Genomic DNA, 57,671 nt, shown 5'->3' with positions numbered 1-57,671 from the left:
GGATAAACCAGCGCTTCGGTAGAAAAAACGCAATCAATGCCTAACTTGCCTTTGCTGCTCTTAACGACGCCAAGCTGTTTTAAACGCTCACGTAATTTTGCAGCCAGCGGATCCTGAATCGTTTTCGCCAGATCGGCGACCTGGATCTGGGTAGGATCGATCTGCCCACCCGCACCACCGGTAGTGATCAGTGGGATCTTGTTACGGCGGCACCACGCGATCAGCGCCGCTTTTGGACGCACGCTATCGATCGCATCAATCACATAGTCGTAACCTGCAGCCATCAGCTCAGCGGTATTTTCAGGCGTGATGAAGTCATCAATACAAATCACTTCGCAATCTGGATTGATAGCGCGCATGCGATCGGCCATGACTTCAGTTTTTGCTTTGCCCACATTGCCATTCAGCGCATGAATCTGCCGGTTGGTGTTGGTGATGCAGACATCATCCATATCAATCAGCGTAATTTTGCCGATGCCGGTTCGCACCAGCGCTTCCGCTGCCCATGAGCCAACGCCACCGATACCAATTACGCAGAAATGCGCATCAGCAAATTGTTGCAGCGCATCCTGACCATAAAGACGCGCAGTCCCGCCAAAGCGTTGGCGCCAGGCGTCGTTAACCCTACTCATAATTTAACCTGTAAAGTCGTGCGGGCCGATTGGCCCGCAGATAAGACATTAATTAGAACCCAATAACAGAGAACCATTATTACCATTTTGCGGGTTACTGAACACAGGCTGCCCAGTGCCTGGCGCGGCTTTCAATACCCATACGCGACCATAGTGATTATAGAAGCCAGCAAGGTGAGCAGCATCTGGGCCAATGCCTTGGTAAATATCAAAATGCTGGCCTTTGATTGCGCCACCCACATCCAGCGCCACCATCAAACGCATCTCATATTTACCATTGAACTTACCCTTCTCGTTCAACTGCGGCACTTCTGCCAGCAATACTGTTCCGGCAGGAATAATTGAACGATCGGAGGCCACCGAAGCTTTCGCTATCAGCGGTACTGCGCTCGCACCGCGCACTGGCGTATATTCTTCTGCCTTGAAGAAGACAAACGAAGGGTTGGTTTCCAGCAGCGTGCGGACTTCCTGTGGAGAGTGTTCCTGCGCCCATTGGCGGATCGCCTGCATCGACATATCTTCACGCTTCACTTCGCCGCGATCGATCAGTTCTTTACCAATGCTGTGATAGCCCCAGCCATTTTTGCCGGCATAGCCGAAGAAACGCATTGGGCGTCCGTCACCAAAATCAACGTAGCCGCTGCCCTGCACATCCATCATGAAATTGTCGATTAGCGAATTGCTGTAAGCGATGATGTAACGATCGTCGATGCCACCACTATATATAGAGGCGCGGCTAGGTAATTTCTCGCCACGCTTGCGAGGAGGTAAGCGATAAATCGGGTACTGGAACTCACCCTGGCGGGTATAACGTGCTTCAACAACTGGCGTGTAGTAACCGGTGAATTGTACATTGCCGTAGTTATCGGTGCCTTCCATCTGGAATGCATTCAAACCGAACTGGCGCAGCTGGCGCGTATCGGCACCCGCCATTAGCCAGCTTTCAATGGCGCTGTAAGTGCCATTCTGGCGGCCAAACAGTCCAGAAGATGCATATTGAACCTGACGCACCTGCTCACCGAAATCTTTGCCGTTAACCGGGCGCCCTTTAGCGTTAGGCTGATTCACCAGCGCTAAAGGCTGTTCAAGCTTGCCATCTTTATATTGCTGTCCACGATCGGTGGGTTTGGAACTACAGCCAGCCAGTAGCGCTAAAAATGCGCCAGTAAGTGCATACTTCGCCCAACATCCTTTCATCATCATCTCTTTTTATAAACTGTTCGCACGGCGACGATAGCAAAGCGCCCGTAAGAATGAAATCCATCCTCTCTGTCACTGCCTGCATCAGTTCACTATTTCAACAAATGGTCTATTCTTTCAGCAATCGACTGTAAATTTAAACTTTCCTTCCGAAAAGGGGTTGCAACAATCAGCACTCAGCGTATAGTGCGCTTCCACGGACGCGGGGTGGAGCAGCCTGGTAGCTCGTCGGGCTCATAACCCGAAGGTCGTCGGTTCAAATCCGGCCCCCGCAACCAACTCTTCTTCGGAAGAGAAAAAGTAAAAAGTCGCAAAGCGCAGTACGGACGCGGGGTGGAGCAGCCTGGTAGCTCGTCGGGCTCATAACCCGAAGGTCGTCGGTTCAAATCCGGCCCCCGCAACCAACTCTTCTTTGGAAGAGACAATGTGAAAAGTCGCAAAGCGCAATACGGACGCGGGGTGGAGCAGCCTGGTAGCTCGTCGGGCTCATAACCCGAAGGTCGTCGGTTCAAATCCGGCCCCCGCAACCAACATTTAAACACCTGAAAGGGTGTTTTTTTGTATCTGGTCTTTGTTAACGCCTCGATTATCCCCGCTTAGCCTTATCTTTTGCACCACATCCTTTCTTATTAAGCGGTTAACAAAAAAGCTAAAAATTTAAGACGCAATTTCTATCATAGAAATAAAAGCTTTCTTGAATAACAAAACGGATAGCTTCAGCTACCCGTTTTTATTTCTAGCGATGTGCAAGCGCCGCACCCTTCTCAAAGTACGCCTTGATACCGTGAAAAATGGCATCGGCCACTTGTTGTTGGTAGCGCGTCGTTCGCAGTTTTCGCTCCTCTTCAACGTTACTGATGAAAGCGGTTTCGACCAAAATCGACGGAATATCCGGCGCTTTTAATACGGCAAAGCCAGCCTGATCAACAGTCCGTTTATGCAGATGATTGATGTGCCCCATCCGACTCAGCACTTCTTTGCCGAACTTCAAACTGTCATGGATAGTTTGCCGCTGCACCATGTCGAACATCGTATGGTCAAGATAACGGTCGCCGCTCATGCTAACGCCACCAATCAAATCCGCTTCATTCTGCGTTTGTGCTAAAAACCGTGCGGCTGCAGAGGTTGCTCCGCTGGTTGAAAGCGCAAACACAGATGAACCGCGCGCGGCACGGCTGGTAAACGCATCGGCATGGATTGAGACAAACAGATCGGCCCGCTGCTTACGCGCCTTAGCGACCCGCACGCGCAGTGGAATAAAGACATCTTCATTGCGCGTCATGTAGGCTTTCATGTTCGGCTGTTTGTCGATCAGCGCTTTCAGGCGGCGCCCAATTTTCAGCACGATATCTTTTTCGCGCGTTTTATATTTACCGTGCGCACCCGGATCTTCACCGCCATGTCCGGGATCGATCATGATGATAATCGGTCGATCGCGCCCAGCCTTGCCCGGCAGCGGTGCTTGCACCTGCTCATTTTTCTCAAGATCGCCTTGGTTATAATCTTTTAATAACGCCAGCAGCGGATCATCTTCGATGCGATCCTGGCTTGGGTAGAGATCCACAACCAGCCGGTTTTTGATCGTGGCGACAGGCGGAAGGCTAAAGATTTTTGGCGACACATTACGCTTTAACTCCAGCACGATACGTACCGTATGGGTATCAAACTGCCCTACTCGCGCATTTTTGATAAAGGGATCGTCGACGCGAACCAGTTTATTGACGCCCTTAAGAACCGTGTTGAGATGCAGGCCCTCAATATCGATAACGAGGCGCTCAGGATGACTCAGCGCAAACTGTTTGTATTTGAGCGGGACATTCGATTCCAGCGTCATGCGAGAATAGGTTGAGGAAGGCCAGATGCGTACCGCGACGATATGGCTGCTAGCAGCCATGCCAACACGGCTGACACTCAACAGCAGCAATGCGCCGGTACTCTGCAAGAATCGTCTACGTGAGAAAAGGGAATTAACTTCGGACATGCCGCTCCAACTACAGTGTAATGTCTAAAAAACGCCAGTTAATAATTAGGTGGCGAAAACTTTATCCAATCCAGAATGCGATGTCACCCCGGAAACCCCAAATAATGCAGGCTGTTAGCGGCTTTGGCATGCGGAAAATCGTAAATTAACGTCAGGATTAGCGCTTGCAAAAACAGCCATAAAAGAATAAAAATACAAAAAATTCGAATAATCATTCACTGAGGGTTGGCCGTGAAGGAACGTAGTACTGAACTGGTTCAGGGTTTTCGCCATACCGTTCCCTATATCAATGCGCATCGGGATAAAACGTTTGTCATCATGCTGGGCGGTGAAGCCATTGAGCATGAGAACTTCTCCACCATCATTAATGACATTGGCCTGTTGCACAGCCTTGGCATACGTTTGGTGGTGGTTTACGGCGCACGTCCTCAGATCGATGCCAACCTGGCCGCGCACCAGCTAGAACCGGTTTATCATAAGTTTACCCGGGTTACCGACGCGCAATCGCTGGAATTAGTGAAACAAGCTGCCGGTCGTCTTCAGCTAGATATCACTGCTCGCCTCTCAATGAGCCTTAACAACACGCCGCTGCAAGGCGCACATATCAATGTTGTTAGCGGCAACTTCATTATCGCTCAGCCACTAGGCGTGGATGATGGCGTAGATTATTGTCACTCCGGCCGTATTCGTCGTATTGATGAAGAAGCAATTCATCGCCAGCTCGACAACGATGCGATTGTGCTGCTGGGTCCGGTTGCGGTTTCAGTCACTGGCGAAAGCTTTAACCTGACTTCAGAAGAAGTCGCGACGCAGTTAGCCATTAAACTCAAAGCGGAAAAGATGATTGGTTTTTGCTCTGAGCAAGGCGTGATCAACAGCGAAGGCAATATTGTCTCCGAACTGTTCCCTAACGATGCGCAGGCGCGTATTGAAGAGTTCGAGCGCGAAGGTGATTACCTTTCTGGTACGGTTCGCTTCCTGCGTGGCGCAGTGAAAGCGTGCCGCAGCGGCGTGCGCCGTAGCCATTTGATCAGCTATCAGGAAAATGGTGCGCTGCTACAGGAGCTGTTCTCGCGCGACGGTATTGGTACGCAGATTGTGATGGAGTCGGCTGAACAGATCCGGCGCGCCAATATCAACGATATCGGTGGCATTCTGGAATTGATTCGTCCACTGGAACAACAAGGCATTTTGGTACGCCGCTCGCGTGAACAGCTGGAGATGGAAATAGACAAATTCACCATCATTCAACGCGACAGCCTGACCATTGCCTGCGCCGCACTCTATCCTTTCATGGATGAGAAAATCGGCGAAATGGCCTGCGTTGCAGTACATCCTGATTATCGCAGCTCATCACGCGGCGAAATGCTGCTGGAACGCGTCGCCTTGCAGGCTCGCCAGATGGGATTGCAGAAACTGTTCGTGCTCACCACGCGCAGCATTCACTGGTTCCAGGAACGTGGCTTTACGCCAGTAGACATCGAATCGCTGCCGGAAAGTAAAAAAGAGATGTACAACTATCAGCGCCGTTCCAAAGTGTTGATGGCCGATTTGACGTAACACTTTTCGGGCGGCAATCATGCCGCCTCTTTCTCTCCTGACCGGCTGTAACTAGCCTAATTCAGCCAGACGTTCAACTAATCCACTGCGTCGCTGAGTTTGCAGCGCAACCGCCCGCTGAAAAACGCCAAGATCGCTGTAAAGCGTTAGCTTATTACGCGCGCGCGTGATCGCGGTGTAAACCAGCTCGCGGGTTAATACCGGCAAGAATTGAGCTGGCATGACAAATGCCGTGTGATCAAATTCCGATCCCTGAGATTTATGCACTGTCATCACCCAAGCTGTTTCATGCGAAGGCAAACGACTCGGCTGAACAGCTTTGATCGAGCCATCCGGCAGCGGGAAAAAGACTTTTAGCTGGCCCTCTGCATCTCGCAGCGTAATCCCAATATCTCCATTAAACAGCCCAAGCGCGCTGTCATTACGGGTAATCATCACCGGACGGCCCAAATACCAGCGGCTGCCCATGCCGGGACGACGAATGCGTTGCAGCTGCATTAATCGCTGCTCAACACGCTGATTCAACCCCTGCACGCCAAAAGGCCCTTCGCGTAATGCACACAGCAGTTGATAACGACCAAATGCAGTGATGATCTCCGCAGGCGGCGCGTTTTGCTTAATCAGTTTCAGGAAGGGGCGATAACCTTGCGCCACGTCGTCCAACATCAGCTGATAGGCTTCGCCGCTGTCGAGCGATTGATAGTGAATATCGTTAAATGCGGCAGCAAACACCTTTTCAACCTGGCGCGTGTCGCCCAGATTTATGGCACTTGCCAGCTGACCAATGCCTGACGTCGCATCAAAGCGATAGCTCTTTTTCAGCAGGCAAATGCTGTCGCGTACTACAGGCGCTTGATGATGATCTAACCCTTCCAGCGAGCAGCCGGTTAGCAACGCCAACTGTTCCGCACGCGCTAAGCTGTAACCGCTTTCGCTACAGCGACAAATATCGCCCAGCACAGCGCCCGCTTCGACTGAAGCCAACTGATCGCGATCGCCCAGGAAAATAACGCGAGCATGCGCAGGCAGCGCTGAAATCAATTTCGCCATCATCGAAAGGTCAACCATCGACGCTTCATCCACCACCAGCACGTCGAGATGCAGGCGATTACTGGCGTGATAACGCAAACGCTGCGTGTCGGGCTGCGCGCCTAACAGGCGATGTAACGTGGTGGCTTCGGCGGGGAAACGTGCCCGCTCCTCTTCGCTAACGGACAAACCCTGCAACGCTTTACCCAGCGACTCCGTCAAGCGCGCCGCGGCTTTCCCGGTAGGTGCCGCGAGCTGGATGCGTAACGCGCCATCATTCAGGCGAATCATCGCCGCCAATAATTTTGCTACCGTGGTGGTTTTACCGGTGCCGGGCCCACCTGAAATCACCGCGGTTTTTCGCGTAAGCGCGACGGCCGCAGCAATTTTTTGCCAGTTATCCGGTTCGTTACCGAATAAGTGATTAAGCACTTCGCTGGCTTTATGTGCATCAAACTTAGCGCTGTGATCCTGAAGTGAGAAGAACGTCGCGATCTCTCCTTCGCTCTGCCACAAACGATGCAGATAAAGTCGCTGATTATTCAGTACCAAGGGTGTGACGAGGCTCCCGTCGCTCAACGCTGACCAACCGGCTAAACGTTCTGTCCAGTTTTCAGGTGCGCCCGCTGCTTGCCATAATGCCTGCGCCAACGCGGGCTGGCGTCCGGCAAACAGTCGCGCCTCACTCAAGTTTTCCAGCGGCAAGCACACATGCCCTTCTCCTGCCTCTGCACTCACGCAAGCTGCCGCCAGTAATAAAGCGGGTTGCGATTCATCGGCCAGCAGCCGGGCAAACTGGATATCTAAAGGACGCAACAGACGCTTTTCCATCGCCTGCATTAAAAGTGACATCATTTCACTCATGACATCTCCTCGGTCTTGCCAAATAACATGTCGATCTCTTCAACAAATGCTTCGCTGGGACGGGTGAAAAAATACCATTGTCTGGTGAAGTGCCATCCATGCCGCGCAGAAACAGATAAAATACCCCACCAAAATCGCGCTGATAATCGTAATCGCGCAGCCGATGCTGAAGGTAGCGATGCAGCGCCAGCGTATAAAGCTGATACTGCAAATCGTAGCGGTGATCGATCATGGCCTGTTCCATTGCCTGCGGCGTATAATCGACATGACTGTTACCCAGCCAGTTAGATTTGTAATCCAACAGGTAATATTTACCCTGCCAGCGGAAAACCAGATCGATAAACCCCTTCAACATACCTTGTACCTGTCGAAAATCGAGCGCCGGCGCACGTTGCGATAAATCATCGTGACGACGCAGTAGCGCATCCAGATCCGTGGCGGTGAGCAGGTTGCTGATAGGCAGGTAAAACTCCATCTCAATCAGCCGTTGATTCATACTGATTTTACTCAGCATCACGCCATCAGCATTAAGTGGCGTATGCAGAACGCGCGTTATCCACGCTTTAACCACCGGCAGCCAGTCCAGCGAATAGCCGCTTTGCAGCAGCTGATCTTCCAGCCAGATGTCATCGGGTGTTTCGGCAAAGTCGATGGATTCGAATAAGCCATGCAAAAAGGTACCCGGTGCTGCGCCGCGTGGGAAGTGATGTGGCGTCAGCGTCATCTCTTCATCACTGCCTTCTTCACCCGCCGCATCAATATCAAAACTTGGCATGACATCCAGTAACGGTGAACTGCTGTGCTGCTGTAATCCTGAATAGCTGGTCACGCGCCAGCCATCGGCTAGCCCTCGCGTCACATTGCGGCTGCTTAGCGCTTCATCGGCAGCCAGCCCCTCTTGCCAGGCTTCGCCAGCTTGTAACTCGCCTGCGACCACCTCAATACCTGCGCCATTTAATGCCTGCAGCTGCTGACTTAACTGCGTAGAATCCGCTGCTTCGCCGCGCTGCACCAGATAGCCCAATGCGCTTTTATGCAGATCGCTGTCACCTTCTTTTTTACGCGTGCCTTTAATCAGCGGCGCAATGCCAATGCTGCAATGGTGAACCGATCGCGTTAGCGCCACATAAAGCAGGCGTAGATCTTCTGCCAACCGCTCTTCCTCTGCCAGCGCCATACTCTGCTCATCGCCCTGCACGTCCAGTAACGCGGCAAAGCTTTCGCGATCGTGATAAAGCGCGCTGGCTGCTTCACGGAATCCGGCGGCAAAGGGCAGCCAGACCAACGGATATTGCAACCCTTTGGACTTATGGATGGTGACAATCTGTACCAGATGTCGATCACTTTCCAGACGCAGCTGCTGATTCGCCGCCTGGCTGTTAGGCCGCGCAATCTGCTGTGCGAGAAAACGCACCAGCGCATGCGGGCTGTCGAGTTGAATCGCCGCTTCCTGCAACAGTTCGCCAAGGTGCATTAAATCCGTTAGCCTGCGCTCACCATTGTCAGAAGCCAGCATGTTTTCTGCCAGCTGACGCTTGATCATCACATCACGAAGCATTGGCAAAATGCCGCGCTGATGCCACAGCTGTTGCCATGCGGCAAACTGCTCAACCAGTGCATCCCAGTCACGCTCGTTCTGACTGAACGCGTCGAGCGTAGCGGCATCAATCGCAAAGATAGAGGTCGCCAGTGCGCTGCGTAACAGTCGTTCCTGTTCAGGCGCTTGTACAGCTTGCAGTAACCACAGCAGTTCACGCGCTTCAGGCGTGGTGTACACGCTGTCGCGACTGGAAAGGTAGACCGAAGGAATCGATAACGCATTCAGCGCATCGCGAATCAGATTTGCTTCGTTACGGCTGCGCACCAGCACGGTGATGTCAGAGGCTTGCACCTTGCGCAGCGTCTCTCCTTTACCTAGCAGCGCGCGACCTTGCTGCCCAGCAAGCAGCCAACGGCTGATATCAGAGGCGCACTGCTGCGCCATAAACTGTTGGTAATCGCTGACGCCAACACCTTCACCCGGCTGAAGCCAAAAGCGCAGCGCCGGTTGTAGCTGCTCGTCGAATAGCAGTTTCAATGCCTGATTCGACGGGGCGGGATTAACCGGTAAAAAAGGAATTGCTGAAAACAGAAACGGGGCTTCCAGTTGCGAAAACAACCGGTTAACGGCATCGACCATTTCCGGCGATGAGCGCCAGTTGGTATCAAGCGTATAGTGAGCACTAACCTCGTTTCGTGCGCGCAGATAAGTAAAAATATCTGCGCCACGGAAAGCGTAAATGGCCTGCTTGGGATCGCCTATCAGCAGTAACGCCTGCTCAGGTTGATTAATATAAAGTGCGCGGAAAATGCGATATTGCTGCGGATCGGTGTCCTGAAATTCATCGATCAGCGCCACGGGAAAACGGGCGCGAATAGTTTCAGCCAATAAAACACCGCCGGGTTGCTGCAGTGCCTCATCCAGCTTGCTCAACAGGTCGTCAAAACCCAGCAACGCACGCAAACGCTTCTCGCGCTGCACAGCATCACGCACTTCAATCAATGCCCGAGAAATGATGACATCACGCAGCGACAGGGGCTCCGCGAGAAACGCATCTATCGCCTCGAAAAGCGGATGCTGCGGCGCTTCACCTTTCTTGGTTTTTTCAAAAGCACCTGTTGCCCGAAACGCTCAAGCTCTTTGGGCAATTGATAATCCAGCGTTTCACTGCCCGCCCACTGCGTTACTTTGCTGATCCAATTAGGCAGATGTTTGCTGCTGTAGCTGCGTTTATCAACACCTGAGTTCGTGATGATGCTTTCGACTTCACTGCTCAGCGCCTGCCATCGCTGCTTGATTTCCGCTATGCGCGCCTGATTTCTGGCATGACGGGTTGCCAGCGTCTCTTCGGCTGTTGGCGGCCGCTTAAGCCTGGGCGATTCACCCTGCAACCACGGACGCAGCGTGAGCAACAAGTTGTCTGGACCGCTCCATTCAGCCGCGATAACGCGCGCAACATCAAGCGACAACGGATAACAGTGGCGACGCCAGAAATCGGCAGTCGACTGTTTCAGCAGTGCCTGTTCATCTTCAATCAACTCCTGCTCAAACAGCATGCCTGACTCAAAGGCATTTAAATTAAGCATGCGCTGGCAAAAGCCGTGAATAGTAAAAATGGCCGCTTCGTCCATTTGCCGTTCGGCCGCCAATAGCTGTGAGGCGGCCTGGGGCAAATCGGGGATCTGCCCCAGCAGCGTTTGCAGCATGGGATTACTGCTTTTGCCGCGCACACATGCCAGTCGCAGCTGATGGATGTTATCGCGGATACGCCCACGCAGCTCAGCCGTGGCGGCCTCGGTAAACGTCACCACCAATATTTCTTCTACTGAGAGCGGGCGGCTGTATGCATTTTCTTCACCCAAGCCCAGCAACAAGCGCAGATAGAGTAATCCAATGGTAAACGTTTTTCCGGTTCCCGCTGACGCCTCAATCAGCCGCTCGCCTCGTAACGGCAGCGTCAGTGGATTCAATGATTCGGGGCGTGACTGCGTCATTGGGTCTCACTCTTCACCGGCAGCGATTGCTGCAATTTCGCGACTTCATTCCAGGTTTTCCACGCTGGCAGCTGAGCAAACTCCATTTTACCGACGCCGTTACCCGCAATTTGCGAAGTCATCGCCATGCCATTTTTACGGACTACCGCTTGATGGAAAAAGTCCGCAAGGCTGGAAGCCGTGATCAGCTGAATCTGCTCTATGACTTTTTGACGTGTATCAAATGCGTAGTTCTGGCGATCGAAGTCACGGCTATAACGTGTGGCTTCCTCGTCCAGCGTTTGTGGTCGCTGCTTCAGTTCGTTAATCATTGACTGTTGATACTGAGAAAAATCGGCCTTATTCATCTCGCGCAGCCGCCGCTCTGCCTGCGGGTAGAAAGCCTGATAACGCTGCAGCAAATAGGCGGGCTGTTTGCTGTTACTTTGCAGTAAGAATCCGATTCCCCACTGGCGTCCTACCGGCATTTGAAAGGCAAAAACGGCGTAACCGAGTTGTTCTTCGGTACGCAGTTGGTTATAGAACCACGGCTGAACAATTTGGCTCAACATTGAGCTATTAGCCATACTCTGATATTCGCCGTAACCCAGCGGTATATAGAGCGCGGCCAAGGCTGAATCGGTGCTGCTGCCTGTTTGTTGCAGGTTAGCTTTGATCGGTTTTTCAAATGCCACATATTTGCTGTGCCAGTAATGCGTACCATCATTTTGCATCTGCTGTTTTAGATCGCGGCCTAGCTGCGTCACGCTGTCTGCACTCAAATTACCCACTACCAACATTTCGGGTCTGGCATTTCGGATCAACTTGTCGCGATAGGTCACTACATCTTTTAACGTAATCGCGCTGACCAATTTACGACGCGTTTCGCGTTGAGTATAAGGCAACTGCGACAGCATCTGCATCGGCTGAATCGCCTGCTCAAACGCTTTGCCTTTCTCTGCCGCTTCCAGGCGCTCCAGATACCAGGATTTTGCCTGCTCAAGTTCCTGCGCCGTTGGCTGGAAGGTTGAATAGCCTTCCACCAGCTTCTTCAGCAATGTGGGTAAGCGCTGAGTAAAGCCGCTGGCGCTAAACACCAAACCATCATCTTCGCCAGTAGAGAAGCTAATGCCGCCGACGGAAGCCTGCGAGCTCAACTCATCCAACGCCAGGCTGGAAAGATAGTCGTTCAAACCGAATAGCACTTGTTGCCGGGCATCGCTGATAGATTGCTTATTGCGCAGCGCCAGGGTGATGGTGGCTTTGGGTTCACTGGCGTAAAACTGGCTCGGCATCCAGTAAATCCGCATGCCGTAATCATTTTCCAGCTTCACCGGATGGCTGTAAGCCTTGTCAGTAGACGTAATTAAGGCGAAATCATCGGGAATATAAGGATTAAGAGTCGGCAGTGAGAGCTGAATTTTGCTGGCGCGCTGCTGCCAGTTGTCAAATGTTTGCTTATCAATGTGATCCACCTGATAAGGCGCATTCACAAAGTAGGCTTGCTTGTTATGCGGCTCCTGCGGGCTGATGTACCAGATGCGTGCTTTTTCTGGCGTCATCTCATCAAGGCGTGATTTGATCGCAGCTTGATCAAATTGATCGGCTAAATAAGGTGCATCTAATGTGTGCTCTACCGGCACACGCAGCATGGTATCGGCCAGCCACTCAATGTAATCCATGTCACGTGTAATTGAGGGGTAACGGAAATCCAGCGCCAGCACATGTGACACTTCGTCGAAGTAGCGTTTATCAACGCCCTGCTCACGCAGCATATTAAGGTAGCTAAAAATAGCCGCCACCACTTCGTCACGCTGTGCCAAACCTTTGTCGGTTAACGACACAGTAATCGCAAACACGCCGCTATTACGGTCAGTCATTGGATCTGCACCTGCGTTAACGCCGTCAGCTAACCCTTGTTTTTGCAGCCAGTCTGTTAAGGTATTTTTGCTGCGATTGCTCAGTAAATAACTGATCAGCGTGTCCGTTTTGCTTCGGAAACGTTCGCTGTTATTCGGGATGCGAAATTCAATTTTAAGCTGTTTACGCGGCTGCGCAGGCACGTAGTGAATGACGATGCCTTGCTGCGCATCAGTGACCACCGGCATATTAATCGCTGGAACGGTGGCATTGTGATTGGTTACACGCCCAAACGTTTTGGCTGCAATCGCTGCCATTTCCGTCAGCGGTTTATTGCTGTAAATCACTGCCTTCATCAGGTTGGCAGAATAGTGGGTATGATAGAAATCCGTCAGCGTTTGATGCAGTTTGCTGTCCGGCTTATCTTTCAGTGTCTCAAGGTTACCGCCGGAAAAGCGCGAACTCGGGTGCGCCGGATTCAGGGTTTCTGCCCCGACCTGTGCCATGCGCAATCCATCACGCGAACGCGCCATGGTCAGTTCCGCATTGACCGCGTGCCGCTCGCGATCGGCATTCACGGGATCGAGCAACGGCTCAGCCACCGCATCCGCCAGGCGATCCACCGCTGGCTCAAGCGAATCGTTTTCAACTTCCAGGTAAAAAGCGGTGCGATAGGACGCAGTACTGGCGTTGTGGCTGCCACCGTGTTTCTTAAGAAACTCAGCAAGGTTATCAGGCTGGGGATAGCGTTTTGACCCCATCAAGACCATATGCTCAAGGTAGTGGGCTAAACCCAATTGCTGATTGGGATCATCCAAAGAACCAATGGGTAAGGTCAATGCCGCCAGCGATTTTGGGGCTTCGTTATCTGAAACCAGTAAAACGGTCATGCCATTGTCGAGCGTTATCGCTTGATACTGACGCGGATCGTGCTCACTTTTATGAATGGTGTCATTGATTGGCTGCCAGCCCGATTCTGTCTGTGCTAATGCTTGCAAAGCCGCAAAGCTCAACAGAAGCGCTGCTATCCAGCGTGCGTGTGTACGCATGTAAACCCCTTACTTTACCCAAGAAGCTAGCGCGCCAGGCACGCATAGCTGAAGTACAGCAAACTTACTGTTTTGCCATTAAGCGCATGCGCTCTCTGACCTGCTAATCATCATCCTGATGTGCCTGCAACACGGGCAGATACCACTGTGTTGCGGCCTCAGTTATTTGTTGTAACTGTGTCTCATCTAATACCCGACACAGGCGTTGCAAATAAGGATCACCACCTTCTCCCTCGACTTGATAACCGCCCACCCACGCTTGCAGTAACCGGTTACGGGCTTTGAGTTGCGTGGCTTCGTCCGTCATCAACTGCTGGCTTTTTTGTCGTAGCTTGCCTCTAACCAGGCGCCTCCGCTTTTGTTAAGCAGCATCAACGGCTGACTCATGCCGTGGCGGAAACCTTCAACGTAATGCGCCAGCGCTTCTAACGCGGCGTCTGCGGCAATGGCGGGGAAACGCCAGCGACTGTGATTACGTCCATACATCCGGCTAGTGCCTGTTCCGCCCAATGCGCAGTAGACCAAGTGCTCCAACCACAATAACAAACCATCGTTCATATTGAGCACGCCAGGGCGCCAGCGCAACAGACCATCGCTTTGCACCTGCGTTAGCCAACCGGTTAAGGGAACATTTCCAGGTTGCAGCGTTATCTCCCAGTTTTCTCCGTCGCTACGCTGGGAGGAAACTTCTGCCGCCACTTCCTGCATCTCCTCACGCTGCGCTTGCCAGAACAGTTCGCCAAACGCGCCGTAAGGCAGATTACCCGCAGCGCGATGATGCGCATAAAGTCGCTCAGTATCGTCACCTTCAACCAGCGCATTCAGTAATTCAGCGTTGATTTGATAGCGCTCCAGGTTGTCGAGCGCAAACGGCTCGGTATCCGGCAACTCGCTATCTTCCAACCAGAAATTTACGCCCAGTCGCTGATGAAACCATGCCCGAACCGGATGACGCCAGAAACGTAAAAAGGCATCCAGCGTCAGTGACTCCAGCGTTGGTACATCCAAAGGTTGAACAAAGTCTGGCTGGGGCTGACCCTCACCCAAAGCGGCGGGCAGCCACTCACGGGCAAAGCTCTGGCTGCGAGAATCGGGCTGAAAGTTTTCTGCCGCGAAAGGCATCCGGGTATGAAGATGTTCCAGATGTGCACGCACGCGTTCGGCGCTCTCATCTAACTCACACTCTTCATCGCCGTCGAGATAAAAACTTTGCCCGATATATTCCAACAGTTCTGTGACCAGCACGGAGGGATAGCGTTCCGTATTATCCTGGATTGCCCGACCAATGTAGCTGATGTAAAGCTGGTGCTGAGCCGAAATCATCGCCTCAAGAAACAGGTAACGGTCGTCGTCACGTCGGCTGCGGTCGCCTTTACGCGACTGCTGCTGCATCAGGTCAAAACCCAGCGGTGCTAATGTTCGTGGATAAACGCCATCATTCATTCCCAACAAACAAACCACTTTGAAGGGAATAGATCGCATTGGCATCAGCGTACAAAAATTAATTGGACCCGCCAAAAAGCGCTGGCTAATCCGTTGTTGATCAAGGCGTCCACGCAGATCATCGCGCAGCAGCGTCACGGGAATCGCCTCATCAAAACGTGCACTCATCCCATACTCGATCAATTGCTTCCACTGCTCTTCAACCAACAGCAATGCCGCTTCGGCTTCTGCATCGGCACTGAAAAAGGCATTAATCATTTCACGGCACAGCGGCAACCATTCATCTAACGGGCGGGATTGCGCCAGTATTTCGCGCCAGTGATTCAGTCGTGCCAGCAATTCGGCCAGATGCCCTGCCAGTTCACCCACCAGCCCGCTGGATTCGTCATAGGGCAGTATGCCTTCCCAGTCGCCATTATGGCTCTCCATGGCATAGCCCAATAACATGCGTTGCAAACCAAAGCGCCAGGTATGTTGACCGGTAATGGGCAGCGAAAGCGCTTCAACACTGGCATCATCCAGACCCCAGCGTACACCCGACTCGCTAACCCAACGGCGCAACAGCCGTAATCCGCTTTCATCAATGGAAAAATGATTAGCCAGCGCGGGGACATCCAGCAGCGCCAGAATATCTTCTGAAACAAAGCGGCTGTCGGGAAGTGCCAGTAAATGAAGGAAAGCGACAATCGACGGGTGCGCCTGACTGGCGCGGCGGTCAGAAATAGCAAACGGCAGATAACGTTCCGCCGGTGCATTCGCAAACACCGCCTGGATGAAAGGTGCATAGCTGTCGATGTCCGCCACCATCACAATGATGTCACGCGCTTTGAGATGCGGATCGGCCTCCATCAGCGACAGCAAATGATCCTGTAACACTTCAACTTCTCGCTGAGCGCTGTGACACACCTGTATCGAAATAGAACGGTCATCAGCCTCAAGGCAGCGTTTATTACCACTAAAGGCCAGTTCCTCAGCGTTCAAACCAATAATGGCATTGTCTTGCAGGTTAAGAAGATCGTGCTGTATGCAGTGCAGTACATTGTCTTGTTCAACATCGACAAAGGCATCAATGTCGTCGTTTGATTCCATCTGGCTAAGCAGAAAAAGATTATCGCGGCCAAGCTTGCCCCATGATGCCAAAAGCGGATTGGTTAGCTGCTGTTCGCCCGATGCGTTGAACAGCGCCGGTGCTTGTGCCGCATCGCGGAATAATCCACGCGCCTCATCGGCATCATATCGACGGCGCTGACGACTTTGCAGCTTTGCCAGAAAGGCATAATCCTGAATGTCGCCCCAATAATCGCGACATGGATTGGTGAACAGCAGATGAATATCGACATGGCGGCTTAGCGCCTGTAACGCTTGAAGATAAACCGGCGGCAACGCCGAGATGCCGCAAATAAATACGCGCTTTGGCAAATTTTCCGGCGTGCTGTGGGCCGTTTCCAGCGTCTGAATAAAACGTGCATAGAGATTAGCACGATGCCATTTCGGCTGGCCCAATGCGTCCGTATAGACGACCAAATCGCGCCACAATGCTGCCTGCCACTGCTGCGCCTCGCCTAATCCCTCAATCACTTCGCCACGTTCCCAGCGGTTAAGCCAGTCGGCGCGATACACCAGATACTGGTCAAACAGGTCCGCTACGCGTGAACTGAGCTGGAATAATTTACGCTTATCGGCGTCATCGGTGAGGTAGTGCCGCAGCGAGAGAAACTCATCCTGCTGCAATAACACCGGCAAACGGTGCATAAGCTTCCAGCTCATGCTGGCTTTGCTGAAAGCGCTTTCAACCGGAATGTCCGGCAGCACGCAAACAAACATTTCCCAGATGAAGCTGGCTGGCAGTGGGAATTCGATGTTAGCCGCAATACCAAAGGTTTGCGCCAGTTCCATTTGCAGCCACTGCGCCATACCCGGGCTTTGCACCAGCACCATCTCTGAAGCAAAAGGATCATCAAGAGGATCATGTTTAATCACCGCAGCCGCCAAAATCTTAAGAACATCAAGCTGATTAGAGTGATAAACGTGAAACATGAAAACTCCTGGTGATGGAACGAGGCATTACTGCTGTTGTGCTGTACGAATAGCGCATCAAATGCGGCGGGATAACTCTACCGCGTATCGGGATTGATGCCCATAAAAAGGGGCAATTTGCTTGCTGATACCCTAAATAATGCGAGCTGCAGAAAGAGGGTAAGCTCGCTTATCGTCGGAAGCTGGCTCAGATAGGTGGGCGGCGTCACGGCAAGCGCAGCCAACGCGCGGGTAGCTTGAAGTATCACCGCTATATTAACTGGATTAACAACGTAGCCGTGACAAGGTTGCAGAACGCTGATGCGGTCCGCTGACTTCAGCGCGCTCCAGCGTACAACCGTTTGGTCCACCGCTGCGCTGTAAGCTGCTTTGCCATCCTGTAGTTTCTCGCCCAATCAAACGTTGTCCGGCAACGCGCCAGGCTTCACGCTGCTGCCACTGCTGGCTAAAACCGAGGTTTAATGCCCGATGATACTGCAACAGTGCGCTGCTGCTTAATGCCATTAACAGCAGAGCAAATAATGCTTCTGGCAGGCTGAAGCCACCCGCATTACGGACAGAGTTCAGGTTTCGATAGCGGGCAATAATCAATCCAGCCATGCGGTAGCGCCTTGATGTGATTTTCCTGCGCCGATACCCAATGCCAGAGCGCCAGCTCGCTGCCGCTGCCTTCACCTTTGAGCAGGACATCTCCATTTTCACCTCGCATAATACAGCTACGCCAACCGTTGTTGGTTTCCTGTTGGCAATGCAACGCTTTCGTGGCGGGCCAGTTCAGCGTCATACCCCATTGCAGTGCAGACTGAGCACGCCAGAAATCCTGAATGAAATGCTGCTCATCTGCCACCAGCCCCATCCCCTGCCCTAACATTTCGCGGCTGGCATGCAGCGTGATACTTCCCATGAGTAGAATCATCAGCACCATGCCCAGAGCACTATTGCCGCGTTGATTCACAAGTTTTCGCCCTCAATCCAGCTTTCGCGTGTTTCAAGCCAGGGACCGGCGCGGCCCTGCAGCAATACTTTGATCAGCCTACCTTCCTGCGCCACGCTGAATGTTTCCACAGTAAGAAAAGCGGGATCGGAAAGTCGTTCCCAGCCGTTGCCATTGCAGGCATCAACACCACGTTGCATTTCAAGCTGATTCTGCCGCAGACGATAGCCGTAATAATCGCTTTCACTGTGGTTAATCGCCTCCCATTTACCGTTGCTGTTCTCATCCCAACGTACTAACAAGCAATTGCTGGAGATCTTGATTCCATTGCCGCTGCACTCGCCGTTGCAATAACCGGCACGCCGCACTGCTTTTTCCAGCGTTGAGATCATTTGCATTAGCTCCTGCCGAAGCTGGACTCGCTGCTGCAACTTTAGGTTTTCTCCCAGCAGCAGCGGCAGAAACCGCCCGGCACTGATCATCATTACCGCGCTAATTGCCATGGCGATGAGCATCTCAAGCAGGCTGAATCCGGCCATCTTCATTCACACCCCTCTTCACCAGCCTGACACACGCGAATACGGGCTCTGGCTGAAATGATGAGCCGCAACCGACCCGCTTCATTGCCGATTTCGATGCTGCCGGCTTTCGCCACATTACGTCGGCCATAAAAACCAGGCTCACCGCGAACCCCCATCAGTTTTACGCCGTTGTCAGGCACGATGAAGTGCAGTCGCTTGCCCATAACGCAGCCTTCGGGTTGCCTGGCTCCGCTGCCAATGCACCAAGGGATCGCCGTTTGCGACCACAAAATCAGGTTGCGGTTCTGCCAGTTGGCCTGCGCTCTCAAGCGCAGCAAAAAGCCCTGCAACTGTTGTGCAGTGTCACGTAATTGCTGGCGCTGCTGCCAGCGTTGCCAGCCCTGCAATGCGCCAATGCTGAGAATGCCCGCGATCACCATAACAAACAGCAGTTCGGGCAGCGTAAAACCGTAGGGGATTTTTGTTTTCATGGCGGCAGCTTGCTCGCTGTTAACCCGTCAAACAAGGGTGTCTGTCGAGTTCTGGATGAGGTTTCTCAACCTCAGCGAGGGGATTACAACGCGGGACATCGCGCTGCGAGCGAGCTCGAAAAAATGCGCAGTAAAACCATAAAAAAGCCCCGGCGTGGTCAACAACGCCGAGGCTTGAATCTTGAAGATTAACGTTTAGATAGCGACCGGCGCTTTAATTGCAGGATGCGGATCGTAGCCTTCAATCTCGAAATCATCGAACTGATAATCAAACAGCGAAGCAGGTTTACGCTTAATTACCAGCTTTGGCAGCGGACGCGGTTCGCGGGTTAACTGCAGACGCGCCTGCTCCAGATGATTGCTATACAGGTGCGTATCGCCACCGGTCCAAACGAAATCACCCACTTCCAGATCGCACTGCTGCGCCACCATGTGCACCAACAACGCATAGCTGGCGATGTTAAACGGCAGGCCGAGGAAGATATCGCAAGAGCGTTGATACAGCTGGCAGGAGAGCTTGCCGTCTGCCACATAAAACTGGAAAAACGCATGGCAGGGTGCCAGCGCCATTTGATCCAGCTCACCAACATTCCACGCTGAAACGATAATACGACGCGAATCGGGATCGCTTTTCAGTTGTTCAACAACCTTGGTGATTTGATCAATCTCTTCACCTTTAGCCGTTCCCCAACTGCGCCATTGTTTACCGTAAACAGGGCCTAAATCGCCATTCTCGTCAGCCCACTCATCCCAAATGGAGACCTTGTTTTCTTTAAGGTAGCCAATGTTGGTATCACCCTGCAGAAACCACAACAGTTCATGAATGATAGAGCGCAGATGACACTTTTTGGTGGTCACCAGCGGAAAACCTTCTTGCAGATTGAAACGCATCTGGTGACCAAAAATTGATAACGTGCCGGTGCCGGTACGGTCAGCTTTCGGCGTGCCTTCATTCAGCACATGTTGCATTAGGTCCAGATACTGTTTCATTTTTCCTCACGAAATTGTTGCTGTGGACGACGGCGATACGCCCAAATCATCATAATAATCCCGGCGACAATCATCGGTATGGAGAGAATTTGCCCCATGCTGATGCCGCCGTCGAACAGGCCAAGCTGTGAATCGGGCTGGCGGAAAAACTCCACAATAATGCGGAATGCACCATAGCCGATCAGGAACAAGCCAGACACGCTGCCCATCGGGCGCGGCTTGCGAATAAACAGGTTGAGGATGATGAACAACACCACGCCTTCAAGAATCAGTTCGTAAAGCTGCGAGGGATGACGCGGCAGCACGCCGTAAGTATTCAGCAGCGCCTGATATTGCGGGTTGGTTGCGGCCAGCGCGACATCTTCGCTGCGTGAACCCGGGAACAGCATCGCGAGTGGGAAACTGGGATCGACACGTCCCCACAACTCACCGTTGATAAAGTTACCCAGACGGCCTGCGCCCAATCCAAAAGGAATCAGCGGAGCAATAAAATCTGAAACCTGGAAGAAAGTGCGCTTAGTACGACGCGCAAACCACAGCATCACGACGATAACGCCAATCAAACCGCCATGGAACGACATGCCGCCGTCCCAGACCTTAAACAGATAAAGGGGATTTTCCAGAAACAGTGGCAGGTTATAAAACAAGACGTAACCGATACGGCCACCGAGGAACACACCCAGGAAACCCGCATAGAGCAGGTTTTCCACTTCCTCTTTTTCCAACCGCTGCCTGGCTTATTGGCGCGACGCACCGCCAGCCACATGGCGAAAATAAAACCGACCAGATACATCAAACCGTACCAGTGAAGCGAAACTGGTCCGATCGAGAAGATCACCGGATCAAATTGAGGAAATGCGATATAGCCGTTATTCATCATTCACCGTTCATTTTTCAGCCCTTAAATAGCGGGCGACAGGCACATAAAGTAAAGGCTGCGCATAATAGCACAGCCGGTTTTGCGAATTGGCGCACAAATGTAAACGGGATTATCGGTCAGCGACCGCCACGGATCAGACCACCTAATCCACGCCGCTCCATAAATGCTGAGACCAAATGACGTACCTCAGTTGCGGTATGCGCTTTCAATCCTTGCTCACTCAGCTTCTGCACTTCTTCATAATCAAGATGGCGCAGCAGATACTTCACTCGCGGTACATTTTTACCGTTCATGCTGAGATGGTGATAACCCAACCCGACCAGCAGCGCAACGCACATCGGATCGCCAGCCATTTCACCACACAGGCAGAGCTCCAGCTTCGCTAAATGGGCTTCCTGCGCAATAGTCTGCAGCGCTCGCAGCATCGCGGGATGCAAGGAATCATAAAGGTTCGCGACGCGGGTATTATTGCGATCAACCGCTAGCAGGTATTGCGTGAGATCATTGGTACCAACAGAGACGAAATCGACACGCGACGCCAGATGCGGAATCATAAACAGCATCGACGGCACTTCAATCATGATACCAATGCGCGGTTTCGGAATGGTGTAACCCAACATCTCTTCGACTTCACGACCGGCGCGCTCAATCAGGCGCTTTGCGTCGTCGATTTCGTCGATATGGCTAATCATCGGCAGCAAGATACTTAAATTACCGGACGCCGCGTTGGCACGCAGCATCGCCCGCACCTGCACCAGGAAGATTTCGGGCTGATCGAGCGTCAGGCGAATTCCGCGCCAGCCGAGGCAAGGGTTCTCTTCGCTGATGGGCATGTATGGCAGCTGTTTATCGGCGCCAACGTCCAACGTGCGCAGCGTCACGGGTTTATTGTGGAACAGCTGCAACATGCCTTGATATTGCGCGACCTGCTCTTCTTCAGAAGGGAAGCCGTTTTGCAACATAAACGGAATTTCGGTGCGATACAGACCAATGCCATCAACCCAGCTGCCTAGTGCTTGTTCATGCTCGGCGCTTAAACCGGCGTTGAGCATGACCTGCACGCGTTCGCCGCTTTTCATTTCACCGGGCTGATCAACGCCACCTTCAGCCATCTTGCTCAGCGCGTTTTCTTCGCTGATTAGGCGTTGGTATTCCTGCACCAGCACCGGTTCAGGATCAATCAATATTTCGCCGCGATAGCCATCAACAATCAGCAAACGCTTATTGAGCTGATGCGGTTGGATATCCGCGCCCATGACCGTTGGAATGCCCATCGCGCGCGTCAATATGGCGGCGTGAGAATTGGCCGCGCCATCACGTACGACTACGCCAGCGATACGCTCCTGCGGCAGTTCAGCTAACGTCGTTGCAGTGAGTTCATCCGCGACCAATACAAAACGTTCCGGCCAGGCATTGGCGCCAATCAATGAATCATCAAGGTGAAACAGCAATCGTTGGCCTAACACGCGCAGATCGCCTGCCCGCTCGCGCAAATAGCTGTCGGTTAAACTGGCGAACTGCTCAGCGAACTTCTCGATTACCGTTTTAACGGCCCACTCAGCGACCGAACCGCGTTCAATCTCGTCAAAGAGATCCTTTTTCAGCCGCGCATCGGTCAACAGATGCGAATAGAGATCGAAAATCGCGGCGCTCTCTTTTTGCACGCTGGCGCTAAAGCGCTTACTGAAACGGCGGAATTCGTTAGCGGCTTCACTCATCGCCAGCGATAAGCGCTCGCGTTCCCGCTGCGTATCTAATGTCGAGGCAGCAGAAACTTGATCAAGCAGCGGCTGGGTTTCATCCACCCAACCAGGCGCTACGGCGACGCCGGGCGCAGCGGCAATTGCTTTGATCCGCGTTTGGCGAAATTGACCAAACAGCTGGCCCAGCTGTGACTGCGACAGCAGCGCTGCCATTTGCGTTGCTAGCGTGACAAGGAAAGATTCTTCGCTTTCGTCGAACTGACGATGTTCGCGCTGCTGTACGACCAACACGCCAAGCAGCTGACGACGACTGATAATCGGTACGCCGAGGAAAGAGCGATAGCGCTCTTCTTTTACCGAGGGGATAAATTTGAAGCTGGGATGGCTTTGCGCATCCGCGAGGTTGATCGGTTCGGCTAAGCGGCCAACCAGCCCAACGATGCCTTCGTCAAAAGCCAGTTTCACCGTGAGGCCACGCGGTTTTTTGAGTCCGCGCGTAGCCATCATGTAATAGCAGCGACGATCGTGATCGGCGAGGTAAACGGAACAGACTTCCGTTTGCATCGCCAAACAGATCTCATTGACCAGAATGTCGAGTGCTTCATTCAGACGCGGTGCACTCGCCACTTTTTCTACTATTTCGCGCAACTGAGTGAGCATAAAGGGCGTGGCCTATCCTCTCTTACGTCGATGGGCAGGATTATTTCGCTGCCCTGCACTCTCCTGCATAGACATCACCACGCCAGCGAATTCCTTCATTACGCGGCGATAAACATCGCGCTTAAAGGAGACAACCTGACGCACCGGATACCAAAAGCTCACCCAGCGCCAACCATCGAATTCCGGCGTGCTGCTGTGCTGCACATTAATATCCGCGTCATTACACATCAACTGCAGAAGAAACCACTTTTGTTTCTGGCCGATACATACCGGCTTTGTGTCCCAACGCACCAAACGTTTTGGCAACTTGTAGCGCAACCAGTTACGGGTAGATGCAAGTATTCGAACATCTTTACGGTGTAACCCCACTTCTTCGAACAGTTCGCGATACATCGCCTGTTCAGCGGTTTCACCAGGATTGATGCCTCCCTGAGGAAATTGCCAGGAGTGCTGTCCAAAGCGCCTGGCCCATAATACTTGTCCCTGCCTGTTACAAATTACGATACCAACATTCGGGCGGTAGCCATCATCATCGATCACCGGACTACCTCAAAGCTAAATTTGAATAGCCTGATTGTTTCACACTCCTTACAGACGGTAAACCACTGGATTAGCGGGGTGAAACGGAATAACACAGGGATAACTCACAGCGTGACCCCAAGTTATAAACAATTAAGGGTCGAAAAAAGGATCTTATTCACCTTTTCTGTGGATAGCTTTGTGCAGAACGCGGGAGTTAACTGAATAACATGTTGAGACGATTCTTATCTTACTCACTAAAACAAACAGTCATTTCTTTGATATATATATAAAAAGTAAGTCACAACCCCCTTTATCCACCTTAAATTTACAGGGTAAAAACCGTCAATTCTTACAATTGGTGAAAGATCCACCGCATACCTTTTTATCCACAGATAAGTGCTTAACCTTAGGCCAAACCGGTCAAAATCTGTTAACAAAACCAGAAGTCAAGGCTGTAAATGGAACCAGTGCTTGCTTTAAAGGGGTGTTATCCCATTTTTCTGTGGATAAGTAGGGTTGTGATCCTGTTCATTGTTGGTAGCAAGTTGGGATAACCTTTCGTGCAGCCTGAGACGGAGAAATAGAGGGCAGCAAAAAAGCACGATCTATCATGCTATTATGCGCACCCAATGCTGCTAATTTTTGTGGAAAAGAAACCGCCACGGATAATTGCTCATTTTTTAACCAATTCGAGTTGTTAACATGAATCATCTTCCCGGACCACCTGAAGACGAAGCGACCTTGTTGAAACGCGCCCAGGGATTGGCCGGTTTAACGCTGGAAACGCTTGCTGCAAAAGCAGACTTGCCAATGCCCGCTAACCTCAAGCGCGACAAAGGATGGGTTGGCATGCTATTGGAGAGGCATCTGGGGGCAAGCGCGGGAAGTAAAGCGGAGCAGGATTTTGCTCACCTTGGTATCGAATTAAAAACCATCCCCATTGATGCATCTGGCAAACCGCTGGAAACCACTTTTGTCTGTGTGGCACCGCTTACCGGTAACAGCGGCGTCACCTGGCTAACCAGCCATGTGCGTCATAAGCTGGCGCGGGTATTGTGGATTCCGGTTGAAGGCGAACGGACTATTCCCTTAAGTGAGCGACGTGTCGGTGCTCCGCTACTGTGGAGCCCAAGTCCTGACGAAGATGAAATGCTGCGTCAGGATTGGGAAGAATTGATGGATATGATTGTGCTGGGTCAGGTCGAACGCATCACAGCACGTCACGGTGCCTGGCTACAAATACGTCCTAAAGCAGCTAACAGCAAAGCGTTGACCGAAGGCATTGGCGATCACGGCCAGCCCATCCTGACATTACCGCGTGGATTTTATCTCAAGAAAAGTTTTACCGGCCCGCTGCTGGCCCGCCACTTTTTGCTTTAATGTGCTGTTCCTACCAGTGAAATGTTACATTTTGGCGAAGAGCCACCTGAAGTGATTGCGTATAATTACCGTTTACTTTTCGTTTAGGATTGAATGTACGCATGTTTGAGTGGATTGCCGATCCCAATGCCTGGCTGGCTCTGGGAACTTTGACCATTTTGGAAGTGGTGTTGGGAATTGATAACATCATTTTTCTCTCTTTAGTTGTTGCAAAACTGCCCCAACACCAGCAAGCCAGCGCACGTCGCCTCGGTTTAGTGGGTGCCATGGTGATGCGCCTGCTGTTGCTTGCGTGTATTGCCTGGGTCATAAAACTCACCCATCCCCTCTTCAGCATAATGAATCACGCCTTCTCGGCGCGTGATCTGATCTTATTGTTTGGTGGCCTGTTTCTGCTGTGGAAATCCAGCAAGGAGATTCACGAAACCATTGAAGGTGGTGAAGAAGAACAGCAAACAAATGTGCACTCCTTTTTTGGCGCGATCGTACAAATCATGATGCTTGACATCATTTTGAGCCTTGATTCTGTTATTACCGCGGTGGGCCTTTCCGATCATCTGTTCATTATGATGGCCGCCGTCGTGATTTCTGTGCTGCTGATGATGTTTGCTGCGCGCACTATTGGCGAGTTTGTGGCGCGACATCCTTCGGTAAAAATATTGGCACTCTCCTTCCTACTCTTGGTGGGCTTTACTCTGATTTTGGAAGGATTTGCCATCGATGTACCAAAAGGTTACATCTATTTCGCCATGTTCTTTGCCATCGCGGTAGAGTGCCTGAACTTATTGCGCAGCAAGAAAAAACGGCGTAACGTTGTCAAGGGCGAGCATGCTCGCCCAATGCTTTTCGGATTCATGCGATTAACCCAGCCAGCAAAACAATTTATTACTACACTGTTTGCTGTTGATTTAGCGTGAGGACGAAGAGTGATGAAAGGGTTGGTTGGCGTACTATTTTTGGTGGTAACCGCAGCGACATTAAGCGGATGCAGTTCAGATTATGTGATGGCGACGAAAGATGGTCGAATGATCATGACCGAAGGCAAACCGGCCATTGATAAAGAAACCGGGCTGGTGCAATACACCGATCAGTCAGGACATGATATGCAGATTAACGGTGATGAGGTCTCGACCATCATTGAGCGTTAAGTGCGAAATTACGTAGCCTGCCGCAAATTCCCCGCTGGCAGGCAATTTCCCGAATTTCCCCCTTCCTTCCCCGCTGTTGCTCGCGCTATAGTCCTTGAGGACACAACATTCCATTCCATAAAGAAAAAGGAAGCCGGCAATGCATTATCACCGTATCCCCCACAGCACGCTGGAAGTGAGTCAGTTGGGATTGGGAACTATGACGTTTGGTGAGCAAAACAGCGAAGCCGACGCCCATGCTCAGCTGGATTTGGCGGTTAGTTCCGGCATCAACTTAATTGATACCGCCGAAATGTACCCGGTGCCGCCGCGCCCGGAAACCCAGGGTTTAACCGAAAGCTACATTGGCAGCTGGCTGAAAAAGCGTGGCAGCCGTGACAAAATCATTCTGGCCAGTAAAGTTTCGGGTCCTTCGCGTGGCAATGATGCGTCGATTCGTCCGAACATGGCGCTGGATCGTAAAAACATCCGTGAAGCGCTGGAAGCCAGCCTGAAACGCCTGAATACCGATTACCTCGATCTTTATCAACTGCACTGGCCGCAGCGCCAAACCAACTATTTTGGCAAACTCGGCTATCACTACAGCGACAACACTGCATCGGTAACGCTGCTTGAGACGCTTGAAGCTTTAACGGAGCAGGTGCGCGCCGGTAAAATTCGTTATATCGGGGTATCAAACGAAACGGCATGGGGCGTGATGCGCTATCTGCAACTGGCTGAAAAGCATGAGCTGCCACGTATCGTTTCTATACAAAACCCGTACAGTTTGCTGAACCGCAGTTTTGAAGTGGGTTTGGCGGAAATCAGCCAGCATGAAGGCGTGGAGCTTTTGGCTTACTCCAGCCTGGCGTTCGGGACATTGAGCGGTAAATACCTCAACGGTGCTAAACCGGCAGGCGCACGTAATACGTTGTTTAGCCGCTTTACGCGCTACAGCAGTGAGCAGTCGGAAAAAGCGATTGCGGAATATGTGGAACTGGCGAAAAAGCACCAGCTGGATCCTTCCCAAATGGCGCTGGCTTACGTGCGTCAGCAGCCATTTGTGGCCAGCACCTTGTTGGGTGCCACCACGTTGGATCAGTTGAAAACCAACATCGACAGCTTCAACCTGACGCTGAGTACCGACGTGTTAGAAGAGTTAGAAATAATTCATCGCCGCTATACTTATCCAGCACCGTAATGCTTATTTGCCAGCTGCGGCTTCGTGGCTGGCAATTCATTCTCCAGTCAAAGCGCGGGTATATAGCCGCACCGATTTATTCGGATATTCCAGCGCGTCGCCCGCGGGTATCCAGCCAAAGCGTTCGTAATAGTCACCAAAAGTGGACCACAACCATAAATGCGGATAGCCACGTGCCTGCGCGAACTCAATGACATGTTGTTGTAACGCTGCACTTAACCCTTTGCCGCGTGCGTGTTCATCCACATACAACGCTGCCAGCCAGGGAAACAGATCTTGCCGACTGATCAAATCGCAACGCCAGAACCCCGCCGTACCCAGCGCTTTTCCCGCCTCAACCGCCACGAAAGTGATGGGAAACTCTGCGCCCGTCATGCTGCTGGCGACAATGCTGGCAAAAAAATCCCGACTGTTCTCTTCACCGAATGCGCGCCATTGCCACTCAATAATCTGTTCAGCAAAATGCGGTACTGCGCTGAGTGGCAGGATTTCCATCACATTAGCTTCCCTTGAAAAATCGGCACTGATTCAAACAGAAAACCGTCGAAGTCTGGCGCATCGGCATCAGAGAGCTCCAGCAAAGTGTTTTTCACATTTTCCAGATGCTGCCAGGTTGCCTGCCAGGAACCCATCACGTCACGACGGCGCAGCGCAGCAAGAATGGTTTGGTGATCGCCAAGCCATTTTAGACGGTAAGCGCGGGTTTCGAATTGCGGGCGCAGCTGTTGCCACAGCGGGCTGCTATCGTGATGGCGCCAGATGCTGGTTACGGTATCGAGCAGCATCTGATTTTGACTGGCCCCCGCCAGCAGCAGATGAAACAGCTTGTCATTATCCTGGCTGCTGTCGTTGGCGGCGATAGCGCGTTGCTCTTGTTCCAATGTGCGACGCAGGTTTTCAATATCCGCTTTGGTGGCCATTTTGGCGGCAAAGGCAGCAATGTTACTTTCCAGCAGTTGCCGTGCCTGCAACATTTCAAAGGGGCCGACATCACTGCGGAAAAAGCCTCTTCTTCGTCGTCGCTGGCGGAGGGAATGCGCATCACATACACGCCGGAACTTTGGCGAATATCAACGGTGCCCTCCAGCTCCAACATCAGCAAGGCTTCACGGACGATGGTGCGGCTAACGCCCCAGGTTTCGGCCAGCTGACGCTCGGGCGGCAAGCGCGATCCCACGGGATAATGACCTTCACTGATTTGCTGACGCAAATGCTGACCAATTTCCTGATACTGTTTTTTTCTTGTGGCGCTACGGCTTTATCCACGCTGTCACCCTTAACAATCAATGCGCTGAGGATATCGCCGCCTCCCTTGTGCGGCAATATCAGCGAACCCTGCGAGAAGGCTCACAAACTGAGGCTCAGTGTATCAAAGCCAGCGCCTGATCGAGTACCTTTGCACCGTTTAGGGTGCCATAAGCGACGGTATCAATCACCGCAATCGGTAACTGGTAGCTGTCAGTAAGCTTTTTGTTCTCTTCCAGCTTGAAGCGCACTTGCGGTCCCAGCAGCACCGCCACCACTTCATTACCGTAATTTTGTAGTTCTTCTCGTAGGTTCTGTTCAGGAATCGCATAGATTTCAAATTCCAGACCGCGCGCGGTGGCTTCTTTTTCCATGCGCGTCACCACCATTGAGGTCGACATGCCTGCTGCGCAGGCCAATACGATACGTTTCATCGTCTGTTCCTTCTGTTATTTGGGCTGATCATCAAGGGTCAAGGTAAGTTGCTGGCTGTCGCGTAACTGGCGAAACCAGTGCGCGGACTTTTTCATGCGGCGCTGGCGCTGATTATCCAAATCGATCTCAATCAAGCCGTAGCGGTTTTTAAAAGCATTCATCGGCGATACGTTGTCAGTAAATGCCCACAGCATGTAGCCCTGACAGTTGATCCCTGCTTCATGAGCGCGGATCGCCTGATAAAGATGCTCGCTGATAAAGTCGATGCGGTAATCATCCTGCACTTCGCCTTCGGCATTTTTAAACTGCGCTTCGTTCTCAATTCCCATTCCGTTCTCGGCAACAAACCACGGCACGTTGCCATACTCATCACGCATCCGCAGCGCCATATCCCAGATGATGCGCGGCTGAATCTCCCACCCGCGTGAACTGTTCATGCGTCGGCCCGGCAGCGCGAAATGTTCGTAGTAACAGGCAGGATGGAACGGCGTGTCAGGATGCCAGGCGTGCGACGGCGCTTTAACGCGATGCGGATAATAGAGATTCAGCCCAACCTCATCGACGGTGTTGGCAGCGATAATCGCCAGCTCTTCCTGCGTCACATCCCACTTCACTTGATGCTTGTCCAGCAGCGCTAACAGCTCCGCCGGGTATTCCCCTTTAAGCGCCGGATCGAGAAACACCCGGTTGTAGAAGAGATCGTAGATATTCGCTGCTTTTACGTCATGCGGTGCAGAAGAGCGTGGATAGGTGACTTCTGGATTCAAAATAGTGCCAATGCTGCCGCTGTAACTTTTTTCGCGAAACAGCTTTACCACCTTCGCCGTGGCGAGATTTTTGTGATGATTCCACTGCATCCATTTGTGGGTGTTCTGTTCATAAGGCCAACGCAGCGCATCAAGGTAGACGCGGGTTTGCACTACAATCGGCTCATTGAATACAAACCAGCGCGTCACCTTACCGGCATAGCGTTTAAACACCTGCTCGGCATAGCGAGTAAACAGCTCAACCACATGTTTTGACTGCCATCCACCATATTGCTCCAGCAAGATCGCTGGCAGTTCATAGTGTTCAAGGCACAACATGAGTTCAACGCCCTGCCGCTGCATCTCATCTATCAATTGATCGTAATAGGCAGCGTATTCTTCATCCACCGTGGCGTTTTCATAATCCGTCAGAAAGCGCGACCAGTTGATTGAGGTGCGATAATGCGTCAGTCCGGTAGCCTTCATCAACGCGACATCTTCACGAAAGCGATGGATAAAATCCGTGGCGACGGCTGGCCCATAACCGTTGTGCCAGACATCACGATCGTTCTGATACCAGGCATCCAGCCACGAATCCTGCCCAGGCTTTTTGCCGCTCCAGCCTTCGGTTTGCCAGGCCGAAGCCGCTGCGCCCAGAATAAAATCTTGCGGCACCTTAAGGGTCAACTTACTCATGACATCTCCTGTGAGTTTTGCGCCAGTTCAGGCTGCCTGTTTTTGGCTTCTGCAGCTTCTGCACGTCGCGACGCCACTTTGACAAACGGCAGATAAATCAGCACCGAAACCAAAATGCAGACGATTTGCGTCACTACCGCACCCATTGAACCGGCAGTCGACAGCCACGCATTAATGATCGGCGGCGTAGTCCACGGCACCATCACCACGGCTTTTCCGGCAAAACCCATCACCGTAGCGAAATAGCCAATTGAGCCGGTGACCAGCGGTGTAATAATGAAAGGAATGGCCAGGATCGGATTGAGCATTATCGGCATACCAAAGATCACCGGCTCATTGATGTTGAATATACCTGGCCCAAACGACAGCTTGGCGATTTCACGCATCTCTTTGCGCTTGGTGGCAATCATGACTGCGGTTAACAAGCCGATCGTTAGGCCCGATCCGCCAATACTCATATAGACATCCCAGAACGGCATAGTGATGATATTCGGGGCTTCAATGCCTTGCTCAAAGGCGTTCATATTGACCAGAATCGCCCCTAACAGCAGCGGCTCGCGGATCGGTTTCACCATCTGATTTCCGTGAATACCGATGACCCAAAACAGCTGTGCGACAAACATTAGAATCAAGATGCCCCACAGGCTCTGTACCACCGATTCCAGCGGTTGCTGTACCACTTTGTAGACCGCGTCATACAGATAGAGCCCGGTAATGCGGTGGAAAATAAAGCCGAAAGTTGCCACCAGCGTGACGGTGAATATTGACGGAATCAGCGCTGAAAATGAGGCAGCGACATTGGGCGGCACGGTGTCCGGCATCTTGATTTTCAGACGTTCAACGCTTTCCAGTCGGCAATAAATCTCTACCGACAGGATGGCAATAAACATGCCGAGAAACAGACTTTTCGTGTCCGAAAACTGTTTCGCCAGCACATCTGTGACCAGCTGCATTTCGCCATTGACCATCATCTGCAAGGTGGTTGGCGTAACCGAGATAAAACAGATAATCGCCAGCAGACCGGGAAACAGTGTTTTCACACCATTGATACGGCCCAGTTCTATCCCGATCAAGAACACTGCGCCAATGTTCAGGAAACTGAGCGTGGCGTAATTGATACTGCTGGTAATCGGTTTGAGATCTGCCAGAAACGACAGCGCGGCGAAGCTGGCTAAACCATTTTTGCTGTCGAGCACCATGTTGGAGATCAGCACTGAGAAAGCGCCGACGATGATCACTGGCATTAACGTTATGAAGGAAGCTTTGATCGCCATGATGTAGCGATAACTGTTGAAGCGTGTGGCAAAGCTTCCCAGAGAATCGATAAGACGGTCCTGTAAAGACATGGGTCATCCTCAGAGATAAAAGATCAGTATTCCTGTATTGGTCGATATCTTCCCTGTCATTGGCATACCAAAATGACGATTTATCTCATCCGTTTCTGTGACAGAACTCGCGGAAACTCTTTTTGGCATTCCAGTAAGATAAAAAACACCAATTTGGCATACCAAAAGCGAGAATCGTATGGATTTCGAACAAACCATGATGGAATTACTGATCAATGCAGGGGAAGCGCGATCTCAAGCCATGATGGCGATCCAGTTTGCGCGCAAGCGTGAATGGGCAGCCGCAGACGAAGCGCTGTTAGCCTCGTCAGAAGCCGCCAAGGGCGCTCATCATATTCAGACGCAGTTGATTGGTGTCGATGAAGGTTGTGGCAAAGTGCCGGTGACGTTGATCCTGGTACATGCCCAGGATCATTTAATGAATGCGATGTTGTGTCGGGATCTGGCGGAAGAGTTAGTGATGCTGCGCAAAGAGATGTTTAGCTGAATCTCGATGCTGCCATGCAACGTTAACCCAGCTCCAGCGCCAACAGTTCCTGGATAGTTTGCGCCCGGCGAATTTCGCGTGCTTTTCCCTGCTCAAACAGCACTTCCGGGATCAGCGGACGACTGTTGTAATTAGAGGACATCGACGCGCCGTAAGCGCCGGTATCGTGGAAGACCAGATAATCGCCGACCTGCGCCGCAGGCAGCGCACGGGTTTCCACTTTGCCGCCCTCTAGCTGAGTAAATACATCGCCGGATTCACACAGCGGGCCAGCCACCACGCACTCAACACAATTCTGCTCATCGATCTGGCGATCGTCGCCCGCCATCAGTGAAATGTGGTGATAACTGCCGTACATCGAAGGACGCATTAAATCGCTGAAACCGGCATCCACCAGCACGAAATGACGGCTGCCCATCTCTTTCACTGCGCGTACCTGAGAAACCAATACACCCGATTCCGCCACCAAAAAACGGCCAGGCTCGATCTCCAGTTTCACCGGATGCCCTAAATGCGCAGCAATACGCTGGCGTGCGGCATCCCACAAGCCAAAGTAGTGCGCGGTATCAATCGCCTCTTCATCGTAGCGATAAGGAATAGATAAGCCCCCGCCCGCTGAGATCGCTTCCAGATCCTGACCAAACTCAACGACCTGATTGACCATCGCGTCGCACACTTGTTGCAGGTGTGCGTAATCTACGCCAGAGCCGATGTGCATGTGAATACCAACTAAACGCAAGCCATATTGCTGGATGGCCGCCAACGCCAGCGACAAATCGGCATGCCAGATGCCGTGTTTGCTGTTTTCACCGCCGGTATTGGTTTTTTGGCTGTGACCGTGACCAAAGCCAGGGTTAACCCGTAACCAAACCGCATGACCTGGCGACACGTTACCCAGCTGATGCAACATATCCACTGAACCCGCGTTAACGGGTACTTTCAGCTCCGCAATACGTGCCAGCGTTGGCGTATCAAAGACATCAGCAGTAAAAACAATTTCATCGCCGCCCGCTTGATAACCGGCTGCCAGTGCGCGCTCAATTTCGCCCAGCGACACCGAATCGACCTTCACACCCGCTGAATGCATCAAACGCAGAATGTGAATATTTGAACTTGCTTTCTGAGCAAAACGTACCACGTCAAACGCGTGCAGCTGTCCAATTCGCGCCAGGATAACCTGCGCATCGTAAGCCCAGAAAGGGCCGCTGTACTGGCGCGCCAGAGGCAGCAGATTTGCGCGGGTTAAGGCGGTTTCGGTGTTATCTAACGGACGTGGCATGATAATTCTCCTGTGGCAATTCGCTGGCTATGCGCGGCTTATTCTTTTATTAAGCCAGAATCGCGCCATGCCGAAAAATATCTGTTTAAATAGCATCTATGCAGAATGGATATAGGTAAGCGTGTGGCAAAGATTAACTGGCGACATATAGAAATTTTTCACGCGGTGATGACCAGCGGCAACTTAACGCAAGCTGCCACGCTGCTGAATACGTCTCAACCCACTGTGAGCCGAGAACTGGCACGGCTTGAGCAGCAGTTAGGATTGCAACTTTTTGAACGCGTGCGCGGGCGTTTACAGCCCACGGTGCAAGGGCTGCGGCTGTTCGAAGAAGTGCAGCGCTCATGGTATGGGCTGGATCGCATTATGGATGCCGCCGAAGGTTTGCGGCAGTTTCGTCAAGGCGAGTTATCGATTGCCTGCTTGCCGGTGTTTTCACAATCGCTGCTGCCGCCGTTGTGCCAACCCTTTCTACAGCGTTATCCCGACGTCAGTATGAATATCATCCCGCAGGAATCGCCGCTGCTGGAAGAGTGGCTTTCAGCTCAGCGCTACGATCTTGGCTTGACCGAAACCCAACACGCGCCAGCGGGTACCGAGCGTCTGGCGCTGCTAACGTGCGATGAAGTCTGTGTATTGCCGAAAACCCATCCGCTGTGTCAGCGTGATTGCCTTACGCCGCAAGATTTTGCCGGAGAGAATTATGTCAGCCTGTCACGTACCGACAGCTATCGGCAATTGCTCGACACGCTGTTTCATGAGCAAGGCGTAGAACGTCGGTTGGTGCTGGAAACGCACAGTGCAGCATCGGTGTGTGCAATGGTAAAAGCGGGCGTGGGAATTTCAGTGGTGAATCCGCTGACGGCGCTGGATTACGCCGACAGCGGAGTGGTGATGCGCAAGTTCAGTATCGCGGTGCCGTTTACCGTTAGCCTGGTAAAACCGCTTCACCGACCGGCGTCGGCGCTGCTGGATGCTTTTATCAGCCACCTGCAACTGCAAGTGGCCGACTTTCCAGCACGCATCGCTGCGCGGCTGACTTAAGCCTGTACGGTGGCAGCGGCGCCACCCGATTTGCGGAAGGTAATCAAACAGATCACCAGGCCAACCGCCGCCAGCGCTGCCGCTGCGACCGGCACTGCTGTTAAGCCGTAACCACGACCAATAACCGCGCCACCCACCCAAGCACCCAATGCGTTACCCACGTTAAAGGCTGAGATGTTCAGGGTTGAGACCAGGTTTGGCGCCTCTTTACCGTGGCGCACGACATTGATTTGCAACCCCGGCACCGTGGCAAACGTTGCCATCGCCCACAGGAACAAGGTAATTTCCGCCAGCCACAGCGCATGGCTGGTCCAGCTAAACAACAACGAGAACAGCGCAATCAGTGAAAAACTGAGGATCAGGCTGAAAGAAACTTTCCAGTCCGCCAGCTTGCCGCCAAGAATATTGCCCACGGTTAAGCCTGCGCCAATCAAGAAGAGTGTCCAGCTGACGCCGCGATTAGTTATGCCCGTCACCTGCAGCAACAGCGGGGCGATATAGCTAAACAGCGCAAACATTGCTGCCGCGAAAAACACCGTCATCAGCAGTGATAGCCAGAGTTTGCCGTTCGCCAGCGCACCGATTTCACTCGCCAGATGAACCGGTTTTTCCTCTTTATTGGTGGGTAAGCTGATAATCAGTCCGATGAATGCCAGAATCCCGATGATGGCCACGCCCCAAAAGGTTGCACGCCAGCCGAACAGTTGACCGAACCAGGTTCCCAACGGCACACCTAATACGTTAGCCAGGGTTAAACCGGTAAACATCAGCGCCACCGCCGAAGCCTGCTTACCCGGTGCCACCAAACTGGCCGCCACCACCGAACCGATGCCAAAGAAAGCACCGTGACACAAGGCGGTAAACACCCGCGCCATCATCAGCAGGTTGTAGCTGTAAGCCAGCGCACACAGCACGTTGCCAATGATAAAAATCACCATTAACAAAACCAAGGTGCGTTTACGCGGCAGTTTTGCGGTTAACAGCGCCATGATCGGCGCGCCGATCGCCACGCCCAAGGCATAGCCGCTGATCAGCCAACCCGCCGACGGAATTGACACCTGTAAATCGCCCGCCACTTCCGGTAGCAGGCCCATGATCACGAACTCAGTGGTGCCGATGGCGAACGCACTCAGCGCCAGCGCCAATAAAGCAACAGGCATAACACTCTCCCAATAAAATTGAAAACGCAGGCGATCCACGCAAGATTTTACGTGGTGCGATGGACGCTTATTAAAATTTGATCTTCGTCACGGTGTGTATTAAATCATAGCCTTCTCTTCTCATACACCCTGATGCCTGCAAAGCTCATTTGCCTGGTACGCAACAAACGCGATAAAAGCTGATTTATTAAGCCTTCATGTCTGTCGACTAAGACAGATTAGCGTTTCCACGCTACGCTAAATAACGAGTTGGCTGCGACCAATCACCACTTTTTCATGCGTTATCAATCAATAAAGTTATAGCGTTGCCGATACCCCTAATGGATTGCCAGGTGATGTAATGTGAATCTGACATGGGGAAAGAGAATGCAACGGCTTATTGCCTTAATGGTATTTGGCTTAACCGGCTGCTCGGTCGGTCATTATGAGTACAGTAAGGAAGCAGCGAAACGCGTCGATATGACCATAACCGGCATTCCAACCGTGTTGGGCTTAGGCACACTCGGCACCACCATTCCGCTGACGGCAGATTACAGCCTGACCGCTGCGCATGTGGCTAAGTTTTCGCTTTACCGGGTGAAAGCCTGGCATCCCGAATGTGATCTGGCGGTGGTTTACCACAAAAACAGCGAAGCCAATCTTCCGCCCATTTTCCGTAACAGCCACATTGGCGATCGCGTCAATCTTTACGGCTACAGCTTTATCTCGGCGCTGCCGGTCAGCTCTAGCGGACAGAACCTGATTAATACCACCTTAGCTAACACCTGGAATAAAGCCGCTTGCGTTGTCGTGGCCGCGAATGCGGGCGTGGTGAAAGGCATGTCAGGCGGCGCGGTGTATAACGCCTCCGACGATACGCTCGCGGGGGTGATTGTCGGCTACAGCGACCGCATCAATGACAACCAGAGCGGCAAGACGTTATACAAAAATGTGGCGCTGTATGTGCCCTATGCACGTTTTGAAACCTGGCTGAAACAGGCGGTAAAATCCTGATTATTGCTTATCAGGAAAACCGTTATGATCGCCCATTTTCTGTTCCGGCGGATTTAGCCAGCGATCTTCACGCGTGGCTTCATAGACGGGATTAAGGGGATAGCTGATCTGGTTGTCCGGTTTGTTTACTTCACCCACCACTAAAAAATGGGCTTCTGCTTCGCTGTTGTTGATAAAGGTATGGCAGATGCCGGTGCCTGCCGGAAAGGCCACCGCGTCGCCAGGCGTGAGTGGATAGAGTTCACCATTGATCCAGACATCTGGCGATCCCTGAATAACGTACACGAACTCTTCTTCGAGACGTTCGGCATGGGGATAGGACATTCTGCGGCCTGGCAGCAGCCGTTCATGATGGATACCAAAACGAGTCAGCCCCAACTGGCGCGCCAGCGGTGCGCCAATCGACATTAACTCTTCGCTATCGGGATAGTGCTCATTGTCTTCGCCTTCCAGCTCACGCCAGTGGCGAATAAAGTCGGGACGCTGCTTGCTCATGTTTATCGGCTCCAGAGTTGAAGTGTTCAGCCTGGCAGATGATGGGATGTTGCTCAAGACAGGGAGAGATTGTGCGGGATGAACACATCAGCACGCACAATAGGTTAAATCAACGTGCAGCCGGCACCCACGATCCCTGCACTTTCACTTGCGGAAAACCGGCCGTTAAAATGCGCAGTTCTGCGTCACGCGGAGTGTTATCGCCCTGCCCCTGAATGCTGACGATATCCTGCGGACAAGCCGAAAACGCCACATAGCAATCCATCTCGGCGCGCAACACAATGTAATCGCCCGGACGCGTCACCACCGGCAAGGTTTTCAACGTGATGCCATCCGGCTGCACCTGAATATTCATAAAGATATTAAATGAGGCCAGATTACCCTGCGGTAATTTCACACCAAGCTCAGCCATGCCCTCGAACAAATTATCGTGGCAATTGCGATGCGGTTCTGTGCAGCCCAGCAATTCATAGCGACGTGCATCGCACGCTGCCATAAAGGTATCGTGTACGCCCGGCGAAGTATCGGCGACCAACGTTAAAATAGGATGGCGCTGGCTGGTAATAAAGCTGTCGCCCACCTTCGGATTCAGACGCTGATTCCATACACGCGTCGCCTCCATACACATATATTCGCTGACATCGCTGGCGTTATACGCCCAGCAGTCCACGACTTGTGTACCGTGTAGATTCACCACTTGCACCGCTTCGCCCTTGGCAAGACGTATCGCTTTGCCGTGGCGAGCGGGAATTAACTGTACGTCACGATGCTGATATTCAGCCGACATGTTGTTCTCCTGGTTAATGCTTTAATGCTGCATGGCACGGCGATAGCGCGTCATGCGAAATTCAAGATGGCGTGCCAGCCAGTCAATCAGGCTGTTCAACACCCAATAACACAGCGCCACCGTAAGGTAGATTTCCAGCGGCGCATAGGTTGCAGAAATCGCCTGTTTTGCGGCGTACATAAACTCCTGCACCGAGACAATCGACAAAAGCGCTGAATCCTTAATTAATCCGATCATCAGCCCAACCAGCGGCGACAACATCTGCGGCAATGCTTGTGGCAGCACCACATCGCGCAACTGCTCGCTGCGGCTCAGCCCCAATACACGGCAGGCTTCCCATTGACCCAACGGCAGCGCCTCAATCGCAGAGCGGATCACTTGTGCAATATAAGGTGCGTAATAGAGCGTCAGCGCCAGTACGCCCACCTGCGGTGAGCTGAAGGTGATGTCATATTCCGGCAGCACAAAATAGAGCATATAGATCACCACCAGCAGCGGCAGTGCCAGTGTGAGGGCGGTATAAGCCTGCAACAACCTTTGCCAGAAACGCGACGCACGCATCATGACCGTGGCCATCAACGCGCCCCATAACAGAGAACAGAGCGCCGCGATCAGGCACAGTTTCAATGTGGCGACCATACCGTTACCCAGCGATGGCAACGAATCGAGAATGGCTTGCCAATCCATTACGCCCGCCTCCTTTTCGCTTCCAACCGGCGCGCAGCGCTAATCAGCGGCAGCGCAATCAGCAGATAACCAGCCGATATCAACAGCAGAACCTGCGTTGCTTCGTAAGTGCGCGCAATGACAATTTGTCCTGCATAGGTCAACTCGGTCAGCGCCACCACCGACGCCAGCGGCGTGGTTTTTAACAGAATCGTAAACTCATTCACCAGCATAGGCAGACTGGCGCGCATCACTTGCGGATTGATCACATACCACCACGTTAAAAATCGACTCAGCCCCAGCGTACGTGCGGCTTCCCGTTGCCCACGCGTCACCAGACTCTGGTTCACCCGCAAGATTTCCGCCACGTAAGCCCCGCTGTTCAAGCCAATCGCCAGTACCGCAGCCAGCATTGGCTGCCCCCTAGTCCAAGTCGTGGCAAAGTAAAAAAACCACAAACAGTTGAACGATGGCGGGTGTACCACGCATCAGGCTGACATATAACCGCCCAATGAAACGCCAAAACCAGGCGCGACGGAGTTGAAGAAAGCAGCCGAGCTGGCCGAGCACAATGCTGAGTAACGCCGCCAGCACGGTAAGAATCAGCGTCATCAGCAGACCATGTCCTAACTCCGGCAGCGCAGCCAGCACCTGCTCATCCAGCCCCATCACCGCTTACTCCTCGCCAAAGTCCGACAAGTTTTCTGCCACCGACAAACGCAGCGGTGCCGGTTTATCATTGCCTTCAATGCCGGTACAGCAGGCTGAAACGATGAATTGCGTATCCATCACCACACGACAAGTTATGCTGTCGCCCGGTTGAGTGCGGTTGGTTTCTGGCAACAAATCTCCTTCGCGGGTGAGTTTCACGTGCATAAACAGGTTGATGGGATCAGGCAGCTTCGGCACTGACATATCCAAACGCGTTAATTCGCCTTTCACCGCTTCAATACAGCCTTCACCCTGATAACCGCGCTCTGCCAACCAGGCGCCCGTTGAGGCAGGCAACAGCAAATCGTGTCGTTTCACACTATCTTTGCCCAGTACCATCATCGGACGACGACGGTTGTTTACCAGACGCATGCCCGAACCAAGTAAGTAGCTGTTACTGAATACGCGCGTGTGATGAACCGACAACCACACGGCAGGATCGGCCAGGCTGAAGCCAAACAGCGAGGCGACCGCTCCTTCACCCATCGCGGTGATACGCAACAACTGACCGCGCAGTACACGAATCGAACCGGCTTCGCCTGCATTGATATTGACAGGCGCAGCAAGGCGACGGATTTCTGTTTCGGCATACGCCTCACGCATTAACAGCATGTTGAACCTCCACGCGGTCACTGATCTGAATATCGATTGGCGTGACCTGCAGGCCGTTGCCTGGAATGATGTCTTGTGGACAGGATGAGACGGCGCAAATCAGATCGCACAAAGCTTCAAATACAATACGGTCGCCAGGTTTGCTGTTGGGATCGGTAACTTCCATTCGTCCATCGGCGGTTACCGGCCCGTTCTGAAACAGGTTGAACGGTTCTGGCAGGCTGTAATAGCTGATGCCGTTCGCTTTCATGCCTTCAAGCAGGTTATCAACACAGTTGCGGTGGCCTTCAACGCCGAAATCCACGCTGAAGCGGGTTCTGTCACACGCCGGCACGTTGGCGTCGTGAATGCCGATGGTGTCAGAAACGATGCGCAACATTGGGCGGTTCTCACTCGACCAGAGTGCATCGCCTGGTTTGAAGAACAGCGAACGCAAATGCTGGCGAGTATGAACAGGCGATAATTTTTCGTTGAGATCGTCGGCGTTGACCGCCACAAAATCAGCGGCTTGCTGTCCTTCGCTATCAATAACGGTAATGAACTGCCCTTTGGCAACACGGAATGTTTTTCCGTGACCAGCAGGAACCGTCAGGGTTGATTGACACATGGCTTACTCCTGAGGGATAAAATCGCTGGCAGGCACGGTGAAGGTGGTGCCGAGATACTGTTTCTGCAACGCCGTTAGCTCACCGTCTTGCTGCATTGCCAGGATGTGGTCGCCGATGGCTTTATTCAGACTGGTATCCTCTTTACGCGTCGCCCACGCCATCCACTGAGAAGGTCCAGCTTCGCCGACCTGTGCCACTTTGTTTGGGTACTTTTTCACTACTGGCGCTAATACAGAAATATCGTCAAACACGAAATCGGCACGTTTGGTCATCAAGGTGCTGACGGTTTGATCCAGCGTATCAACGCTGATAATCGTGATCGGTTTCTTACCCGCTTTGTTCAACACCTCGTTAAAGCCTTTCAACAGTTGCTCCGGTACGCTGGCGCTTTTCACCGCACCACGCAGGCCAGAAAGATCATCCGCCGTCAGTGTTTTTCCGCTGAATTTCTTCGCCTCACTTTCACGTACCAGCACACCATTAACCGTTTTGCTGTAAGGCACGGTGAACAGCACTTTTTGGCGCGCTCGGCGGTGACGTTGAGTGATGATCCTTCGGCATTAAACGACCCCGAAATCAGGCCGGGTAAGATGCCGCTGAAAGCCGTTTTCTGAAACTCCAGTTTCACACCCAGATCTTTGGCGAAGGATTGCATGATCGCCACGCTGTAACCGGTGATCTCGCCTTTATCATTGGTGAATTCATAAGGAGGAAAAGTAGGATCGATGCCGACAGTAATTTTGCCGCTGCTCTTGATGTCAGCTAGCGTGTCAGCTTGTGCATAGGTTGCCGCACCTACAGTGAGTAACGCGGCCATCAGCATTGCTGTTTTTTTCATGATGGTGATTCCCTGGTGTTGGTGAAATGTCTGTGATCAACAGAGCAGTTTCCGTGCCAGTTTTAATCCAAGGCCGTAACACATCGCCATGCTGAAACGGATTTTTCTCAGGGAATCAATGAGAAACAAATGTTTCTCATTTTGTAATTTACATTTCTTTGGTTTCACAGCAAGCGTAGCGAGCGGCCTAAGAAGAAATACAGCTGCACTTATTTGGTGAGGGGGTGGTCAGAATACGCGCCATTGTGGCGCATCATTCGAGTTCGTCGAGGCTTTGGTGCAAAGTTTCAATGGTGGCGAGATGATTGCTGCTGGCTTTACCCATGCTGCGTGCAACCAGTGAACAGAGTAGATTGCACACGCCCGACAGTGCCACCGTGCTGTCAAAAATCAAGCTCCCATCGGTGTGGCAACGTAGCACCCAACGCGCGTGTCGGGCGGGTTTGCCTGCCAGCACATCGGAAAGGTAGAGCATCGGTACGTTAAGGTCGTTCAGTGCGCTCATTGCTGCTTCCAGCGCAGGCATGCGCCGGCGTAAACCGACGCAGATGACCACATCGTTTGGGCCAAGCGCCGCCAGGTGTTCCGCTAAAGAATCGCCCGCGCGCGGCAGCAAGCGTACATCGGGATGGACATGAACCAGATCGCGATAGATCAGCATGGCGATAGTTTGGCTGTGGCGCCAGCCCATCACCACCACGCGCCGCGCATTAGCGATGGCGCTCACACAGGACTGAAGTTCATCCCCTTCCAGTGAGCGGAAAGTATTGACCAGGTTAGCCACTTCTTTTTCCAAATGACTTTGCATCAGACTGTCGAGTGGTGATGCGCCAGGTGCCGCTTGCAGATAGAGTGGCGATCCGCTGTTTTGCATTTCGCGAGCTTGACGACGTGCGGCGTCGTAGCTTTCATATCCGAGATGACGAAAAAACGGGTAGCAGTCGCTTTGGAAACGCCCGCACTTTGCGCCAGTTCAGTGGCGGTATTCATCGCTAACTGACCCGGCGCTGCCAGCAATATATCGGCCAGTCGCTGTTCATGCAGCGAAAGCTGATCCCAATGTTGTCGGATACGGCCTTCTAACGATGCCGGTTTTGCGCTCATTACAAATCCCTGAAAAACAAAAGTCTCATCCTGCACAGAGCGCGCCGGAATGTCATCAGGAATTTAGTTTGATGTGTCCCCCACCTCAATCCTCCGCCATAAAGGGGAGAGGATGATGCCACAGGTGAGTAATGACACTGTATAGAGCAGCGTCTCCTGCCCCGGCAGATGAAGGACGGCGCTCAGAGCAGCAAAACGCACGCATAAAAAAGGCCGGGAAGCGTCCCGGCCTTCATCAACAGCGGTTCAGCAAAAATTACTTGCCGGTTGGGCGCAGCGCTGGGAACAGAATCACGTCGCGGATGGTGTGGCTGTTGGTAAACAGCATCACCATACGGTCGATACCAATGCCTAAACCGGCAGTTGGTGGTAAACCGTGTTCCAGCGCAGTAACGTAATCTTCGTCATAGAACATCGCTTCGTCGTCACCAGCATCTTTTGCATTAACCTGTTGCAGGAAACGTTCAGCCTGATCTTCCGCATCGTTCAACTCCGAGAAGCCGTTACCGATTTCACGACCACCGATGAAGAACTCAAAGCGGTCAGTGATTTCTGGGTTGTCGTCATTACGACGCGCCAGTGGTGACACTTCAGCCGGATATTCGGTGATGAAAGTCGGCTGGATCAGATGCGCTTCTGCGGTCTCTTCAAAGATCTCAGTCACTACGCGGCCTAAGCCCCAGCTTTTCTCAACTTTAATGCCGATTGACTGCGCAATCGCGACCGCTTTGTCAAAATCTTCCAGGTCGGTCAGATCGGTTTCCGGGCGGTATTTTTTGATCGCTTCGCGCATGGTCAGCTTTTCAAACGGCTTACCAAAGTCGAACTCTTGTTCGCCGTAAGGCACCACAGTGGTGCCCAGCACATCTTGTGCCAGCGTGCGGAACAAACTTTCCGTCAGTTCGATCAAATCTTTATAATCCGCATACGCCATATAGAGTTCCATCATGGTGAACTCAGGGTTATGACGCGGCGAAATACCTTCGTTACGGAAGTTACGGTTGATCTCAAACACACGATCAAAACCGCCAACCACCAAACGCTTCAGATAAAGCTCCGGCGCAATACGCAGATACATATCGATATCCAGCGCATTGTGATGGGTGATAAAAGGACGCGCAGAAGCACCGCCTGGGATCACCTGCATCATTGGGGTTTCCACTTCCATAAAGTCACGGCCAACCATGAACTGGCGAATACCTGCCATGATTTGCGAACGAATTTTGAACGTGTTACGTGATTCATCGTTAGCGATGAGATCAAGGTAGCGCTGGCGATAACGCGTTTCCTGATCGGCAAGGCCATGGAATTTGTCTGGCAGCGGACGCAGTGCTTTGGTCAGCAGGCGCAGTTCAGAACAGTGAATCGACAGCTCGCCGGTTTTGGTTTTGAACAGCTTGCCGCGGGCACCGAGGATATCGCCAAGGTCCCATTTTTTGAACTGCTCGTTGTAGATGCCTTCGGCCAAATCGTCACGCGATACATAGAGTTGGATACGGCCACCCACATCTTGCAGGGTAACGAACGAAGCTTTACCCATGATGCGGCGAGTCATCATACGACCCGCGACACTGATCTCGATGCCGAGATCTTCCAGCTCTTCGTTGCTCTTCTCATCGTAGCTGGCGTGCAGCAGATCAGAAGTGGTGTCACGACGGAAATCGTTAGGAAACGCCACGCCGGTTTCACGCAGCGCGCCAAGCTTCTCGCGACGTGCTTTCAGTTCATTATTTAACTCAAGTGCGACGTCAGCGCTCTGCGGTTGTTGTTCAGACATGTCGGTTCCTTATAACCCTGCTTTTAAACTTGCTTCAATGAATCGATCCAGATCGCCGTCCAGCACCGCTTGGGTGTTGCGGGTTTCAACGCCGGTACGCAAATCTTTGATACGTGAATCATCGAGAACGTAAGAACGGATCTGGCTACCCCAACCGATGTCGGATTTGTTGTCTTCCAACGCCTGCTTCTCGGCATTTTTCTTTTGCATCTCAAGCTCATACAGCTTCGCCTTCATCTGCTTCATCGCTTGATCTTTGTTTTTATGCTGAGAACGGTCGTTCTGACATTGCGTCACGGTATTGGTTGGAAGGTGGGTAATACGCACCGCGGATTCAGTACGGTTAACGTGCTGACCACCCGCACCCGATGCGCGGTAAACGTCGATACGCAGATCGGCTGGGTTGATTTCGATATCAATATCGTCATCCACTTCCGGATAAATAAAGGCCGAGCTGAATGAGGTATGACGACGACCCCCGAATCGAACGGACTTTTACGCACCAGGCGATGCACGCCCGTTTCAGTACGCAACCAGCCAAACGCATAATCACCTGAAACACGAATCGTGACCGATTTAATTCCGGCTACGTCACCTTCAGATTCTTCAATAATTTCAGTTTTGAAGCCTTTGGCTTCAGCCCAACGCAGATACATACGCGCCAGCATGCTGGCCCAGTCCTGCGCTTCGGTGCCACCAGAACCGGCTTGCAAATCGATATAGCAGTCAGCGCTGTCATATTCGCCAGAGAACATGCGGCGGAATTCTAATTCGCCCAGCTTGCCTTCCAGCACATCCAGTTCGGTAACGGCTTCGTTAAACGTTTCTTCGTCGTCCGCTTCTACCGCCAATTCCAGCAAGCCCTGTACATCTTCCAGGCCTTGAGTCATTTGGTCGAGGGTTTCAACGATAGCTTCCAGTGAGGAGCGCTCTTTTCCCAGCGCCTGTGCACGCTCTGGCGTGTTCCAGACATCTGGCTGCTCCAGCTCGGCGTTTACTTCTTCGAGGCGTTCTTTCTTAGCATCGTAGTCAAAGATACCCCCGAAGAACGTCGCTGCGCTCGGTGAGGTCTTGAATACGGTTTTTAACCGGGTTGATTTCAAACATGGCTTTAGCGTCTTTTTAGCGTTCGATGGGTGAGAAATTAACGCATAAGTTTACCCGAAATCGACGCCAGTTTGTAGCGCTGAGACCGTCTGCGACGGGAAGGCATTTCGCAAACCGAAACAACAGGAAAAAATTCGCGCTTAATTACTGGAAACATCAGAGAGGTTGCTTTACAGATAATTAAGGAAAAACCTGTTTCACAGACTGCGTTATGCTAAAAGCCACAAGAAAAGCCTGCATTTTTTACGGTTAAAAGGACACCCACCTAAAAAAAGTGGCTGAAAAATAAATAAAAAATGAATATCGGGTTTTCAAATTACGTTTTATCGATGAAAAACCCATAACACCCAGCAAGATCCAATAAAACATCCGCACGCGTCAAAAACGGTTTTCTTATCTTCTGTTTTCAAACGTCAATTCAACATGTAAGCAACGGATGCCGCTCTCAACACGGGACGACTTTTTAGCCAATACCACGTGGGCGAGTGAAACACTTCATTCCAGGTGATGAAGTGCGTATATCGTTGTTCTTTAGTACCCTGCCACTCGGAGCGCGTCGAATTTCATCTGTCTTGTTTCTTTTTGGCGTGCGGGCGCGCTCTTTTTAGCCTAGCGGCCATAGGTGATCGATAATCAGCTGAACCGTGCGGTTGCCGCGATACTCATTGATATCGAGTTTGAACGCCAACTCGACATGACGCACGCTGCTGTCCGGCCACAAGGTGGTATCAACGTTAAACGCGATGCCATCAATCAGCGGCCCCCCATCCAGCGGCTCAACCATCACTTTCAAATGGCGCTCGCCAACCAAACGCTGTTGCAGTAGCTTGAATTTTCCGTCAAAGGCGGGTTCCGGGAAAGCTTGTCCCCAAGGCCCCGCTTCACGCAGCATTTCTGCGGTTTGCAGCGAAAAATCCGAGGGATGCAGCGCACCATCTGACCAGATAATGCCCTGCAAAGCTTCCCCTTCAGCCACTCACCTACCAGCTCGGCAAAGCGCTGCTGAAACTCGTCGTAACGCGCCTCTTCCAGCGACAATCCTGCTGCCATAGCGTGACCACCAAACTTCAACATCATGCCAGGATAAAGCGTGTCCAGCCGCTCCAGCGCATCACGCAGATGCAAACCGGCAATCGAGCGGCCCGAGCCTTTCAAGGTGCCGTCTCCGGCAGGGGCAAACGCAATGACCGGACGATGAAAGCGCTCTTTTAACCGCGAGGCCAAAATCCCCACCACGCCCTGATGCCATTCAGGATGATAAAAAGCCAACCCCAGCGGCAAATCGGTTTGTTCGCGCTCTAATTTCTGACACAGCGCCAACGCCTCGCTTTGCATCCCCTGCTCAATCTCTTTCCGCGTTTGATTAAGCGCATCGAGTTCGCTGGCCAGCATGCGTGCCTGGCTGAGATCGTCGGTGAGCAATAACGCCACGCCAACTGACATATCATCCAGCCTTCCTGCGGCATTCAGGCGCGGGCCGAGCGCGAAGCCCAAATCGCTGGCCACCAACTGGCGTGCCTCACGATTAGCAATTTCCAGCAGTGCGCGAATGCCAGGACGGCATTTCCCCGCGCGGATGCGGCTTAAACCTTGCCACACCAAAATACGGTTATTCACATCAAGCGGCACGACATCGGCCACCGTGCCGAGCGCGACTAAATCCAGCAAACCGGCCAGGTTTGGCTCCGCTCGCGCCTCGCCGAACCAGTTAAGTGACCGCAAATGCGCACGCAGCGCCATCATTAGATAAAATGCTACGCCAACGCCCGCCAGCGAACGCGACGGGAATGCACAATCATTCAGGTTGGGATTAACGATGGCATCAGCGTCCGGCAGCGTTTCACCAGGCAAGTGGTGGTCGGTAACCAGCACAGGAATGCCATGCTGATGGGCATATTCCACACCCGCATGTGACGAGATGCCGTTATCAACCGTCAGGATTATTTCAGCGCCACGCGTACGCGCCTGTTCGACCACTTCAGGGCTGAGTCCATAACCATCTTCAAAACGGTTTGGCACCAGATACTGCACGTTGCCACCGCCCATGCTGCGTAATGCCAATACGGTTAGCGCGGTGCTGGTTGCGCCATCGGCGTCAAAGTCACCCACTACCATAATACGGCGACCATCCAGCAAAGCTTGATGCAGCAGCGCAACCGCTTTATCGATGCCGGTTAATGCCTGAAAGGGCAGCAAATTTTTTGCGCCGCGTTCCAGATCGACCGGATCGCACACGCCGCGCTGCAGATAAAGACGCTTTAAGAGCGGCGGAAGATCCGCCGGTAAATTGTCCGCGATCTGCACCTCGCGGCGACGCAATTCAACTTCTTTATTCAACACCGGTTAACCACCACGTTTTTGACTATCCAGTACTTGCTTCAGCTCTTTCGGGCCTTGATAACCAGGGATCATCATGCCGCTGTCGGTAAGAATCGCAGGGGTTCCCTGAATTCCGAACAGAATGCCCAGCTTGTAGTGCTGCTCGATATCGATATTACAGGAGTCGGGTGCAGACATTTTTGGTGAATCGCCCTTCATGGCTTCATCAAAGGCTTTATTGCGATCGGCGCTGCACCAAATCGCTTTCATGGCGGTTTCAACCTGCCCTTGCACACCTTCACGCGGGAACGCCAGATAGCGTACGGTGATGCCCAGCGCGTTGTAATCCGCCATTTGCTCATGCAGCTTGCGGCAATATCCGCAGGTAATGTCGGTAAAAATCGTCACGACGTGCTGCTCTTTCGGCGCTTTATAAATGATCATTTGTGGAACCAGCGCTTCCACCTTTTTATCCAGCAGCTTGTTGGTTACGTTAACAGGCTGCGCTCCGCTTACGTCATACAGCGGCCCCTGAACCATATGTTTGCCATCGTCGGTCACATACAATACGCCGCTTTCGGTGAGCACCGTTTTAAACCCTGCCACTGGCGCGGGTTGAATTTCAGCTTGCTGGATGCCTATCTTTTTTAAAGATTGCTGTATGGCGGCGTCGTCAGCCTGAGCCAGACCGGAAAAGGTGCCAGCCAACAGGGCCAGCATGGCAAAATGCTTGTTCATCGTCTTCCTTACTTCCGTCGGTTATGCACGCGGATGATGTTGTTGGTGTAACAGACGCAGGCGCTCAGTCGCGACATGCGTATAAATTTGAGTGGTCGAGAGATCGCTGTGACCCAGCAACATTTGTACGACACGCAAATCGGCCCCGTGGTTCAGCAAATGGGTCGCAAATGCATGGCGCAGCACGTGTGGCGACAGCTTTTCGCTGTCAATGCCCGCTAGCGTGGCATAGTGCTTAATGCGATGCCAGAAGGTTTGCCGCGTCATTTGCTGCGCACGATTGCTAGGAAACATCACATCCAGCGTCTGCCCATTCAGCAGCCAAGGCCGACCGTGATCCAGATAGTGCTCGATCCAGTAAACCGCTTCTTCACCTAAAGGCACAAGTCGCTCTTTATTCCCTTTACCGATCACGCGTACCACGCCCTGACGCAGGCTGATATCGCTCATGGTCAAGCCAACCAGTTCGGTAACGCGCAGGCCGGTGGCGTAAAGCAGCTCCAGCATCGCTTTGTCGCGCAGTTCCAGCGGCACATCAATGTTGGGTGCCTGTAACAGGCGTTCAATCTGCGCTTCACTGAGATCTTTTGGCAGCCGCTGCGGTAATTTGGGCGCAGAAAGCATAGCGCTGGGATCATCCGTCCGCAGCTTCTCACGGTAGAGATATTGAAACATGCGCCGCATGCAGCTCAGCAGACGTGCTGAACTGGTGGCTTTGTAGCCGCCTTCAACGCGCTCAGAGAGAAACTGCTGGAGATCGAGTGCGCTGACGTTGAGCAGCGTGAGCTCATGATGCCCAAGCCAGCCGGTCAGCGTTTGCAAATCCTGACGGTAAGATGACAAGGTATTTTGCGCCAGATTACGCTCTATCCAGAGCGCATCAAGAAACTGTTCTGTCAGTTCGCTGTCTTGCACGTTATCCCCGCCATTCGATGTGAAATCGTGCTCATTATGCCTGATTCAAATCCACTTCTGATACAATTGCGCCAAAGTCAGCCTAAACAGAGCATTAACTGCATGAAGATCGGTCTTTTTTACGGTTCCAGTACCTGTTACACCGAAATCGTAGCGGAGAAAATGCGTGATTTTATTGGTGAAGAGTTGGTCACGCTGCACAACGTAAGGGACGACGATCCCAGCCTAATGGAGCAGTATGATCTGCTTATTCTGGGCATTCCGACCTGGGATTTCGGCGAGTTGCAGGAAGACTGGGAAGCGATTTGGCCGCAATTACCCGGGCTTAACCTGCAAAACAAAATTGTCGCGCTATACGGCATGGGCGATCAGATTGGCTACAGCGAATGGTTTCTTGATGCGCTAGGCATGTTGCATGATTTATTGCAGCCAATGGGCGTGCGCTTCGTGGGTTACTGGCCGCTAGAGGGTTATGAATTTACCAGCCCGAAACCGCTTACGGCTGACGGTAAACAGTTCGTGGGTTTGGCGCTCGACGATGTGAATCAGTTTGAAGTGACCGACGAGCGAGTCGAACAGTGGTGCGAGCAGGTGTTAACCGAAACGGCCGAGCTATTTTAACGGAGCCGTTGCAGCCGGTTCGCTGAGACAGCAGGCGCGTAAGACGCGCCATTCAGCGGGCTGCATGTTGTCTTGCATCAGCCACATCCGCAGCTGTTTTCCCTGCTCACTCTTTCCCACCAGCAGCACCGCGTTGGGTAACCAGCGCAGCGGCTGTTGCAGCTGCCAGCGGATGCCTTGCCAGCACCAGCAATGCGCGCTTTCCCGTTGCAGCCAGCCCTCTCTTTGACGTAAGCGACGATCATTGCGCCACCCTTCCCAAAGCATTAATGCTAACAACGCCATCTTGAAGAGCACCCCGTTTTCAGCCGCAGGCATAAGCGCAACAAATATCATCGCGCCGCTTAACAGCACCCACTGAATATGGCGTGCGCGGCGCGAAGGGTGCAGCTTACATTGCCACTGGGCCACGTTCACGATTACGCTGCTGGATAAGATTTACCATCCGCTTCAGTTCAGGATCGCTGGGTTCACCGTGATTCATCATCCAGTTAAACAGATCGGGATCGTCACTTTTTAATAACGCGATAAAGACCTGCTTGTCGATGTCCGACAGCGAGTCAAATTCGTACTTGAAGAACGGCATAATAGCGATATCCAACTCCAGCATGCCACGACGGCAAGCCCAGTGAATGCGCGATTTTTCATGAATATCCATGCGTCAATTTCCACAGTTCAAACAATGACGGCTAGTGTAACCTGGATTCCGTTGGGCTGCAGGCGCTCCACACAGTGCTGTGCAGCAGGCCGCAATTTATGACTATGATTTTCAGGGTTATCATGCGATTTGTGCGGCGTTTTCGGTAAACAGGTTGCAATGCCTCCCGGCTCTTTTAACATTGAAGACATTACAGTGAAAAACACCGTTTCGGATGAACCTTTCAACTCAGGATATCCCCATGCCTACTTATACCTTACCGCCGCGCCAACCTGCCGCGTCGTCACGTCTGCCTTTAACACTGATTTCGCTCGAGGCTTGGGCATTGGTTTCTGTTTATGGCGCTGACAGCACCAGTTATCTACAAGGTCAGCTAACGCTGGATGTCGCTGGACTGGACGCCGCGCATCACTCGTTGGCGGCGCACTGCGATGCCAAGGGCAAAATGTGGAGCAATCTGCGTCTGTTTCATCGCGGCGAAGGTTACGCTTATCTGGTTCGACGCGAGTTGCGCGACACCCAGTTGCCAGAGCTGAAAAAGTACGCGGTGTTCTCCAAAGTGACGCTAACCGCTGATGATGACGCCGTGCTGCTGGGCGTCGCGGGTTTTCAGGCGCGCGCCGCCTTAGCCAATCTGTTTGACACGCTGCCAGACAGTGAAACGCCGGTGGTACAGCAGGGCGAAACCACGCTGCTGTGGTTTGCGCATCCGGCGGAGCGTTTCTTAATGGTGACTTCGCTGGAACAGGCCGAAGTGCTGAAACAGAAACTGGCAGATGATGCGCAGTTAAATGACAGCACCCAATGGCTGGCGCTGGATATTGAAGCCGGTATTCCGGTGATTGACGCCGTGACCAGCGCGCAATTAATTCCGCAGGCGACAAATCTGCAGGCTCTGGATGCCATCAGCTTTAAGAAAGGCTGTTACACCGGGCAGGAAATGGTGGCGCGCGCCAAATATCGCGGCGCTAACAAGCGTGCACTTTACTGGCTGGCAGGCCAGGCAAGCCATATCCCGGCGGCGGGTGATTCACTGGAACTGCAAATGGGCGAGCGCTGGCGCCGTACCGGCACCGTGCTTAGCGCTGTGCAGTTGGATAATGGCGAATGTTGGGTGCAGGTGGTGATGAACAACGATCTTGAGCCAGATAGCGTGTTGCGGATTGAAGGTGATGAAGGTGGCAAGCTGACTATTCAGCCGCTGCCTTATTCATTAGCCGAGGGTTAACGCTGCCTGGTTGCGATCAAGCTGCATGTGGCAGCGTCTCCTTCCCTATTTATGCGGGAAGGTCGGGATGGAAAACAGCCAGCACAACCCAATAAAGTCAGGCGTCGTTTGTCCCCCACCTCTGTCCTCCCCCACATGTGGGGGAGGAAGATGCTGCCAGATGTAAGCATCGAAGCTGCATGTTGCAGCGTCTCCTTCCCCTATTTATGGGGGAAGGCCGGGATGGAAAACAGCCAGCACAACCCAATAAACTCAGGCGTCGCTTGTCCCCCACCTCTGTCCTCCCCCACATGTGGGGGAGGAAGATATTGCCAGATGCAAGTAGTGAAGCTGCATGTTGCAGCGTCTCCTTCCCCTATTTATGGGGGAAGGCCGGGATGGGGGATAACGCGCAGAGGACTACTGCGTCATATTCAAAATGGTGCGGATATTCTGCGCGGTAGTGGCAATAATATCGATCGCACCCGTACGCAATGCACCAAGAATCGCCAAGGCTTTAGTGTTCTCTGAAGCAATTGCAATCACGCAGGGATCTTGCGTAACTCATCAATGCTCAAGCCAATAACCCGGTCATTCATCACCGTGTCAACGTGCTGACCCTGCGAATTGAAAAAGTCGTAGCCCGCGATATCACCGGTCACGCCCTGGTTCAGGCTGGCATCAATGATTTCGTGCGGACTAAACCAGCCCAATTTGACCATATAACTGTTTTCATTCATGTCACCGATACCGACCAGCGCGATATCCGCTTTACGCGCGCGATCCAGCGTCTCTTTAATGGTGCCGTTCTGCATAAAAGCTTCTTTCAACGCACGGTTTTCCACATACGCCGGGGCATACAGCGTTTCGCTAATACCACCAAATTTTTTCGCCAATCGACGGCTGATATGGTCGGCATTGATCGCATCGCCGGGCCGATGTGTACCGCCAATACCGCTGATAAAGTGGCAATTACGCGTTGGCACCTGGCCAGGATGATCGGCAATCGCCGCCACGTTGCGCCCTTGACCTACCGCAACCACTGAATTTTCTTTCAACGATTGCTCAAGATGGGTCGATACCAGCGCAGCCAGTTGGCGACGTTGCTCATCGCTGTCCTGTAAATCCAGCGCAATCAGCGCACGTTGTAACTGGGGAAAACGATCAAGAAGTTGTTGCTCGAGGCGGGTACTGAACACCGGATGGTAACGCACATTAATTTCAACAATGCCCTCTTCCCGGGCGCGTTTCAGCAATCTTCCGACTTTGATGCGTGAAATGCCAAACTTACGCGCTATCTCTTCCTGGGTAGTTTCGTCCTGATAATAGGCGACCGCGATTTCCGTCAGCAGTTCTGAATCCTGAGAAAGCGTGTGTTTTTCCATGCGTTATCTGTCTCGCAGTGAGTTACCTGACTAAGCACAGGCGTTTCAGGAGGGGATTTATATCACTGATGCGGCTCAAATCGCCAGGCATAGGCAATAATATGAGCCGCGACAACTTCACAGATTAACGACGAATAGCATCGATTTTCAGCATGCGGGCAATCACGATATCGAGTTCTTTCTGATCGAAGATCTGTTTCCAGTCTGGCTTAACGATTTTCTCGCGGCCATATTCCATGGCGATCATGCAGGCATCGGAGAACGGGTTGGTAGCGCGGAATGCAACAGCCAAGGCAATCTGAATATGGCCATACAGCATCGCTTTAGCTGCTTCTTCCGGCACGCCGCTGTGCTTAACGGTTTCATCCAGCGCTTCTTTCATGAAGGCACCCACCATGCAGGCCACGGTTTCAACCAGCGTAGGCTCAAGGTAAGCCAGCTGGGTAACGGTAACCCAATGTACCTGCTCAACCGGGCCATACATCACGCTGATGACGTTGCTCAGTTCCGCTTTCTGCTCGTCGCTGCCTGCTTCATAAGAGGCCGCAACGTGCTGAATAGCCGCAATACCACCAAAGGCGTCGGCGTGCTCCTCTTTGGTATAACGCTCCAGGAATACGGAGGGATGACAGGGGTGCGCCACGGCGTAATCAATGTCATCGCGGTGTGCAATCAGGTTGGCATAGGCCGCTGCGGGATCAAGGGTTAACAGCACCGCATCTTTCTTCATCTGCGGTACAACGCCTTCCGACACTTTACCCAAGACAATATCCGGCACCGCCAGAATCACAACATCACTCACGGGGACAACGGAAGCTGCATCGGAAAGCTCACGGCCCTGTGCGGTAACTTGCTCCTGCGCCTTGGGTGAGTTCTCGCAATAAAAGACCTGGTAATCACTTTTCTGGAAGTTGGCAGAAATGCGCATGCCCATTTTGCCGCCTGCGCCAATCACGGTGATGGTTTTTAATTGGTTCATTATTATGACTCCTGAGCTTGTTTACTACGTAAGAATTCCACGGTGCGAAGTGTCCACTCGGCTTCACGTTGACAGGTGATCGCTGCATCTTCCTGCCACGGTAGCCAGTGTTCGACGATTTGATTGATGCCTTTTTCTGCCGGGCGCACGCTGGCGATCATCCGGTCATAGTCGAGTAAGCCGTCCCCCATCAGACAACCGGCGTAGGTGAATCCCACCCAACCGTCACGACGGGAAAATGCAAAATCTTTGATGTGCAGATTACCGACGCGTGCAGCGGTATTGGCGATAACCTGTTCCGGTAGCTCCAACCCAGCGACGCAGTTGGCGGGATCAAGGCAAACGCCAAGCCAAGGTGACGGAAATTGATTGATCACCGACATCATGTCGGCGGTCTTGACCTGCTCGTAAGTTTCCAAACACAGCATCACCTGCTGGCGCTCATAGTCCGGCAGAATGGCGCCGATCAACTGCGCGGCCTCTTCCAATGACGGACGATGGCTGGCGGTATAGAACATGGAGCGAACAACGTGGGCATCCAGAATATTGGCCATGTGCAGATAACGTTGCAGATGGGCCGTACCCAGACCGCGAGTGCCCAGTTCCAGTGTGATGCCCAGCGCATCGGCCTGCTGACGCAACGCCTGTAGCTGCGCATCGGGCCAACTCTCGATCGCCGGATAATCACAAATTTGAAAGACAGAAACATCAAGCGCGGCCGTTTGCTCCAGCATCTGCGCCAACGTTAACGGCTCCGGCACTTGCGATGACATGCGCCAGAAAAAGCATACGTGCTGAGTCCGATACGGCTCATTAACGGATCTCCTTAAGCAGCGCGCTGGCTTCATCAACGATTTGCGCCAGCGCTTTGGGATCGTGGGCGAAACGCCCGAGAAACAGTCCATCGACATCACCCGCCAGGCGCTGAATCAGGCCGGGGCCGGCGCTGCCGCCGTAAATCACCTGCAAATCGATGCCCTCGGGTGTTTGCAGGTCACGCAAACCGGCACACACCGCCCGAATGTAGCTGTCCGGTGCGGGTTGCGGTGCGCCAATCGCCCATTGCGGTTCGTAAGCGAAGAACACGCTGCCCTGCAAACCTTGTTGCCCGGCATTGGCCAGGGCCTCAGCAAGCTGCTGTTGGCACAGCGCAATCGCCTGCGCCGGTTCGCCTTCTTGCTCTTCACCGATGCACAACACCGGCGTTAAGCCGTGGCGTAAAGACATCGCCACTTTGGCCGCGATCTGTGTTTTGTCTTCATGGAAATGACGACGGCGCTCAGCATGACCAATCTCAGCCAGCGAACAGCCCAACTCCTGCAACATGCTGGCGCTGACTTCACCGGTCCAGGCGCCATTTTCTGCCTGGCAGACATCCTGGCCGCCAAAGCGAACAGGCGTATCGGCAAAAATCTCGGCAACCGCCGGAATAGCCGGATAAGCCGGTAACACAAACAGCCCAACCTCACCTTGCTGGATGGCTGGATGACGACGCGCCAGCTCGGCGACGTCACGGCACCATGTCAGCGTTTGCTGATAGCTGAAGTACATTTTCAGGCTGACGCCCAGCCAGATGGCAGGTTGAGACATGCTTAAACTCCTTGATCTGCGGTCGCGTTATCGTTGAGCAGGTTTCCCACGGTGTTGACGATCATCGCTAGCGAAATGGCGCCAGCATCGGGTGTTCCTAAACTTTTTCTGCCAGCGGACGGGCACGGCCCATCTTTGGCAATAACTGGGCGGTCGCTTGTGCGGCGTTATCCGCCACCTGCGCCGCTGTTAACCAGGCATCGGTTAATGAGGCGCCTTGCGCCACAGCGTCGTTCAGGCTATCGGCAAACGGCACCAACACATCGACCATGGTTTTGTCGCCCACTTTGGCTTTACCAAAGTGCATAATGCCTTCTTGCGCGTGACGTACCCCACTGGCAACACGTTGCGCATCAGGCTGATGTTGATCGCCCAACGCCGTGCCCAGCGCGGTCAGCGCAACGCCCCATAATGCTCCCGAGGTGCCGCCCGCTTTATCTGCCCAGGCATCCGCCGCACGACACAGCAGCGTTCCCGCGCCTGCGCCACGCGCCGCCACTTCACGGGCTTTTTCTACCGCGCCTAATACGCCGCGCTCCATACCAATACCGTGATCGCCATCGCCAGCCACTGCATCAATATCACCCAGTTTCTCGGCGTTGGCTTGCAGCATTTGCGCTACGGCTTCCAGCAGTTGCAGCACGCGCTGTGCGCTCTCCTGCGATTCTGCGCTCGCCTGCGGTAACGTGTCCTCCGCCTGCTCTACACATTCCGCTGGACTTAGCGCTTCAGCAACGATCACGCTGCCTTTGCGATAGGCTGGAGCATTAGCGGGTGCGCACCAGAAGGTTTCCAGCTCCTGGTCAAGCCACATCAGAGTTAATGATGCGCCTGCCATATTGAAACTGGTAACGAACTCGCCGACATCAGGCTCAACGACGTGTAACTTCGCGGCATCCAGCAACTGCGCGACGCGACGGTAAACCACAAACAGCTCTTCGTATTTCACCGTACCTAACCCATTGAGGATCACCGCGACCCGCTGACCTTCTACCGTATTGATGCCTTGCGGCAGCTCGCTCAGCAAGCGATCAACGAAAATCTCAGCCAGCTCGTCGGCGGTCGGCACGTCGGTTTCTTTGATGCCCGGCTCGCCGTGAATGCCCAGTCCTAACGCCATGCGCCCTTTTTCCACTTCAAACAGTGGATGAGACGCGCCAGGTAAGGTACAGCCTGAAAACGCGACGCCAAAAGAACGCGTGCGGTCATTGGCGTGGCGTGAAACGTTGAGCACGCGGGCTAAATCGTAGCCCGCTTCCGCGGCGGCGCAGGCCACTTTAAACACGGTGAGATCGCCCGCTACGCCACGACGTTTTTCAATTTCATCAACGCTGGCGCTGGAAATATCATCAGTTACCGCCAGCACTTCGCAGGGAATGCCTTCGCTGCGTAGACGCTCGCAAGCCTGACCAAAATGCAGCACATCGCCCGCATAGTTACCAAACATCAGCAGCACGCCGCCACCGTTATCTGCGGCGCGCGCCACGTTGTAGATTTGCTGCGCGGAAGGCGAGGCAAACAGATTGCCCATCGCCGCACCGTGCGC

General features: G+C 52.7%; 39 protein-coding genes, 3 tRNA genes and 13 pseudogenes (2 of these 55 only partly in view). 13 read left to right on the top strand and 42 right to left on the bottom strand.

The genetic code is table 11. From position 1 onward, the window contains the following. On the bottom strand, window positions 1-632 hold the 5' portion of the coding sequence (tcdA, locus tag KQP84_RS07000; RefSeq protein ID WP_215845727.1) for a tRNA cyclic N6-threonylcarbamoyladenosine(37) synthase TcdA. 169 nt of this gene lie to the left of the window's left edge; 632 of the gene's 801 nt are visible here — the first part of the coding sequence; it begins with the start codon at window positions 630-632; its stop codon lies beyond the left edge, outside the window. A 48-nt stretch (window positions 633-680) separates the two neighbouring features. Continuing rightward, window positions 681-1,829, bottom strand: a complete 1,149-nt coding sequence (gene mltA, locus KQP84_RS06995; RefSeq protein ID WP_215848226.1) for a murein transglycosylase A — start codon at window positions 1,827-1,829, stop codon at window positions 681-683. A gap of 204 nt (window positions 1,830-2,033) precedes the next feature. Here mltA and KQP84_RS06990 point away from each other — a divergent pair. From KQP84_RS06990 to KQP84_RS06980, 3 genes are all read left to right on the top strand, one after another. After that, window positions 2,034-2,110: transfer RNA gene (locus KQP84_RS06990), tRNA-Met, on the top strand. A 49-nt stretch (window positions 2,111-2,159) separates the two neighbouring features. Further along, window positions 2,160-2,236: transfer RNA gene (locus KQP84_RS06985), tRNA-Met, on the top strand. A gap of 49 nt (window positions 2,237-2,285) precedes the next feature. Further along, window positions 2,286-2,362 (top strand) — tRNA-Met (locus tag KQP84_RS06980). A gap of 206 nt (window positions 2,363-2,568) precedes the next feature. Here the strand turns inward: KQP84_RS06980 and amiC are convergent. Next, entirely contained in the window at window positions 2,569-3,813 is a 1,245-nt protein-coding gene (gene amiC, locus KQP84_RS06975) for an N-acetylmuramoyl-L-alanine amidase AmiC (protein ID WP_215845726.1), read from the bottom strand. Window positions 3,814-4,044: 231 nt separating this feature from the next. Between amiC and argA the strand changes: the two genes are divergently transcribed. Continuing rightward, window positions 4,045-5,373, top strand: coding sequence for an amino-acid N-acetyltransferase (gene argA / locus KQP84_RS06970; RefSeq protein WP_215845725.1), 1,329 nt, complete (start codon window positions 4,045-4,047; stop codon window positions 5,371-5,373). 51 nt (window positions 5,374-5,424) lie between these two features. On the opposite strand, the gene recD is transcribed toward argA, so the two are convergent. The 12 genes and pseudogenes from recD to rppH all read right to left on the bottom strand — a co-directional run bounded on the left by recD (window position 5,425) and on the right by rppH (window position 23,887). Beyond that, window positions 5,425-7,266 (bottom strand): exodeoxyribonuclease V subunit alpha, encoded by a 1,842-nt coding sequence (recD, locus tag KQP84_RS06965; RefSeq protein ID WP_215845724.1) that lies wholly within the window; start codon window positions 7,264-7,266, stop codon window positions 5,425-5,427. Continuing rightward, a pseudogene (gene recB, locus KQP84_RS06960) lies at window positions 7,263-10,800 on the bottom strand (exodeoxyribonuclease V subunit beta). The gene recD and the pseudogene recB overlap by 4 nt, the downstream one beginning before the upstream one ends. Next, entirely contained in the window at window positions 10,797-13,688 is a 2,892-nt protein-coding gene (ptrA, locus tag KQP84_RS06955) for a pitrilysin (RefSeq protein ID WP_215845723.1), read from the bottom strand. Before ptrA ends, recB begins: the two are co-directional and overlap by 4 nt. A 103-nt stretch (window positions 13,689-13,791) precedes the next feature. Then, window positions 13,792-17,168 (bottom strand): annotated as a pseudogene (gene recC, locus KQP84_RS06950) (exodeoxyribonuclease V subunit gamma). Between the two features lie 264 nt (window positions 17,169-17,432). Continuing rightward, complete coding sequence (locus KQP84_RS06945; protein WP_215845722.1) at window positions 17,433-17,768, bottom strand: prepilin-type N-terminal cleavage/methylation domain-containing protein; 336 nt, start codon at window positions 17,766-17,768, stop codon at window positions 17,433-17,435. Further along, window positions 17,719-18,123 carry a DUF2509 family protein gene (locus KQP84_RS06940; protein WP_215845721.1) on the bottom strand — a complete coding sequence of 135 codons (405 nt, stop codon included), beginning with the start codon at window positions 18,121-18,123 and terminating at the stop codon, window positions 17,719-17,721. The genes KQP84_RS06945 and KQP84_RS06940 overlap by 50 nt, the downstream gene beginning before the upstream one ends. Next, window positions 18,120-18,647 (bottom strand): prepilin peptidase-dependent protein, encoded by a 528-nt coding sequence (locus tag KQP84_RS06935; protein WP_215845720.1) that lies wholly within the window; start codon window positions 18,645-18,647, stop codon window positions 18,120-18,122. The genes KQP84_RS06940 and KQP84_RS06935 overlap by 4 nt, the downstream gene beginning before the upstream one ends. Beyond that, window positions 18,644-19,114 carry a prepilin-type N-terminal cleavage/methylation domain-containing protein gene (locus KQP84_RS06930; protein ID WP_215845719.1) on the bottom strand — a complete coding sequence of 157 codons (471 nt, stop codon included), beginning with the start codon at window positions 19,112-19,114 and terminating at the stop codon, window positions 18,644-18,646. Before KQP84_RS06930 ends, KQP84_RS06935 begins: the two co-directional genes overlap by 4 nt. Window positions 19,115-19,309: 195 nt before the next feature. Beyond that, the gene (thyA, locus tag KQP84_RS06925) at window positions 19,310-20,104 is read right to left on the bottom strand and encodes a thymidylate synthase (RefSeq protein ID WP_215845718.1); all 795 of its coding nucleotides are present in this window, start codon (window positions 20,102-20,104) and stop codon (window positions 19,310-19,312) included. Next, window positions 20,101-20,981: pseudogene (gene lgt, locus KQP84_RS06920) on the bottom strand (prolipoprotein diacylglyceryl transferase). Before lgt ends, thyA begins: the two are co-directional and overlap by 4 nt. 119 nt (window positions 20,982-21,100) lie before the next feature. Next, a complete protein-coding gene (gene ptsP / locus KQP84_RS06915) occupies window positions 21,101-23,347 on the bottom strand; it encodes a phosphoenolpyruvate--protein phosphotransferase (RefSeq protein WP_215845717.1) in 2,247 nt (748 codons plus the stop codon). A gap of 12 nt (window positions 23,348-23,359) precedes the next feature. Then, complete coding sequence (gene rppH, locus KQP84_RS06910) at window positions 23,360-23,887, bottom strand: RNA pyrophosphohydrolase (RefSeq protein WP_009087042.1); 528 nt, start codon at window positions 23,885-23,887, stop codon at window positions 23,360-23,362. Window positions 23,888-24,571: 684 nt separating this feature from the next. Here rppH and mutH point away from each other — a divergent pair. The 4 genes and pseudogenes from mutH to KQP84_RS06890 all read left to right on the top strand — a co-directional run bounded on the left by mutH (window position 24,572) and on the right by KQP84_RS06890 (window position 27,577). Next, a complete protein-coding gene (mutH, locus tag KQP84_RS06905; protein ID WP_215845716.1) occupies window positions 24,572-25,249 on the top strand; it encodes a DNA mismatch repair endonuclease MutH in 678 nt (225 codons plus the stop codon). Window positions 25,250-25,350: 101 nt separating this feature from the next. Next, window positions 25,351-26,052, top strand: a pseudogene (locus KQP84_RS06900) (TerC family protein); the annotation flags it as partial. A 126-nt stretch (window positions 26,053-26,178) separates the two neighbouring features. Continuing rightward, window positions 26,179-26,397, top strand: a complete 219-nt coding sequence (locus KQP84_RS06895; RefSeq protein WP_215845714.1) for a YgdI/YgdR family lipoprotein — start codon at window positions 26,179-26,181, stop codon at window positions 26,395-26,397. 139 nt (window positions 26,398-26,536) lie between these two features. Beyond that, window positions 26,537-27,577, top strand: a complete 1,041-nt coding sequence (locus KQP84_RS06890) for an NADP(H)-dependent aldo-keto reductase (protein WP_215845713.1) — start codon at window positions 26,537-26,539, stop codon at window positions 27,575-27,577. Between the two features lie 36 nt (window positions 27,578-27,613). Here KQP84_RS06890 and KQP84_RS06885 read toward each other — a convergent pair whose 3' ends face one another. The 5 genes and pseudogenes from KQP84_RS06885 to KQP84_RS06865 all read right to left on the bottom strand — a co-directional run bounded on the left by KQP84_RS06885 (window position 27,614) and on the right by KQP84_RS06865 (window position 32,045). Then, a complete protein-coding gene (locus KQP84_RS06885; RefSeq protein WP_215848225.1) occupies window positions 27,614-28,072 on the bottom strand; it encodes a GNAT family N-acetyltransferase in 459 nt (152 codons plus the stop codon). Beyond that, window positions 28,072-28,843: pseudogene (locus KQP84_RS06880) on the bottom strand (FCD domain-containing protein). Before KQP84_RS06880 ends, KQP84_RS06885 begins: the two are co-directional and overlap by 1 nt. Window positions 28,844-28,938: 95 nt before the next feature. Next, the gene (locus KQP84_RS06875) at window positions 28,939-29,256 is read right to left on the bottom strand and encodes a PTS sugar transporter subunit IIB (RefSeq protein ID WP_215845712.1); all 318 of its coding nucleotides are present in this window, start codon (window positions 29,254-29,256) and stop codon (window positions 28,939-28,941) included. Between the two features lie 15 nt (window positions 29,257-29,271). Next, entirely contained in the window at window positions 29,272-30,699 is a 1,428-nt protein-coding gene (locus KQP84_RS06870; RefSeq protein ID WP_215845711.1) for a glycoside hydrolase family 1 protein, read from the bottom strand. Next, complete coding sequence (locus KQP84_RS06865) at window positions 30,696-32,045, bottom strand: PTS sugar transporter subunit IIC (protein WP_215845710.1); 1,350 nt, start codon at window positions 32,043-32,045, stop codon at window positions 30,696-30,698. The genes KQP84_RS06870 and KQP84_RS06865 overlap by 4 nt, the downstream gene beginning before the upstream one ends. A gap of 178 nt (window positions 32,046-32,223) precedes the next feature. Here KQP84_RS06865 and KQP84_RS06860 point away from each other — a divergent pair, with 178 nt between their 5' ends. Beyond that, on the top strand, window positions 32,224-32,532 hold the full coding sequence (locus KQP84_RS06860) for a PTS lactose/cellobiose transporter subunit IIA (RefSeq protein ID WP_215845709.1): 309 nt from the start codon (window positions 32,224-32,226) through the stop codon (window positions 32,530-32,532). Window positions 32,533-32,554: 22 nt separating this feature from the next. Here the strand turns inward: KQP84_RS06860 and lysA are convergent, their stop codons facing one another. After that, entirely contained in the window at window positions 32,555-33,811 is a 1,257-nt protein-coding gene (gene lysA / locus KQP84_RS06855) for a diaminopimelate decarboxylase (RefSeq protein WP_215845708.1), read from the bottom strand. A gap of 123 nt (window positions 33,812-33,934) precedes the next feature. Here lysA and KQP84_RS06850 point away from each other — a divergent pair, with 123 nt between their 5' ends. Then, window positions 33,935-34,855 (top strand): LysR family transcriptional regulator, encoded by a 921-nt coding sequence (locus tag KQP84_RS06850; protein WP_215845707.1) that lies wholly within the window; start codon window positions 33,935-33,937, stop codon window positions 34,853-34,855. On the opposite strand, the gene KQP84_RS06845 is transcribed toward KQP84_RS06850, so the two are convergent. Further along, the gene (locus tag KQP84_RS06845; RefSeq protein WP_215845706.1) at window positions 34,852-36,015 is read right to left on the bottom strand and encodes an MFS transporter; all 1,164 of its coding nucleotides are present in this window, start codon (window positions 36,013-36,015) and stop codon (window positions 34,852-34,854) included. The genes KQP84_RS06850 and KQP84_RS06845 overlap by 4 nt on opposite strands. Before the next feature lie 366 nt (window positions 36,016-36,381). Between KQP84_RS06845 and KQP84_RS06840 the strand changes: the two genes are divergently transcribed. Continuing rightward, window positions 36,382-37,008: a S1 family serine peptidase gene (locus tag KQP84_RS06840; RefSeq protein WP_215845705.1), complete on the top strand. Its 627-nt coding sequence runs from the start codon at window positions 36,382-36,384 to the stop codon at window positions 37,006-37,008. On the opposite strand, the gene KQP84_RS06835 is transcribed toward KQP84_RS06840, so the two are convergent. From KQP84_RS06835 to xerD, 13 genes and pseudogenes are all read right to left on the bottom strand, one after another. Further along, window positions 37,009-37,503, bottom strand: coding sequence for a cupin domain-containing protein (locus tag KQP84_RS06835; protein ID WP_215845704.1), 495 nt, complete (start codon window positions 37,501-37,503; stop codon window positions 37,009-37,011). A gap of 109 nt (window positions 37,504-37,612) precedes the next feature. Beyond that, on the bottom strand, window positions 37,613-38,290 hold the full coding sequence (locus KQP84_RS06830) for a DUF1989 domain-containing protein (protein WP_215845703.1): 678 nt from the start codon (window positions 38,288-38,290) through the stop codon (window positions 37,613-37,615). A 21-nt stretch (window positions 38,291-38,311) separates the two neighbouring features. Then, the gene (locus tag KQP84_RS06825) at window positions 38,312-38,977 is read right to left on the bottom strand and encodes an amino acid ABC transporter permease (RefSeq protein WP_215845702.1); all 666 of its coding nucleotides are present in this window, start codon (window positions 38,975-38,977) and stop codon (window positions 38,312-38,314) included. Further along, window positions 38,977-39,625 (bottom strand): annotated as a pseudogene (locus tag KQP84_RS06820) (amino acid ABC transporter permease). Before KQP84_RS06820 ends, KQP84_RS06825 begins: the two are co-directional and overlap by 1 nt. 6 nt (window positions 39,626-39,631) lie before the next feature. After that, the gene (locus KQP84_RS06815; protein ID WP_215845701.1) at window positions 39,632-40,279 is read right to left on the bottom strand and encodes an urea carboxylase-associated family protein; all 648 of its coding nucleotides are present in this window, start codon (window positions 40,277-40,279) and stop codon (window positions 39,632-39,634) included. Then, a complete protein-coding gene (locus KQP84_RS06810) occupies window positions 40,263-40,886 on the bottom strand; it encodes a DUF1989 domain-containing protein (protein WP_215845700.1) in 624 nt (207 codons plus the stop codon). Before KQP84_RS06810 ends, KQP84_RS06815 begins: the two co-directional genes overlap by 17 nt. A gap of 3 nt (window positions 40,887-40,889) precedes the next feature. Beyond that, window positions 40,890-41,725, bottom strand: a pseudogene (locus tag KQP84_RS06805) (transporter substrate-binding domain-containing protein). 253 nt (window positions 41,726-41,978) lie between these two features. Then, a pseudogene (locus KQP84_RS06800) lies at window positions 41,979-42,829 on the bottom strand (MurR/RpiR family transcriptional regulator). A gap of 256 nt (window positions 42,830-43,085) precedes the next feature. Then, complete coding sequence (gene lysS, locus KQP84_RS06795) at window positions 43,086-44,606, bottom strand: lysine--tRNA ligase (protein WP_215845699.1); 1,521 nt, start codon at window positions 44,604-44,606, stop codon at window positions 43,086-43,088. 9 nt (window positions 44,607-44,615) lie between these two features. Beyond that, window positions 44,616-45,713: pseudogene (prfB, locus tag KQP84_RS06790) on the bottom strand (peptide chain release factor 2). A 604-nt stretch (window positions 45,714-46,317) separates the two neighbouring features. Beyond that, window positions 46,318-48,053 (bottom strand): annotated as a pseudogene (gene recJ / locus KQP84_RS06785) (single-stranded-DNA-specific exonuclease RecJ). 3 nt (window positions 48,054-48,056) lie between these two features. After that, window positions 48,057-48,770: a bifunctional protein-disulfide isomerase/oxidoreductase DsbC gene (gene dsbC, locus KQP84_RS06780; RefSeq protein ID WP_215845698.1), complete on the bottom strand. Its 714-nt coding sequence runs from the start codon at window positions 48,768-48,770 to the stop codon at window positions 48,057-48,059. 21 nt (window positions 48,771-48,791) lie between these two features. Then, window positions 48,792-49,685, bottom strand: a complete 894-nt coding sequence (xerD, locus tag KQP84_RS06775; protein WP_215845697.1) for a site-specific tyrosine recombinase XerD — start codon at window positions 49,683-49,685, stop codon at window positions 48,792-48,794. Between the two features lie 102 nt (window positions 49,686-49,787). On the opposite strand from xerD, the gene fldB reads away from it, so the two are divergent. Beyond that, complete coding sequence (gene fldB / locus KQP84_RS06770) at window positions 49,788-50,306, top strand: flavodoxin FldB (protein ID WP_215845696.1); 519 nt, start codon at window positions 49,788-49,790, stop codon at window positions 50,304-50,306. Here the strand turns inward: fldB and KQP84_RS06765 are convergent. Both KQP84_RS06765 and sdhE read right to left on the bottom strand, forming a co-directional pair. After that, window positions 50,298-50,723: a protein YgfX gene (locus tag KQP84_RS06765; RefSeq protein ID WP_215845695.1), complete on the bottom strand. Its 426-nt coding sequence runs from the start codon at window positions 50,721-50,723 to the stop codon at window positions 50,298-50,300. The genes fldB and KQP84_RS06765 overlap by 9 nt on opposite strands. Then, the gene (gene sdhE / locus KQP84_RS06760; protein ID WP_215845694.1) at window positions 50,698-50,964 is read right to left on the bottom strand and encodes an FAD assembly factor SdhE; all 267 of its coding nucleotides are present in this window, start codon (window positions 50,962-50,964) and stop codon (window positions 50,698-50,700) included. The genes KQP84_RS06765 and sdhE overlap by 26 nt, the downstream gene beginning before the upstream one ends. 241 nt (window positions 50,965-51,205) lie before the next feature. Here sdhE and ygfZ point away from each other — a divergent pair, with 241 nt between their 5' ends. Further along, a complete protein-coding gene (gene ygfZ, locus KQP84_RS06755; RefSeq protein WP_215845693.1) occupies window positions 51,206-52,192 on the top strand; it encodes a tRNA-modifying protein YgfZ in 987 nt (328 codons plus the stop codon). Window positions 52,193-52,591: 399 nt separating this feature from the next. Here ygfZ and KQP84_RS06750 read toward each other — a convergent pair. From KQP84_RS06750 to KQP84_RS06730, 5 genes and pseudogenes are all read right to left on the bottom strand, one after another. Further along, window positions 52,592-53,556, bottom strand: a pseudogene (locus KQP84_RS06750) (sugar-binding transcriptional regulator). Window positions 53,557-53,680: 124 nt separating this feature from the next. Further along, window positions 53,681-54,538, bottom strand: a complete 858-nt coding sequence (locus tag KQP84_RS06745; RefSeq protein ID WP_215848224.1) for a phosphogluconate dehydrogenase C-terminal domain-containing protein — start codon at window positions 54,536-54,538, stop codon at window positions 53,681-53,683. Further along, window positions 54,538-55,349, bottom strand: a pseudogene (locus tag KQP84_RS06740) (sugar phosphate isomerase/epimerase family protein). The gene KQP84_RS06745 and the pseudogene KQP84_RS06740 overlap by 1 nt, the downstream one beginning before the upstream one ends. Continuing rightward, entirely contained in the window at window positions 55,349-56,125 is a 777-nt protein-coding gene (locus tag KQP84_RS06735) for a triose-phosphate isomerase family protein (protein ID WP_215845691.1), read from the bottom strand. Before KQP84_RS06735 ends, KQP84_RS06740 begins: the two are co-directional and overlap by 1 nt. 2 nt (window positions 56,126-56,127) lie before the next feature. Continuing rightward, window positions 56,128-57,671: pseudogene (locus tag KQP84_RS06730) on the bottom strand (dihydroxyacetone kinase family protein) (it continues 201 nt past the right edge of the window).

It is taken from the genome of Candidatus Pantoea bituminis (assembly GCF_018842675.1).
Classification (GTDB): Bacteria; Pseudomonadota; Gammaproteobacteria; order Enterobacterales; family Enterobacteriaceae; genus Pantoea; species Pantoea phytostimulans.
Note: the sequence above shows the minus strand (reverse complement) of the source record. Positions and strands in the feature narration are given on the sequence as shown.

What these genes read in the sequence shown, in the direction of transcription:
- lysS (WP_215845699.1), bottom strand. Translation starts at nt 44,606, where the DNA reads ATGTCTGAACAACAACCGCAGAGCGCTGACGTCGCACTTGAGTTAAAT.
- KQP84_RS06840 (WP_215845705.1), top strand. Translation starts at nt 36,382, where the DNA reads ATGCAACGGCTTATTGCCTTAATGGTATTTGGCTTAACCGGCTGCTCG.
- KQP84_RS06735 (WP_215845691.1), bottom strand. Translation starts at nt 56,125, where the DNA reads ATGTCTCAACCTGCCATCTGGCTGGGCGTCAGCCTGAAAATGTACTTC.
- KQP84_RS06830 (WP_215845703.1), bottom strand. Translation starts at nt 38,290, where the DNA reads ATGTCGGCTGAATATCAGCATCGTGACGTACAGTTAATTCCCGCTCGC.
- recD (WP_215845724.1), bottom strand. Translation starts at nt 7,266, where the DNA reads ATGAGTGAAATGATGTCACTTTTAATGCAGGCGATGGAAAAGCGTCTG.
- dsbC (WP_215845698.1), bottom strand. Translation starts at nt 48,770, where the DNA reads ATGAACAAGCATTTTGCCATGCTGGCCCTGTTGGCTGGCACCTTTTCC.
- KQP84_RS06895 (WP_215845714.1), top strand. Translation starts at nt 26,179, where the DNA reads ATGAAAGGGTTGGTTGGCGTACTATTTTTGGTGGTAACCGCAGCGACA.
- KQP84_RS06870 (WP_215845711.1), bottom strand. Translation starts at nt 30,699, where the DNA reads ATGAGTAAGTTGACCCTTAAGGTGCCGCAAGATTTTATTCTGGGCGCA.
- ptrA (WP_215845723.1), bottom strand. Translation starts at nt 13,688, where the DNA reads ATGCGTACACACGCACGCTGGATAGCAGCGCTTCTGTTGAGCTTTGCG.
- amiC (WP_215845726.1), bottom strand. Translation starts at nt 3,813, where the DNA reads ATGTCCGAAGTTAATTCCCTTTTCTCACGTAGACGATTCTTGCAGAGT.
- KQP84_RS06845 (WP_215845706.1), bottom strand. Translation starts at nt 36,015, where the DNA reads ATGCCTGTTGCTTTATTGGCGCTGGCGCTGAGTGCGTTCGCCATCGGC.
- KQP84_RS06810 (WP_215845700.1), bottom strand. Translation starts at nt 40,886, where the DNA reads ATGTGTCAATCAACCCTGACGGTTCCTGCTGGTCACGGAAAAACATTC.
- KQP84_RS06890 (WP_215845713.1), top strand. Translation starts at nt 26,537, where the DNA reads ATGCATTATCACCGTATCCCCCACAGCACGCTGGAAGTGAGTCAGTTG.
- KQP84_RS06815 (WP_215845701.1), bottom strand. Translation starts at nt 40,279, where the DNA reads ATGCTGTTAATGCGTGAGGCGTATGCCGAAACAGAAATCCGTCGCCTT.
- ygfZ (WP_215845693.1), top strand. Translation starts at nt 51,206, where the DNA reads ATGCCTACTTATACCTTACCGCCGCGCCAACCTGCCGCGTCGTCACGT.
- KQP84_RS06865 (WP_215845710.1), bottom strand. Translation starts at nt 32,045, where the DNA reads ATGTCTTTACAGGACCGTCTTATCGATTCTCTGGGAAGCTTTGCCACA.
- lysA (WP_215845708.1), bottom strand. Translation starts at nt 33,811, where the DNA reads ATGCCACGTCCGTTAGATAACACCGAAACCGCCTTAACCCGCGCAAAT.
- mutH (WP_215845716.1), top strand. Translation starts at nt 24,572, where the DNA reads ATGAATCATCTTCCCGGACCACCTGAAGACGAAGCGACCTTGTTGAAA.
- KQP84_RS06875 (WP_215845712.1), bottom strand. Translation starts at nt 29,256, where the DNA reads ATGAAACGTATCGTATTGGCCTGCGCAGCAGGCATGTCGACCTCAATG.
- KQP84_RS06860 (WP_215845709.1), top strand. Translation starts at nt 32,224, where the DNA reads ATGGATTTCGAACAAACCATGATGGAATTACTGATCAATGCAGGGGAA.
- sdhE (WP_215845694.1), bottom strand. Translation starts at nt 50,964, where the DNA reads ATGGATATTCATGAAAAATCGCGCATTCACTGGGCTTGCCGTCGTGGC.
- KQP84_RS06825 (WP_215845702.1), bottom strand. Translation starts at nt 38,977, where the DNA reads ATGGATTGGCAAGCCATTCTCGATTCGTTGCCATCGCTGGGTAACGGT.
- fldB (WP_215845696.1), top strand. Translation starts at nt 49,788, where the DNA reads ATGAAGATCGGTCTTTTTTACGGTTCCAGTACCTGTTACACCGAAATC.
- KQP84_RS06885 (WP_215848225.1), bottom strand. Translation starts at nt 28,072, where the DNA reads ATGGAAATCCTGCCACTCAGCGCAGTACCGCATTTTGCTGAACAGATT.
- KQP84_RS06945 (WP_215845722.1), bottom strand. Translation starts at nt 17,768, where the DNA reads ATGGCTGGATTGATTATTGCCCGCTATCGAAACCTGAACTCTGTCCGT.
- thyA (WP_215845718.1), bottom strand. Translation starts at nt 20,104, where the DNA reads ATGAAACAGTATCTGGACCTAATGCAACATGTGCTGAATGAAGGCACG.
- mltA (WP_215848226.1), bottom strand. Translation starts at nt 1,829, where the DNA reads ATGAAAGGATGTTGGGCGAAGTATGCACTTACTGGCGCATTTTTAGCG.
- KQP84_RS06935 (WP_215845720.1), bottom strand. Translation starts at nt 18,647, where the DNA reads ATGAAGATGGCCGGATTCAGCCTGCTTGAGATGCTCATCGCCATGGCA.
- ptsP (WP_215845717.1), bottom strand. Translation starts at nt 23,347, where the DNA reads ATGCTCACTCAGTTGCGCGAAATAGTAGAAAAAGTGGCGAGTGCACCG.
- KQP84_RS06930 (WP_215845719.1), bottom strand. Translation starts at nt 19,114, where the DNA reads ATGAAAACAAAAATCCCCTACGGTTTTACGCTGCCCGAACTGCTGTTT.
- KQP84_RS06835 (WP_215845704.1), bottom strand. Translation starts at nt 37,503, where the DNA reads ATGAGCAAGCAGCGTCCCGACTTTATTCGCCACTGGCGTGAGCTGGAA.